A 54723-nucleotide genomic window follows, 5' to 3' on the forward strand; every position below is an offset into this window, starting at 1 on the left:
CTGGGACCGGTGAACCCGCTGTTCACCTCCAAGCCGGAGCCCCCGAGCAAGGAGGTCGCCAAGTCCCTCAAGCCCTGGGAGACCAGGAAGGTCATGCTGCCGCTGGTCACCACCGACGAGGTGGTACGGCTGGCGGCGCGCGCCCCGCTGACCTGGTACCCGCCGGTGCTCAACTGGCTCGGCGGCTCGCTCGTCCTGCCCGAGCCGTTCGGTCTGCGGCACGCCTGGGCCGACCAGCCCTGGCGGCACCGCTTCATGGCCGACGACGCGCTGCGCGCGGCCACGCCGGTGCTGCGGGTGGTGCACTCGGCGGCGATGAGGGTGCTGGAGGAGAACGGCGTGGACACGGAGAAGTTCGGCACGCGGTCGGCGTTCCTCAGCACACAGGTGCAGGATCCGCTGCCGAAGAAGGCCGACCTCTACGACGCGTGAGCGGTGCCCTCGGCAGAGGGCACCAGCGGACTACGCCGGCCAGGCCTCCGCGAGCATCTTCCTGGTGTCGGCCAGCAGCTGCGGCAGCACCTTCGTGTGGCCGACCACCGGCATGAAGTTCGTGTCGCCGCCCCAGCGCGGGACGATGTGCTGGTGCAGATGGGCGGCGATGCCCGCGCCCGCGACCGTGCCCTGGTTCATGCCGATGTTGAAGCCGTGCGCGCCGGACGCGGTGCGCAGGGCGGTCATCGCCTGCTTGGTCAGCTCGGCGAGCTCCGCGGTCTCCGGACCGGTCAGGTCCGTGTAGTCGGCGACATGACGGTAGGGGACCGTCATCAGATGGCCGCCGTTGTACGGGTAGAGGTTGAGGACGGCGTACACGTGCTCACCGCGCCGGACGATCAGTCCGTCCTCGTCGGACTTGGCCGGGAGCGTGCAGAAGGGGCAGCCGTCGTCGGCCCCCGGACCGGTCGGCTTGTTCTCGCCCTGGATGTAGGCCATCCGGTGGGGCGTCCACAGGCGCTGGAACGCGTCCTGCGTCCCCACTCCGATCTGCTGCTCCGGCTCACTCGTCATGCTAGGCAGCATATTGCTTCGCCCGTTCGCGGCGTGTCGCCGGGGCGGCGGGAAGAAGGGCACCGGCCAAGCTTGGCCGGTGGACGAAAGCCGTTCGGTGCGCTGGGCGCAGCGCACCGAGATCCCCCTCTTCGTGGCGTCGCTGGTCTTCCTGGCCGCCTATGCCACGCATGTGCTGGCCACGGGTATGTCCGCCTTCTGGCATGTCGTGTGCTTGTCCGTGGTCCTCGGCCTATGGCTGGTGTTCGCCGCGGACTACGCGGTGCGCTGGCGGCTCAGCGGACAGGGCCTGCGGTTCGTCCCGACGCACTTGCTGCACACCGTGGTGGTCATCCTGCCGCTGCTGCGCCCGCTGCGGATCGTTCCCCTGTACGACGCCGTCCAGCGGAAGGCCGGACAACCCCGGCTCTCGCTGCACGCACGCGTGATCTCCTACGCCGGCCTGTCCACCCTGCTGCTCGGCTTCTCCGGTGCCCTCGCGGTCTTCCAGGCGGAACGCGGGGCACCCCGCGCCACCATGCGTACGTTCGGGGACGCCGTGTGGTGGGCCGCGTCCACCCTCACCACGGTCGGCTACGGCGACATCACCCCGGTCACCCCGATGGGCCGGACGATCGCCACCGGGATGATGATCGGCGGTCTCGCCCTGCTCGGCGCGGTGACCGGTTCGTTCTCGTCCTGGCTGATGCAGACCTTCACCCGCGAGGGAGACGAAAGGCCCCCGGGGCGCTGAACCTCCCCGAGGGCCTTCGTACCGAGCGGGCGCCGGATCAGACCTGGGCCCGCTCCTGGACGACCTGCGCGATCTTCGCGATGGCCGCGTCGAACGGGATGCCGTTCTCCTGCGAGCCGTCGCGGTAGCGGAACGACACCGAGCCGTTCGACATGTCCTCGTCGCCCGCGATGACCATGAAGGGCACCTTCTGCTTCTGGGCGTTGCGGATCTTCTTCTGCATGCGGTCCGAGGAGGAGTCCACCTCGACGCGCAGGCCCTGCTTGCGGGCCGCGGCGGCGAACTTCTCCAGGTACTCCACGTGCGCGTCGCCGATCGGGATGCCGAGCGCCTGGACCGGGGCGAGCCAGGCCGGGAAGGCGCCTGCGTAGTGCTCCAGGAGGACGGCGAAGAACCGTTCGATGGAGCCGAACAGCGCGCGGTGGATCATGACCGGGCGCTGCTTGGAGCCGTCGGGGCCGGTGTACTCCAGGTTGAAGCGCTCGGGCAGGTTGAAGTCGAGCTGGATGGTCGACATCTGCCAGGTCCGGCCGATCGCGTCCTTGGCCTGGACGGAGATCTTCGGGCCGTAGAAGGCGGCGCCGCCCGGGTCCGGGACGAGGGGCAGGCCCTGCTTCTCGGCGACCTGGCGCAGCGTCTCGGTCGCCTCCTCCCAGACCTCGTCGGAGCCGACGAACTTCTCCGGGTCCTTGGTGGACAGCTCCAGGTAGAAGTCGGTCAGGCCGTAGTCGCGCAGCAGGCCGAGGACGAAGGTGAGCGTCTTGTCCAGCTCCTCGGACATCTGCTCACGGGTGCAGTAGATGTGCGCGTCGTCCTGGGTGAAGCCGCGGGCACGGGTCAGGCCGTGCACGACGCCCGACTTCTCGTACCGGTACACGGTCCCGAACTCGAAGAGGCGCAGCGGCAGTTCGCGGTAGGAGCGGCCGCGCGCGTCGAAGATCAGGTTGTGCATCGGGCAGTTCATGGGCTTGAGGTAGTAGTCCACGCCCTCGTCGAGCTGCATGGGCGGGTACATGCCCTCGGCGTACCAGTCCAGGTGCCCGGACGTCTCGAAGAGCTTCCCCTTCGTCGCGTGCGGGGTGTAGACGAACTCGTAGCCCTCCTCCTCGTGGCGGCGCCGCGAGTAGTCCTCCATGACCCGGCGGATGATGCCGCCCTTGGGGTGGAAGACGGCGAGGCCGGAGCCGATCTGCTCCGGGATGGAGAAGAGGTCCAGCTCGGTGCCGAGCTTGCGGTGGTCGCGCTTCTCGGCCTCGGCGAGGAAGTCCAGGTGCGCCTTCAGCTCGTCCTTGGACGGCCAGGCGGTGCCGTAGATGCGCTGAAGCATCGGGTTCTTCTCGCTGCCGCGCCAGTAGGCGGCCGCGTTGCGCATCAGCTTGAACGCCGGGATGAGCCGGGTCGAGGGCAGGTGCGGACCGCGGCAGAGGTCCTTCCAGCACAGCTCGCCGGTCTTGGCGTCCAGGTTGTCGTAGATCGTCAGCTCGCCGGCGCCGACCTCGACGTCCGCGCCGTCGTCGGAGGAGGCCGAGCCCTTGAGGCCGATCAGCTCCAGCTTGTACGGCTCGGCGGCCAGCTCCTCGCGGGCGGCCTCGTCGGTGACGACACGGCGGGCGAAGCGCTGCCCGCGCTTCTGGATCTCCTGCATCTTCTTCTCGATGGCCTTGAGATCCTCGGGCGTGAACGGCTTCTCGACGTCGAAGTCGTAGTAGAAGCCGTCCTTGACGGGCGGGCCGATGCCCAGCTTGGCCTCGGGGAACAGCTCCTGCACGGCCTGCGCCATGACGTGCGCGGTGGAGTGGCGCAGGATGTTCAGGCCGTCCTCGGACGAGATCTCGACGCCCTCGACGGTCTCACCATCCTTGACCTCGTAGGCGAGGTCCTTCAGCTCGCCCCCGACACGCGCGGCGATGATCGAGCGCTCGCCCGCGAAGAGGTCGGCGGCCGTAGTGCCCGTCGTCACCACGCGTTCTTCCCGCTCGGAATCGCGTTGGATGATCACACGGACGTCTGACACCGGTCTCTCCTGACTGAAGGTGGGGTGCGGCGCCATACCAGGAGCGCGCGCACAGGCGATCGTACCGACCTCACGGCGCCGACCGCGAAACGGTCACCCACAGTCCCCTGTCCGATACTCCTCAGTCCTCGTCCCCGTACGCCTCGCCGCAGGCCTCCTCGAAGAAGTCGAGGTTCTCCTGCAGGGACTTCATCAGCCGGTCCCGCTCGCCCTCGTCCACCTGCACGGGTACGACCCCGGAGGCGCCGGTGAGCCGGCGGAAGCCGCCCCGGCGCTCCAGCCGGCCGTGCACCCGCACCGGTAGTCCGACGAGGTGGGCGTGGCCGGCGATGCGGTAGTCCTCCTCGTCCAGGGTGACGCGGACGTGCGGGACGTCGGCTCCGTCGAGGACGCGCAGCCGTACGGTACCCTCGCCGCCGGGTCCGGAGCGGCGCATGCGGACGACGGCGCCGGTGATCCGGACCGGTACCGAGGGTTCCTCGCGCACATAGCGGGCGGCGGCCTCGCGCAGCACGGGCAGGTCGCCGGGTGAGAACTCGACGGGTTCGGCGGAGGGGGCGCAGCCCTCGGGGACCCCGGCGCCCGGTGCCCAGGCGACGGCGATCCGGGCGCCCTCGGTGCCCCGCACGAGCGCGGCCAGCGCCTCGGTGAGTTCGCGGCTGACGCCCGCCTCGACCGCGCCGTCGAAGGCGTCCATGCCGCCGGTGGCCCGCTGGTAGTCGACGGCCTCGCGGGCGGCGTACAGGGCCTGGTGCAGGCGGACGGCGAGCGAGCGGCCGGTGGGCACGGGCACGAAGGCGGTGAGGTGCCGGCCCTCGGCGGCGGGGCCGACGAGGACGTCCTGCAGCAGTGCGGCAGCGGCGCGGCGGTGGCGGGCGCCGTAGTACCCGGCACGCGCGCGTGTGGCGAGTGCGGCGGCGAGCAGCATCTGCCGGGCGGCGCCGCGCAGTTGCTCGTCGGCCGACCAGGGCGCGGCGCCGACGGGTCCGCTCGGGGTGTCCCGCCACCAGCGGATCTCGTCGCTGGGCACGGCGAGGGAGATCAGCACCTCGCGCGCGGCGGGGGTGTGGCTGCGGGCGAGGGCGTCGAGGGCCTCGCCGAGCAGGTCGTCACTGTCGGGGAAGGCGCGGCTCTCGGGCACCAGCAGGCTGGTCCCTCCCGCTCCCGGCCCCGGCGGGGTCCAGCGGCCGTAGCGCCCGGGGGCTCCGCCGCGCCGCTGCCAGCCGTGCCGGTGCAGCAGGGCACCGAGCACGGCGGGGTCGACCTCGGCGGGCTCCGGGGGCCGGTTCCAGGCGAGGTCGTCGGGATGCGGCCGGACCTGGCGCGGCAGCTCCTCGTACGGACGGCTCCTCATGGCCTGCCTCCCGTCCCGACCCGCGTCATGATCTCGCAGAGCGCCCGGTCGTCGAAGATGCGTGTGGTCGGTATCCGCACGGTGGTCCGGTGCCGGCCCGTGATGGGGTGGCCGGCGAGGTTGACCCAGTAGCAGCAGTGCCTGAGGTCGAGCCGGTCGTGGCTGGCGCGCAGCCAGTCGTCCTGCGAGCGCGGGACGAGCATGACGACCAGGATCTTGTGCACCGAGACGGGTGTGCGGGCGAGCTTGCGCAGATGGTCGTTGTCGAGGGTGAAGGAGAAGGTGCGCCCCGGAGGGTTCGGCGCGACCTGGTACGTGGCCTTGAGCTGCACCTTGATGGTGACCTCGTCGTCGACGGTGTGTCCGGGCGCGCTGTGGCTGACGTGCCAGTCGATGCCGTTGTCCGGGAAGGGCTGGGACAGCGAGCAGCCGGCCGCGGCGGCGACCGCGTGCAGATAGCCGACCTGCAGTGTCTCCATGCAGGCGGTGGTGGCGAGCGTGCCGCGAAGGGGGCCCGTGCGATCGGGCAGCAGCCCGCCCCGCTCGGGCTGCGCTATGGCCATGACCAACAGCCTTCCAAGCCAAGAGTTTCCCCGCTGTGGGCCGCTGAACAGCAAAGACCCGTACTCCTGTTGTCTCCTCCCGGCGTACGGCGCAAACGGCCCGGGTATCACCAAACGGGCAGAAGACGGAACGTCACCTGCCCTGGGTGAACGAGGAGTTGGGTTGGGATGACGTACTGGTACGAGGGGCCGCTGGCCGGCTTCGACACGGAGACGACGGGCGTGGACGTCGAGACCGACCGGATCGTGTCGGCCGCCGTCGTCGTCCAGGACGCGCCGGGGACCCGGCCCCGGGTCACCCGCTGGCTGGTGAACCCGGGGGTGCCGGTGCCCGAGGAGGCCACGGCGGTGCACGGTCTGACGGAGGAGCACCTGCACCTCAACGGCCGCTGGCCGGCGCCGGTGATGTACGAGATAGCCGAGCAGCTGGCGGAGCACGCGGCGATGGGCCGCCCGCTGGTGGTGATGAACGCGCCCTTCGATCTGACGCTGCTGGACCGGGAGTTGCGCCGGCACCGGGCGTCGTCCCTGGACCGCTGGTTCGAGTCGACGCCGCTGAGGGTGCTGGACCCGAGGGTGCTGGACAAGCATCTGGACCGCTACCGCAAGGGCCGCCGCACGCTGACCGACCTGTGCGCCCACTACGGCGTGACGCTGCAGGGCGCGCACGACGCGGCGGCGGACGCACTGGCCGCGCTGGACGTCGTACGGGCCCTGGGCCGGCGTTTCGCGACCCGGCTGGAGCGTCTGACCCCCGACGAGCTGCACACGCTCCAGGCCAACTGGCACGCGGCACAGGCCCGCGGGCTGCAGGCGTGGTTCGCGCGCAGCGGCTCGGAGGAGATCGTCAGCACGGACTGGCCGCTCAGGCCGGAGCTGCCGGCCGCGGCGTAGGCGCAGCGGGTACCGCCCCCGGTACGGCGGTCACCAGGAGCCGCCTCCGCCGCCGCCCGCTCCACCGCCGACGCCTGCCGAGGAGCCTGATCCGCCGGATCCGCCACCGGAGCCGCCGCCGCTGGAGGACGGCGTCCGGGAGGAGCGCGCGGCGTTGACGACGAGTCCCAGGGCCAGCGCCGGCCCCAGCCGCACGGCGGGCGAGGAGGGCTGCCGGGTGGGCACGGCGGACGTCTCGACGGCGTGCCGCCAGGTGTCGCCCAGGCCGAGGGCGACCGCCCAGGCCGTGTACCGCCGGACCTGTTCGTCGTCGAGGGGCTGCTCGGCGGGAGTCGCCGACGGGTCGGCGAGGTAGCGCCGGAACGCCTCCACCCGCAGCCACTGGGCGCTGCCCTCGGGGGTGCGGCGGTGCAGCTCCCAGGGGCGCCGCGCCAGCGCGAGGCCGGCGCCGAAGACGACCGCGCCCGCGATGAGCACCGGTCCTCCCGCCGCGAGGCGGCTGCCGCCGAGGGCCGCGCCCACCGCTGCCATGACGAAGCCGAGCACGGCGGCGGCCCTGCCTGCGTACCGTCCGGTGCGGGCCCGGCGCACGGACGCCGTGTCCCACAGACCGGAGTCGGTCTGCCATTGCCGCAGGTGGCGGGCGAGCGCATGCCAGCCCGTCTGGAAGGACGAGTCGTACACGCCCAGGGTGATCCGGTCGCGCCCGGCGAAGATGTACCGCAGGACCTCCCTGGCGACCGGATCGTCGGACCCCGCGCCCCTGCTGCTGCGGCGCAGGGTCGGAGCGTGCCCCTCGCCGCCGAGGACGAGGTGGCCGTCGGCGACGGCGCCGAGCAGCCAGGCGGTCTGGTGCCGGGGCTCCACCCGCTTGTCGGCCAGGATGCCGCCCTGGGCGGGACTCAGGCCCTGCGGGGGTGTGGTGCTCGGCGTTCCCGGGTTCGCGTCGGCGCCCTGCGGTGCGGGCCGGTCGCGGCCGAGGAGGCGCATCAGCCCGATCGTGGCCAGGGCGGCGGCGAGGGCGAGGCCGACGGCGAGCAGGGCGTTCAGCAGCGGATGGGTCACGGTGGTGCCGACGGCCTGCCCGCCGGGCGGCGCCGGCAGTGCCGCCGCTCCGCCGGGGACGGCCTGGCCCCGGGCGGCGTAGAGGGTGAGCCCCTCCTTGCCCTTGAGCCGGTCGAGGCGCACGGTGAGCCGGCCGGGCCCGCTCTGCTCGGCGGCACAGCGCTTCCCGGATCCGTCCGTGCCCTGGACGCAGCGCACCCCGGTCAGGCCGTACGGCGCCACGGCGTGGATCTCGACGCGGGACCGGTCGACCTGCCAGCCGGTGCCGACCGCGTCCCAGGCCAGCCTGCCCTTCTTCACGACGTCCCGCAGGGTGTACTGGACGCGGTAGCGGTGCACGCCGGTGACGGCCTTGCCAGGGTCGCCGATCTTGATGCGGGTGGCGATCTCGCGGTGGCCGTTCGGCTCGGTGTAGTAGTCGCCCACCGTGAGTTCCCAGGGGACGCGATGGCCGTCCATGCTGACGGCGATGTGGGCCTCGTCCTCGTCGAAGGGCAGGTCCGGCAGGTCGCGGTAGATGCCGTGCCGTTCCATGTGCGGGTAGCCGAAGTCGTAGTCGACGACCTCGGTGATCCGGGCGCTGCCGTCGGCGGCGATCCGGGCGCCGACCCACATCGTGGTGACCCGTTCGGTGTTGAAGGTGATCCTGGCGAGCGCCACGACGCCGCCCAGCACCAGTGCGAGCAGGAGGATCCTGATCAGACTGCGGACCCGGAGCCGGCGCACCCGCGCGCCAAGTCTCGGTCCTTCCCCGCCCCGTTCCTTGCCCATGACGCCCCCCATGGCATCAAAAGAGCCGGTCCGCTGGGCGGACCGGCTCTTTCCCGGTGGGCGATACTGGGTTCGAACCAGTGACCTCTTCGGTGTGAACGAAGCGCTCTCCCACTGAGCTAATCGCCCGGGAACGCACTGAACAATACAGGCCCCGGCGCCGATCCTTCAAACCGCTTGCAGGTGACGCAGCAGTCCGCGCCGTCCGGACCGCATCATCAGGCGGTGGTTGGCGCGGAAGACCGGGCGGCCGGGTACGGCGAGCCGGCGCAGCAGCGGTTTGTGCACGTCCACTTCCTGGTCGTAGCGGGCCAGGGTTCCGCGGCCTTCGGCGGTGACCGTCCAGCGCGCCCAGCCCTCGATGTCACCGGACAGGGTGACCTCCAGCACACCGGCGTCGGGATCGCGGCGGATCCGCCGTGCGGTGAAGGTCATGTCGTACGGCAGGACGGACCGGATGGTGATCACCCCCGTGTCTGTGTCCAGCCTCGTCACCGAGCGGACCTGCGGCCACCAGCTCGGATAGTCCTCGGGCCGCTCCAGCAGCGCGTACACGACGGCGGGCGGGGCGGGCAGGGACCACAGACTGCGAAAGCGGTAGTGGTTCCAGGCCATGGGGTCCATGGGTGGAGTCTGCCCGTGCGGGACAGCCGATCTGAGTACGCGTACTCATGCGCCGCGCCGTGCGCCGGGCCAGACTCGGTGGGCGAGCGCCGCCGCCCGTGCGACGGCGCTCCCCCTACGCCCGCCAGGGCATCCTGTCGCCGAGCAACGCCAGGTTCTCGATGGCCGCGAGGCCGTAGAGCGCGGTGTCGTTGCTGGACACCCAGCTCGCCTCGCCGCCCTCGACCAGGGCGACGGGGCCGGTCAGCCTCTCGGTCTTCCACGGCGAGGACTCGGTGTAGCCGTCCGAGGCATAGAACTTGGTCCAGGCGCGCTTGGCGAGGGTGGCGTCACCGGTCTGTACGGCGGCGTAGGCGTCGAGGCGCGAGTGGCCCTGGAAGAGCAGCAGGCTGCCGAAGTCGGAGCCGTAACGGGCCTTCTGCTCGGCCTTGGTGGCGTTGAAGTAGCGGCAGTAGTCCAGGTAGGCCTCCTTGAACTTGGGCATGTCGACGAGGTGGATCAGCTCGGCGCACAGCTCGTTGAGTCCGAAGACGGCCGAGAGGTGGGACACGGAGACGACCGGCTGGTCGGCGACGGCGAACTCGCCGGTGTCGAGGTCGTACAGCCCGCTGCCCTGGACGAAGCCGTTGGGCTGGGCGGCGATGCCCTCCATCGTGGACAGCACGCGCGCCTTGGCCTTCTCCCACTTGGGGCCCTTGCGCTCCCACTCCGTGAGCCAGGCCGAGACCAGGCCGCTCCAGTCCGTGCCGAAGCCGATCGACAGGGCGTGCCGGTCGGGGGTGTAGGGGTCGGTGCGGACCTTGCGCTGGGGGTCGAGGACGAGGAAGGTCTCGTCGGAGTCGACGTTGGCGTGCATGAGGTCGCCCACGCGTTCGTCGGCGGTGAGGAAGTAGTAGAAGCGCCGGTAGGTGGTGTTGGCGATGCGCTGCTGTTTGGCGCTGTCGCCGAAGTGCTGGACGCCGTGCCGGGTGCCGAGGCCGGCCCACTTGCCGAGGTGGTAGACGTCGACCTCGCCGGTGTGCCGGGTGAGTGCCTCGGCGAAGCGGAAGAGGTCGCTGCGGCCGCTTCTCAGGTACGCGTACCAGAGCCAGAGGTCCGGTGAGAGCTCGGAGTTGTCCCAGGCGTAGCCGCCGACGTCGTACCGCCACTGGTGGCGCACGGTGTCGTAGGTGTGCATGAAGTCGCCGTAGTCCCAGAGGCCGTACCAACGGCGTTGCTCGGCCTGAAGGCCGGGGCATCCTCGGAGGAACCCGGTGAACTCCGAGGCGCCGTGACCTGCGGAGAGGGAGGGCTTGGGCATGTCCTGCTGGACGACCTTCGGGTCGGTGACGATGCCCGCCTTGACGCGGTTGTAGCCATCGGTCCACCACTCCGTCAGATCGGCCTTGTCGAAGCCGAGTCCGTCCTCGGTGAAGAACGCCTTGCCGTTCTGGCGGAGGTAGAGGTCGTACAGGTACATGATGGTGAAGTAGCCGGCGTCCCCGGGGACCTTCGTCTTGTCGTGGATGGTCTTCAGGGCCTTGAAGTAGTCGTACCAGGTCCACCCCGGGTGCGGCTCGACGCCGGCCTTCTGGAACACCTTCTTGTCGACGACGAGCGCCATGGTGTTGGAGCCGACGGGAATTCCGAGCTGCTTTCCGTCGACCTCGCCGACCTTCGTCACGCCTTCCCTGAAGTGATTCAGGGTCAGATTACCTGCCTGGACCTGTGACTTGAGATCGAGGAGAATTCCTCGCTTGTCGTATTTCCGGAGAAAGGTGACGGCATTTTGGAAAACGTCCGGGGGATTTCCGCCGGCGGCCTGGGTCTGGAACTTCTCCTAGAAGGACGCGTACGTCTGGAAGTCGGTCTTGACCTTGATCTTCGGGTATTTCTTCTCGAAGAGCGCGATGGTCTGATTGATCTTCTTGGCCCGCTCCTCGGCACCCCACCAGGAGTAACGGATCGTCACCGTCCCGTCCCCGGAACCGCTTCCGCCTCCGCACCCGGTCGTCGCGGCGAGCCCGAGCGTGGCCGCCGAGGCCCCGGCCGCCTTCAGGATCGTACGCCTCTCAAGATTCCTGCTGGTTCCCATGGTGGGGCCCTCCCCGCAGCGTCGTCTCCGCCGTCATGAGCGCGATCATGGAGCGGTCATGAATCGTTTCAAGTAAGCGCTTGCTGGCACAAGTTACGGAGGGGTCCGGGGTGCGTCAATGAGTCGGACAGGATTTTCTTGCCGGCGGCGCGGGTCCGGAGCCGGTCTGCCGGCCGTTTTCGCAGGTGAGCGGCGTACGACCGGCAGACCGGACGGAGGGGCCGGGCGGGTGGGCTCAGCTGGGCAGGGCGGCCAGCCAGTCGGTCAGGATCCGGTTCGTCTCCTCCGGACGCTCCTGCTGGACGAAGTGGCCGCAGCCGTCGAGGACGTGCGAGCCGAGCAGGCCGGGCAGGGTCTTCGGGTGCGCCTCGACCGCGTCGGCCAGCCAGGCGAGCGAGGCGTCCAGGGCGCCGCCGACGAACAGCGAGGGCTGCGTGATCGGGGCGCCCGCGTGACCGGCCAGGTCCGCCCAGTCCCGGTCCATGTTCCGGTAACGGTTCAACGCCCCGGTCATCCCGGTCCGCTCGAACTCCTCGGCCAGGAAGTCGAGGTCGTCCGCGCTCAGCCAGGCGGGCAGCGGGCCGGCGGGGAAGCGTTCGCGCAGGGTGCCGCCGCGGCCGACGAAGTGCGGGTCGGGGGCGCCCGGCGGGGGCATGGTGCCGACGGACAGGGCGGCGTAGAAGCCCGCGAGCCAGCCGCGCACGTCCGGCTCGATCTCCGCCTCGGCCCGGCCCGGTTGCTGGAAGTACGAGACGTAGAACTCCTCGTCCCCGCCCATCCGCGCGAAGACATCGCTGGGCCGCGGGCCGCCGGGCGGGATGTACGGCACGCCGAGCAGAGCCACGGCCCGGAAGACATCGGGCCTGGTCAGAGCGGAGGTGGCGGCGATCGTGGCACCCCAGTCGTGCCCGACGACGACCGCGGACTCCTCCCCCAGGGCCTCCACCACGGCGACGTTGTCCGCGACCAGTTCGAGCATGCGGTACGCGTCCACGGCCCCCGGCTTGGACGAACGGCCGTACCCCCGCACGTCGACGGCCACGGCGCGGTAGCCGGCGGCGGCCAGGACCGGCAACTGGTGCCGCCAGGAGTACCAGGACTCGGGGAAGCCGTGCACCAGCAGCACGAGGGGGCCGTGACCCTGCGCTACGAGATGCAGGCGTCCGGCTGGGGAGGGGACGAGGTGGTGGGTGGGGGTGGGGGCATGGGCGGGGAGCTTGGGCATCGGGGCTCGCGGGGAGGTGGGCTCGGGCCGCATGGGGGCTCCTTGGCGCTGGGGGCGTGGGCTCTTTGGGCGCGGGGGTGCGAGGGTGCGGGGCCACTTGGGGTTGCTGGTGCCTGGGTGCCGGGCACGGGTGCGCGAGTCGGCGGACTGTCGGCTTGGGGGCGCAGGTCGGCGGGCTGTGGAGGTTTCGGTTTGTCGGCTTGGGGCGTGTGGGCAGCCGGCTGTCGATTTGTCGGTCTGTCGAGCCGTTGGTCTGATGGGCTGTTTCGGCTTTCCGCAGGTCAGGCCGTTGTGGATGCGGTACGACGACGATCGGGACGGCCCGGACCGGTGCGGTTGGGCCGGTGTCGACGATGGTGCGGTGAACGGACCGCTGGGCACGAGGGATGTTGCCGGTTCGGCAAAAAGGCGGGCTGCTCGCGCGCCCTCGGCGCACGGAACCTTGAGTGGCGACTCGGGCACCGGCCGCCATGAGCCTGGCCGTTCGCCGACCTCGACGGAGGCTGAGAAGCGCTGCTCACCGCCCGAGCCGGAGCGGGGGCGGGAGGTGGTGCTCACACCTGGTAGTCGGCACACAAGGCGCCAACGCCGCCGCTCGCCACCGAAGCCCGTACAGAAGACCCGGAACCGCAGCCCGCACCCGAAGTCACCGCACAAGGCCGAACACCGCTGCTGGACGCCGCCGAACCCCGCGCACGCGACCAGGAACCGAAGCGCGCACCCTGAAGTCGGCGCACGAGGCGGCCGACGCCGCCACTCGCCACCGAAGCCCGCGCACGAGGCCCGGATCCGGGCCCCGCCCTGGGTCGGCCCGGGCGGGTCCCCAGGGCCGTTCGGACGCGTGTACGCCGACGGCCCACCTGCTGTTTCGCAGGTGGGCCGTCGGTCCGGGTGGGCGATACTGGGTTCGAACCAGTGACCTCTTCGGTGTGAACGAAGCGCTCTCCCACTGAGCTAATCGCCCGGGCGCAGGAAGAACATTACCCCATGTCAGGGGGTGCTTCCGACCACCGGGCAGGGCGGCGGACGCCCGGGCCGCGGAGCCGGGTCACTGGTTCTTGATCTTCCACGGCATGACGAGGCCGAACTTCCACACGTAGATCCCGACCAGCACGGCCACGATCGCCAGCCCGATCACCGTAAGCGTGATGTTGCGGCGCCGCACCTTGGGGTCCAGGGCCCGCTGGGCGGCCTCGGTGAGCTTGCGCTTGGTCCAGCGCAGCACGAGCTGGGCCCAGACGAACTCGGTCGCCCAGATCGCCATGCCGCCGAAGATCACCACCCAGCCGGGTCCCGGCAGCGGCAGCATGACGATGCCGGCGCCGACGACCGCGAGGCCGACCACGAAGACGCCGACCTGCCAGCTCAGGTGCAGCAGCCGGCGAGCCTTGATGAATTCCGGCGCCCGGGAGCCGAGCCCGCCACCCGCCTCGCGCCCGGTCTGCCCGGATTCCTGCCGCTCCGCCCTCGCCTTGTCCGCCGCCACGATGACCTCGCCCGGCTGGTCACTCCCCGTATTCATACAGACAAACCCTACCGGAGTGAATCCGGTCACCGGAATGGTCGTAGATCCCGTACGAGTTCTCGGCCGGAAGAGTTACGTAAACACACGCAAAACCCTCAGAGGGGTTTACAACGGCATCGTAGGTGGCATGTCGATTTCGCCGACGTGCGAATCCCCGAGCGCACACTGAGCGAAAGGCCCTGGCGCTTATGAACACCACGGTCAGCTGCGAGCTGCACCTGCGCCTCGTTGTGTCGAGCGAGTCCTCCCTGCCTGTCCCCGCAGGCCTGCGGTACGACACGGCCGACCCCTACGCCGTGCACGCCACCTTCCACACCGGAGCCGAAGAGACCGTCGAGTGGGTGTTCGCCCGCGACCTCCTCGCCGAGGGGCTTCACCGGCCCACCGGAACCGGCGACGTCCGTGTCTGGCCGTCGCGCAGCCATGGTCAGGGGGTCGTGTGCATCGCCCTGAGCTCCCCGGAGGGGGAAGCTCTGCTCGAGGCCCCGGCGCGGGCCCTGGAGTCCTTCCTGAAGCGAACCGACGCCGCCGTGCCGCCCGGCACGGAGCATCGGCACTTCGATCTGGATCAGGAGCTCTCGCACATCCTGGCGGAGAGCTAGGTCGCGGCCTACGAAAAGCAGCCCGGCGCCGTCCACTCGGGGAGACGGCTCGGGCCAAGACAACCGCATACGGCACAGCCCGGCGCCGTCACCGTGACTGATGTACGCGGGACGGCGCCGGTCTGTACGCCGGATTCCGCCGCGGGCGTCGGGTGTGCACGGTGCCACGGGCGGGAACCAGCTCGGGCGCGGAGGCGTTCCACCGGCAATCGAGGTCGGGCGGGGACCGGTGCGGCGGGCGGCGTTGTCGCTACCATCGGCCAGCATCGGCGGGCGTCCGCCCGACCCTCAGGCCAGGGAGCGAAACGTGCTGATCACCCACGACACCCGGTGCGCCCTCGACACCGTGGTGGATCTGGTGAACACCGCGCCGGAGGACGACGCGGCGGCCGACGGACTGCCCGATGTCCCGGCTCTCGCGGATTTCGTACGAAACCACGAGATCAGCGATGTCGGCGTGCTGTCGGAGTTCGATCTCTCGGCGGTGCGCAGGGTCCGGGGGCGCTTCGCGGCGATCTTCGCCGCGCCCGACGCCCGCTCCGCCGCCGGGCTGATCAACGAACTGGTCGCCGCGGCGGGCACCACCCCGCGGCTGACGGACCACGACGGCTACGACTGGCATGTGCACTACTTCGCACCCGGCGCCTCCGTGGCCGACCATCTCGCCGCCGACTGCGGCATGGCGCTCGCCTTCTTCGTGGTGGCCGGGGAGCGGGAGCGACTGCGGCGCTGCGAGGCACCGGACTGCCGGCGCGCCTTCGTCGACCTCTCCCGCAACCGCTCGCGCCGCTACTGCGACAGCCGCACCTGCGGCAACCGGCTGCACGTGGCCGCGTACCGGGCCCGCCGCAAGGAGGCGACGGGCTGACCTCGCCGCGGACCGGCCGACGGCACACCGGTCACCGGGCGGACCGGCCGGCACCGAGCCGATTTCGGCTCCGTCCGTGGGGCCGGGGCGACGTCGGTCCCGGCGGGTGGCGCCGGGACGGACGTGTACGGCTCACAGCAACAGCAGGTCGTGCAGCGCAGCCATGAGGAGCAGACACCCGATCACCGCAAGGAAGATCATCAGCGGTGGTTGGGATAGGGCGAAGAGGCACCCGCGCGGCTCGTCCTTCGGCGGCGCGGCCTGGCTCTGTCTCGTGTCCAGCATCTCGCCGCAGATCATGGCGCAGGAGGGACCCCGAACGCGATCTACGTACACGCGGATGCGGGAGTTGCCGGATATCGCGCCGTTCCGTCCGGCTTGCTTCCGGTTGTGACCGGTTCCGGACGCCGCGCGACCCTCTGTGTCGTTTCAGCCCCGGGGCGTCAGCCTGAGACCGACGACGGGTTCGTGACGCCGCGCCTCGGCGTGCCGCCGGTCATATGCCGTGCTTCTTGAGGATGGCCTCGATGTCGCTGAAGTCGTCGCCGGCGCCCGAGGCGCGCGGGGCGGAACCGGTCGCGGGCCGGGTGGCCGGGCCGAGGGACGGCGCGGAGGCCCCGGCGGCCATGGCCCCGGAGCGGTCGCCGCGGGCCGCCTTGCGTTCGGCGCGGGTGCCGCCGCGCCGGCGCTCGACCGCCCGGGTGCCCGCGAACAGGAGCCAGGCCGCGCCCAGCACGCCGAAACCGGCCCATGCGGTGGGGCTGAAGGCGGTGTCCGCGAGCCAGCCGACGACCCCGGTCATCACCAGGCCGACCGGCACCAGCGCATAGGCCGCGATGCGGGTCGCCGCGAGGAAACGCTTGCGGTAGGCCGTGACCACCGCGATGCCCAGGCCCGCCGCGGACACGGCGGAGCAGACGGTCTCGGCAATCATCCGGTCCTCCTGGCGGGCTCGGTCGGGTGGGCGAGGCTCGGCGGACGTGGGACAACGGGACGGCGCCCCGCCTCCGTCCCCTCCATCCTGCACCTCACGGTCCTCGCGATGCCATGCCCCCGGCGGACATCAGGGACATCTCCGGGTCGTCTCCTACTGGAGTGCCGGTGCGGTGCCGTACGGCCGTACCGTCCCGATTGGGTCACCCGCGCCCGGCCTGGAAGACTGGTCGGCATGAGCGACTCCTCCCCCGCACACACCGATGCCCTGGTCCTCGACGTCTGGTGCGAACTGCAGTGCCCCGACTGCCGCACCGCCCTGGACGACGTCCGCGCCCTGCGCGCCCGCTACGGCGACCGGCTGGACCTGCGGCTGCGGCACTTCCCGCTGGAGAAGCACAAGCACTCCTTCGCCGCCGCCCAGGCCGCCGAGGAGGCGCTGGCGCAGGGCCAGGGCTGGGCGTACGTGGAGGCCGTGCTGGGGCGGGTCGAGGAGCTGGACCGCAAGGGCGAGCCCTTCCTGGTCGAGGTGGCCCGTGAACTCGGCCTGGACGCCGAGGAGTTCGACACCGCGCTGATCGACGGCCGGCACATCCTGATCGTGGACGCCGACCAGGCCGAGGGCAAGGCCATCGGCGTGACCGGCACCCCGACGTACGTCATCGGCGGCGAACGCCTCGACGGCGGCAAGAGCCAGGAGGGGCTGCGCACGCGCATCGAGGAGATCGCGGACCGGCTGCTCGGCGGCCAGGAGGCCTGAGCCGCACCGCAGGATCCCGGCGGCACCTACACCAGGGGCTTGGAGAGGGAGCGGGACGTCGTCTCGTAGCCGAGTGACTCGTACAGCCGCTCGGCCGGGGTGTTGCCCGCGAACACGTTGAGGCCGAGGACCGGCCGGCCGGCCTCGATCGCCTGGCGCTCGGCCAGCAGCATGAGCGTACGGCCGTGTCCGCGGCCGCGGTGGGCCGGGTCGGCCTCGACGTCGAACACGAAAGCCTTGGTTTCCTGCAGGGCCAGCCACAGCGTGCCCACCCGGGCCCCTTCGTGCTCCAGGACGCTGAAGATCATGCCGTCGGTGGCCAGACCCCGTGGCAACAGCCTCTCGTGGTCACCGCGGGCCTTGGCGCGGGCCGTGGCCTCGGGGAGACCGCGCTCGATCCACATGCGCGCGTAGCGCTCGCTCTCGTAGGCCTGCCACGCGGCGAAATCGGCCTCGGTCATGGGCCGCGCCCGGCTGCCCGGCGGCAGTTCGGGCGGGGTGGTGCCGAGGCGCTTCTCCATGCCGTGGTTGCGCAGCGTGTAGCCGAGGGCGCCGAACAGCCGCAGGGCGATGCCGGCCGAAGCGGGGACCAGGGTCTCGATCTGCGTGCAGCCCCAGTCCCGCGCCACCTCCTCCGCGGCGAGCGCGGCCACCGTGCCCCGGCCGCGCCGCCGGTCGGGCTCGGCGATCCGCAGGTCGATGACGCGGGCCACCGAGTCCCCGAGGGACGGCGAGGTGCCGAGGTGGATCTCGCCGACCGGGCGGCTGTTCACACACACCTGGTAGCGGCGGGACCGGGTGCCGTCGGCGTTGCGCTGGAGCGGCTCGGTCGGCCGCAGGGTCGTGGTCATCACCGGTGTTCTACCCGCGGCCGACCGGCAAGTCAGCCCGTTTTCCGGTGCCGGCTGCCGCGGGCCCGGCCTGCCGGGCTCAGGGGTCGAGGTCCTGCCCGGACCGCTCGTCGAAGAGCCGCATGGCCTTGGCGGTCACCGGACCGGGGGCGCCGGGCAGCTCGCGGTCGTCGACCCGGTGGACGGCCTGGATGTCGCGCAGGGTCGAGGTGAGGAAGACCTCGTCGGCGCGGAGCAGGACGTCCAGCGGCAGGTCGGTCTCCCTGGCGCCGGTCCACTCGACGGCCAGCGCGCGGGTGATGCCGGCGAGGCAGCCGGAGGCGACCGGCGGGGTGTGGATCTCGCCGTCCAGGACGACGAAGACGTTCGACCCGGTGCCCTCGCAGAGCTGTCCGACCGTGTTGCCGAACAGCGCCTCCGAGGCGCCGTGTTCATGGGCGCGGGCGAGGGCCACGACGTTCTCGGCGTACGAGGTGGTCTTCAGGCCGGTGAGGGCACCACGCTCGTTACGGGTCCACGGGACGGTGATCACGGCGGTGGTGTCGGGACGGCGGGTGGTCTCGCCGAGGGCGACCACGAGGGTCGGGCCGTGCTCGCCGCGGTCGGAGCCCAGCGGGCCGTGGCCGCCGGTGTAGGTGATCCGCAGCCGGCCGAGCGGCATCGGGTTGGCCTCGAGAACGGCCGCGCAGGCCTCGCGGACCTCGTCCTGGTCGGGGTCGGGCAGGCCCAGGCCCCGGGCCGAGCGGGTCAGCCGGTCCAGGTGCCGGGTGAGGGCGAAGGGCCTGCCGTGGACCGCCTTCACCGTCTCGAAGATGCCGTCGCCGACGGTCAGCCCGTGGTCGAAGACGGAGACATGGGCGGATTCCAGGTCCCGCAGCCCGCCGTCCAGCCAGATCCTCATGACAACACCCCTCCACTTGCCTCGTACGCCCCCGACGCTACCGCGAGCAGCCGGGACGCCTTCAGCTCGGTCTCCCGCCACTCCCCCGCGGGGTCCGAGCCCCAGGTGATGCCGGCGCCGGTGCCGAAGCGCAGGACGGCCTCGGCGCGGTCGATCCAGAAGGTGCGGATGCCCACGGCCAGCTCGCCGGTGCCCCGGTCGGCGTCGACCCAGCCGATGCCGCCGCAGTACGGTCCGCGCGGGGCGGTCTCCAGGGCCTCGATGATCGTGAGGGCGCTCGACTTGGGCGCACCGGTCACCGAGCCGGGCGGGAAGGCGGCGGCCAGCAGCTCCGGCCAGCCCGCCCCGTCCCGCAGCTCGCCGCGGACCGTGGAGACCAGGTGGACCAGGCCCGGGTGCTTCTCCACGGCGCACAGATCGGGGACGGTCACGCTGCCGGTGGCACAGACACGCCCGATGTCGTTGCGGACCAGGTCCACGATCATCACGTTCTCGGCGTAGTCCTTCTCCAGGAGGTCCGCCTCGGTGCGTCCGGTGCCCTTGATCGGCCCGGACTCCACGACACGCCCGTGGCGGCGCAGGAAGAGCTCGGGCGAGGCGGTCGCGATCTCCACGCCGTGCTCCGGGAGCCGGATGGTCCCGGCGTACGGCGCCGGGTTGCCGCGGGCCAGCAGGGCGGTCAGGGCGTCCACGTCGGCGTCCGGGGCGACCGGCGCGCTGAGCACCCGGCAGAGGTTGGCCTGGTAGACCTCGCCGGCCGCGATGTGCTCGCGTATCCGGCGGACGGCGGCCGTGTACGCGGCCCGGTCCAGGGAGGAGGTCCAGTCCCCCACCGCCGGGCCCCGCCAGCCGCCCGGCACCGGGGCGGGCACCGGCTCCTCGCGTACGTCCGCGAAGCGGGCGCAGGTCAGACGGCCCTCGAAGTCCGCGCAGACGGCCCAGAAACCCGCCGAGTCCAGGGCGGCTGGATCGCTGGTCACGTCGAGGAGGCCGGTGGCGAGGCGGTCGCCGAAGCGGGCCAGGGGAGGGAGGCCGGAAGGGTGGTGAAGCACGTGGTCGAGTCTAGGTCGGGTGTCCGACGGGTGGCCCCGGGATGTCCCGGAGGCGGCTGTGACCACGAGGTCCGCCGGGGGCAGCGCAGCACGCTGCGCAAACGCGTTTTTGTACTGGCCCGGGAATCCGCTAGAGTTCAACACGTCGCCGGGACGCGCAAGCCGACCGAAACGACAGGCGGACGTAGCTCAGTTGGTAGAGCGCAACCTTGCCAAGGTTGAGGTCGCGAGTTCGAGCCTCGTCGTCCGCTCGAAGGAAGAAGGGGTCATCCCGATCCCCTACACTCCTGGTGGAGTGGCCGAGAGGCGAGGCAACGGCCTGCAAAGCCGTCTACACGGGTTCAAATCCCGTCTCCACCTCCAAGGACGATTAGCTCAGCGGGAGAGCGCTTCCCTGACACGGAAGAGGTCACTGGTTCAATCCCAGTATCGTCCACTGGATCTTCTCGCAGGATCCATGGATCTTCTCGAAGATCCGCACCCGCGCGATTAGCTCAGCGGGAGAGCGCTTCCCTGACACGGAAGAGGTCACTGGTTCAATCCCAGTATCGCGCACTGTCCGTGACCCTCGGGTCACCGGCTGCGGACGATTAGCTCAGCGGGAGAGCGCTTCCCTGACACGGAAGAGGTCACTGGTTCAATCCCAGTATCGTCCACACACCAGGAAGCCCCCGGTCCAGCGACCGGGGGCTTCTTCGTGCGCTCAGCTGGAGAAGAGCATGTGCGCCCAGCTCTTGTGGTGACCGTGATGGCCACCGTGGTGACCGCCGTGGTGACCGCCGTGCGGGGCACCCCAGGCGGGCGCGGGCGCCGCCGGGTACGCCTGCGGGGCGGGCGGGACGGGCTTGGACCACTGGGCCTCCAGCTGGGTCAGCGCCTCCAGCTCGCCGTAGTCGAGGAAGATGCCGCGGCAGCCGCTGCACTGCTCGATCTGGACGCCGTTGCGGTTGTAGGTGTGCATCGGCGCGTGACACTTCGGACAATGCATGCTCGGCTCAACTCCTCGCCGGTCGGTCCTGCTTCGTGCTTCCCCAGGACAGACTCCGTCCAGTCCTGGTCGGTTGCAGCCTAGTCCGTGGTTTCCGGCGCCAACTGGTGCGGAATCGGGACCATTCGGGCACATGCCTCGACGACCGCCTGTTCCACCTCGTCCAGCGGACGGCCGGCCGCGAGCGCCTTGGTGACGGCGAGGGCGGCCGTCTGCACGGTCAGCGCGCGGGCCGGGACGTCCAGGGCGGGCCAGGGATCGCCGGCCGCGGGTACGGCCGGGCCGCCGGCCCGCTGGTAGGTGCCGAGGAAACGGGTCCATTCGTCCGGCGGGAGAAGCCCGCAGGCGTACCAGGCGGCCGGGCGGGCCAGATCCCAGGCCGGCACGCCGGTTCCCAGGTCGTCGACGTCGATCAGGCGCCAGGTGCCGTCGGGTGCCGGGTGGCGGACGAGCTGGCCGAGATGCAGGTCGCCGTGGCAGAGGGCGGCCGGACCGGACATCGGCGCCTCGGCCCGGGCCCAGGCGGGAAGGCCGGCCCAGGCGGCGAGGACGGGGCCGGCCGCCGCATGGGGCTCGGCGCGCAGGGCCGAGCGCAGCCGGGCGACGGCGCGGGCGGCCTTGACGGGGCCGCGCATCGGGGGCAGGCCGGCGGGCGGGGGCGTGCGGTGCAGACGGGCGAGGAGGGCGGCGCTGGCCTCCCAGGGCGCCGCGTCCGGGTCGTCCGGGTCCACGGGGGCGCCGTACGGCCAGAAGGTCACCAGGCGGTCCCGCACGGGGCTGGGGGCCGGGGTCAGCGGCGCCAGGAGGACGCCCGGGAGGCGGGCGGCCACGGAGAGGCGCCGGGTCAGCTCCGCGCGGTCCGTACCAGGGGCGTGGGCCTTCGCGACGATGTCCGCGTGCCGTACGACGGTGGCGTCGGGGCGGTCGGCGAGAAGGGCCGGGCCGGCCCCGCAGGCGCAGGGGGCTCCGCCGTCGTCCGGGTGCGCGGCGGCTCTGGCCTGTGCGGTGAGCGCGGGTATGAGGGCGGGGCTGTCTGCGATCAACGGTGCCTCGGGAAGGTGGGCTGCGGACCTGAGCGTACTGCCGCCGGCGGCGCGCCCCACGGCGTGACCGCGCCGCCGCACCCCGAAAACGGCGCATGCCGGCGCAGCTCCCCAGCTGCGCCGGCATTTGTGCCGTCCGCCGCACCCCCGTCCCCACGGGGTTTCCTGGATGGATGTCCCCGCCCGGACCGCTCTTCCGGGCCTGGGGTCGCCGCTCAGCGCCCCAGCATCGCACCCACGGACGACGCCTGTGTGGCCACCGTCTCCCAGCCGTCGAAGACGAGCAGGAGCAGGGCCGCCAGGGGAAGGGCCATGAGCGTCGCCACCAGGGGGTGGCGGCGGCCCGTGCGGCGCGGTGCGAACGCCGGGCGTCGCGGTGCCGTGTGGGCCATGGGTCCCTCTCCTGACCGTGTCGGTTGTCGTCGGCAGCGGCGGGTGTCTGACCTCGGGGGACGAGTGCTGCACCCGCCGCTTGACCTCAAATCTAGGCACGGGGCCGCCGACGGGCGTCATGCCCTCGTATCGATTGCCGGGCCTCCCCGAGGATGAGCCACAACTCGGGACGTACTCCCCTGGGTGGAGACGCGGGTCGGGGTCTCGGGGTCATCCCGGAAGGGGCCGCCCGCTGTGTCCGTCCATTTCCGAAGGGTCCGACGTCCACAAGGAGTGACTTCGATCACTCCGGACGGTTGTGGGACCTGCGCCGCGTCCGGTGCCCGGCCCGTCCCGCACCCGGGTCCGCGGGCGGTCCGCGGTGCGTGCCGGACGGCCGCCCGAACGGGCGCCACCTGCCGTCTCGTGACCTCAACACCCGGATCTCCAGGACCGGTTGAAAGTGCCGTCGGCTCAAGAACCCCGTGCGGGCTTGCTTCCTGACCGCGTTTCAAGTCGTACCGGCGGCCCGCGCAATCCGTCCGGCCCGGAGGGCGCGGCCTCTGCGCGCAGGCGGCCGTGGAAACGTAAGCTGTGCCACGTCACAGGGACCGGGCAGCGGGGATGAACATGGCGATGATGCGCCTGAGGCGCGAGGACCCGCGCGTCGTCGGCTCGTTCAGGCTTCACCGACGGCTCGGCGCGGGCGGGATGGGCGTGGTCTACCTCGGCTCCGACAAGAAGGGGCAGCGGGTCGCCCTGAAGGTCATCCGGCCCGATCTGGCGGAGGACCAGGAGTTCCGGTCGCGGTTCGCCCGTGAGGTCTCGGCGGCCCGGCGGATCAGGGGCGGCTGCACGGCCCGGCTGGTCGCCGCGGACCTGGAGGCCGAGCGGCCCTGGTTCGCCACGCAGTACGTCCCCGGGCCCTCCCTGCACGACAAGGTCGCCGACGAGGGTCCGCTCAGCGCGGCCGACACCGCGGCGGTCGGCGCGGCACTCTCCGAGGGCCTGGTCGCGGTGCACGAGGCCGGTGTCGTCCACCGGGACCTCAAGCCGTCCAACATCCTGCTGTCCCCGAAGGGGCCGCGGATCATCGACTTCGGCATCGCCTGGGCCACCGGCGCCTCCACGCTCACCCACGTCGGTACGGCGGTCGGCTCGCCCGGTTTCCTCGCGCCGGAGCAGGTGCGCGGCGCGGCCGTCACCCCGGCGACGGACGTCTTCTCCCTGGGCGCGACCCTCGCCTACGCCTCCACCGGCGACTCGCCCTTCGGGCACGGCAGTTCCGAGGTGATGCTGTACCGGGTGGTGCACGAGGAGCCGCAGCTGCACGGCGTGCCCGACGCGCTCGCCCCGCTGGTGCGGGCCTGCCTGGCGAAGGACCCCGAGGACCGGCCCAGCACGCTGCAGCTGTCGCTGCGGCTGAAGGAGATCGCCGCCCGCGAGGCGCAGGGCCTGACCGACGTACGGCCGCCCGCGCCGCGGGCCGCGGAGGCGGACCGGCCCACCGGGCGGCTCGTCGACACCTACCCCGAGCAGCAGCGCACCCAGCGGCGCACCGCCCCCGGCACCCCGGTGCCGCGCGCCGGCTCCCCCGCCCGGGGCGGTGCGCCCTCGCGCGGCGGAGCCCCTTCGCGGACCGGCAGCGGCCCACGAGGCAACGGTACGGGTACCCCCGCACGGCCGGGCTCGGCGCGCCCGACCCCGACGCCGCGCGGCGGCACACCCCGCTCCGGCAGCGGGAGCCGTCCCGCAGTCCGGGGCGCTTCCGGGCGGCCGGCGCAGCGTACGACAGGCACCGGACTGCGGCCGGCCAATCCCCGGCTGCTGCGCCAGCGGCTGTTCGTGTTCGTCGTGGTGACACTGCTGGTGGCGCTCGGCATCGCGGTGGCGCAGGGCTGCCAGGGTCCGGCGCGCGGCCTCGGCGACGACGGCGGCCGGCGCCGGCAGCACGCGCAGCCGAGCCGTCCCCCGGCGGTCGCCGGCGGTCCGACGTCCGACCGGTACGGGGCGACGCCCGGCCAGGACTTCGCGAGACAACCGGCGGTCCGGACGCCGGCCGGGGTAGGTCAGGCCTCCGGGCGGCCGGTGGTCACCGCGTAGAAGGCGACCGCCGCGGCGGCGCCCACGTTGAGCGAGTCCACGCCGTGGGACATCGGGATGCGGACCCATTCGTCGGCGGCGACCAGGGCCTGGGTGGACAGCCCGTCCCCCTCGGCGCCGAGCATCAGGGCCACCCGCTCCATCCGGTGCGGGGCGGCCTCGTCCAGGGCGCGGGCCTTGTCGTCCGGGGTGAGCGCGAGCAGGGTGAAGCCGGCCTCGCGGACCGACTCCAGGCCCTTCGGCCAGGTCTCCAGACGGGCGTACGGCACCGAGAACACCGCGCCCATGGAGACCTTGACGCTGCGGCGGTACAGCGGGTCGGCGCAGTCGGGCGACAGCAGGACCGCGTCCATGCCGAGGGCGGCGGCCGAGCGGAAGATCGCGCCGATGTTGGTGTGGTCGTTGACCGACTCCATCACCACGACCCGGCGTGCGGAGCGCAGCAGTTCGCCGGCCGTGGGCAGCGGCTTGCGCTGCATGGAGGCGAGCGCGCCGCGGTGCACGTGGTAGCCGGTGACCTGCTCGGCGAGCTCGGGGCTGACGGCGTAGACCGGGGCGGGAAGTTCGTCGATGACGTCGCGCATGACGTCGATCCACTTGGCCGAGAGCAGCATGGAGCGCATCTCGTAGCCGGCTTCCTTGGCCCTGCGGATGACCTTCTCGCCCTCGGCGATGAACAGGCCCTCGGCGGGCTCGCGCTTGCGGCGCAGCTCGACGTCGGTCAGGCCTGTGTAGTCGCGCAGGCGCGGGTCGTCGGGATCCTCGACGGTGATGAGATCGGCCACAGGGTGATACTGCCTTGTCCTGGGTGTGCTGCCAACGGCTGGGAAGGGGTGGGTTACCCCGGGTTACGCGTGATCAAGCCATGGGTCGGGCGGCAGGCCGCGGGCCGACCTGCACGACCTCGCCGATGACGATGACCGCCGGGGGCTTCACTTCCTCGGTCCGTACCGTCTCCGCGACCGTGGCGAGGGTGGCGTCGACGCGGCGCTGCGCGGCCGTCGTGCCCTCCTGCACCAGCGCGACGGGGGTCTGCGGGGACTTGCCGTGCGCGACGAGCGTCTCGGCGATCTTCCCGATCTTGTCCACGCCCATCAGGATCACGAGCGTGCCGGTGAGCCTGGCCAGCGACGGCCAGTCGACCAGCGAGCGCTCGTCGTCCGGGGCGACATGGCCGCTGACGACCGTGAACTCGTGCGCCACGCCCCGGTGCGTGACCGGGATGCCGGCCGCGCCCGGCACGGAGATCGAGCTGGAGATGCCGGGGACCACGGTGCAGGGGATGCCGGCCTCGGCGAGCGCCTGGACCTCCTCCATGCCCCGGCCGAACACGAACGGGTCGCCGCCCTTGAGCCGTACCACCGACTTGCCCTGCTTGGCGTGCTCGATGAGCGCGTTGTTGATGGCCTCCTGGGCCATGAAACGGCCGTACGGGATCTTCGCCGCGTCGATCACCTCGACGTGCGGCGGGAGTTCGTCGAGCAGGTCGCGCGGGCCGAGCCGGTCGGCGATGACGACGTCCGCCTCGGCGAGCAGCCGGCGGCCGCGGACCGTGATCAGGTCGGGGTCGCCGGGGCCGCCGCCGACCAGGGCGACGCCGGGGGTGCGGGTGCGGTGGTGGGGCGCCACCAGGGTGCCGTCGCGCAGGCCCTCCACCACCGCGTCCCGGATGGCGGCGGTGTGGCGGGGGTCCCGGCCGCGCGCGTCCGTGGTCAGCACGGCGACGGTGACGCCCTCGCTGTGACCGGTGGCCGGGGTCCAGGCGGTCGCCTGGTCGGCGTCGTCGGAACGCACGCACCAGACGCGGTGGCGCTCCGCTTCGGCGGAGGCGGCGGTGTTGGTCTCGGGGTCGCTGGTGGCGATGAGGGCGTACCAGGCCTCGGCGAGATCGCCGTCCTGGTACGGGCGCCGGATCCAGGTGATCTCGCCCGCGTCCGCCATGGCCTCGACGGAGGGGGTCGCCTCGGGGGACACGACGACGATGTCCGCGCCGGCCGCGATGAGCGCCGGGAGGCGGCGCTGGACCACCGTGCCGGCGCCGAGCACGACCACGCGGCGGCCGGAGAGGCGGAGGCCTACGGGGTAGGCGGGGTGTTCGGCCATGAGGGACGGCTCCTCGTGCAGGGCGGTGCGGTGGGCCCGCTGCGGCGTCGGAGCGGCCCTGACGTGCGGATTTTAGCTGTGGACAGGGGTGAGGGCACGGTGCGGTCCGGCTGCTGGAACGCCGGACCACACCTCCTGTGACCCCGGTGACCTCTACTTCTCGGTGACCCCGGCCGAGTCGAACGTGGCCACCTCGTGCATCGCCCGCGCCGTGCTCTGGACCAGCGGAAGGGCCAGCAGGGCGCCCGTGCCCTCGCCCAGGCGCAGGTCCAGGTCGACCAGCGGGCGCAGGCCCAGCTTGTTGAGGGCGGCCACGTGGCCTGGCTCGGCGCTGCGGTGACCGGCGATGCAGGCCGCGAGGACCTCGGGGGCGATGGCGCGGGCCACCAGGGCCGCGGCGCCGGCGCTGACGCCGTCCAGGATCACCGGCGTACGCAGCGAGGCGCCGCCGAGGAGCAGGCCGACCATCGCGGCGTGCTCGAAGCCGCCGATGGCCGCGAGGACGCCGATGGGGTCGGCCGGATCCGGCTGGTGGACGTCCAGGGCGCGGCGGACCACCTCGGTCTTGCGGGCGAGGGTCTCGTCGTTGATGCCGGTGCCGCGGCCGGTGACCTCGGCCGGGTCGGCGCCGGTGAAGACGGAGATCAGCGCGGCGGACGCGGTGGTGTTGGCGATGCCCATCTCTCCGGTGAGCAGCGCCTTGTTGCCAGCCGCCACCAGGTCGCGGGCGGTCTCGATGCCGACCTCGATGGCCGCCTTGGCCTCCTCGCGGGTCATCGCGGGGCCGGTGGTCATGTCGGACGTACCGCCGCGGATCTTGCGGGGCAGCAGGCCGGGGGTGGCGGGCAGGTCGGCGGCCACGCCCACGTCCACGACGCACACCTCGGCGCCGACCTGGTTGGCGAAGGCGTTGCACACCGCTCCCCCGCCCAGGAAGTTGGCCACCATCTGGGCGGTGACCTCCTGCGGCCAGGGGGTGACGCCCTGGGCGTGCACGCCGTGGTCGCCGGCGAAGATCGCGACGGCGGCGGGCTCCGGGATCGGCGGCGGGCACTGCCGGGACAGGCCGGACAGCTGTGCGGAGATGATCTCCAGCATGCCGAGCGCGCCGGCCGGCTTGGTCATGCGCTTCTGGCGCTCCCAGGCCTCGCCGAGGGCCTTGGCGTCGAGCGGGCGGATCTGTGCGACGGTCTCGGCAAGCAGGTCGTGGGGTTCCTCTCCGGGCAGGGCGCGGCGGCCGTACGTCTCCTCGTGCACCACCCAGGACAGGGGGCGTCGCTTGGACCAGCCGGCCTGCATCAGCTCGGGCTCGTCCGGGAACTCGTCGACGTACCCGACACACAGGTAGGCGACGACCTCCAGGTGCTCGGGCAGACCGAGCGCGCGGACCATCTCCCGCTCGTCGAAGAAGCTGACCCAGCCGACGCCGAGGCCTTCGGCGCGGGCTGCGAGCCAGAGGTTCTCCACCGCGAGCGCCGAGGAGTAGGGCGCCATCTGCGGCTGGGTGTGCCGGCCGAGGGTGTGCCGGCCGCCGCGGGTGGGGTCGGCGGTGACGACGATGTTGACCGGGGTGTCGAGGATGGCCTCGATCTTCAGTTCCTTGAACTGCTTGGCCCGGCCCTTCGGCAGCGACTTGGCGTACGCCTCGCGCTGACGCATCGCCAGTTCGTGCATCGCCCGCCGGGTCTCGGCGGAGCGGATGACCACGAAGTCCCAAGGCTGCGAGTGACCCACGGAAGGCGCCGTGTGGGCGGCCTCCAGGACGCGCAGCAGCACCTCGTGCGGGATGGGGTCGCTGCGGAAGCCGTTGCGGATGTCCCGGCGCTCGCGCATGACCTTCAGGACGGCCTCGCGCTCGGCGTCGGCGTAGCCGGGCGCGGCGGGGCCGCTGGGCTGTCGTGCCTCCGCCACCGCGAGCGTGCCCCCTTCCTCCTGGTCGGCGGCCCTGGTCTGCAGGTCCTCCGCGTGCTGTACGACATCCGGGACGGCAGCGGGTACGAGCTCGGCCTCGCGCGGTGCCGGCACCGCGGCCGCCGGCTCCTGCGCGTCCTCCGCGGGAAGGACCAGGGGCTGCGGCGGGGTCGGCGCCAGGTGCGGGGTCGTGGGCACCTGGCCCTCGACCGGCACGAACTGCCCGAGCGGCTGCTCCGGGTGCGCCTGGAGCGGAACGTTGGACGGCAGCGGCTCGGTCTGCTCGGCGGTCTCCGGGTGCGCGGGGTAACCGTCGGCGGGGTCGCCCGGCGTGGCCTCGACGGCGGCCGGAACCGGGGCGCCGTGGTCGGCGACCGGCAGGGCGAGGGCCTCGGCGGGCTGCGTCTGCGGGCCGGCGGGCAGGTCCAGGCCGTGCGCGGGGGTCGTCTCGGCGGCGGCAGCGGCCTGAACGACCTGGTGGACCGCGTCCTCGGCGGCCGGCTCGGCCTGAGCCGGCGGCTGTGGCACGACGGGGGGCTGCGCAGTGTCGGGCACGGTCTCGGCGGCGGCTGCGACCGGTTCGGCCGACTGGGGACCCTGCGCCGGATAGGGCTGCGGAGTGGTGCTGGCGTCCGCGTCGGCCGCTGCCGGCTCCGGGGCGTCGGCCACGGTGCCGGGCTCCGGCACGGCCGACGGCTCGGGCGCCGGTACGGCTTCGGCGGCGGGCGCCTCCTGGGGGGCGCCGGGCGCATCCTGGGCAGTGGCGGGCTGCGGCTCTGCGGCAACGGGGCTGTCCGGGTCCGGCTGTGCCGGGGCGGCGGCCTCGCCCGGGGCGGGGGCGGCCTCCTCGGCGAACTGGGCCGTGCCCGGCACCTGTTGTGCGGGATCGGCGTCCACGGTCTCGGCGGCGCCCTGCGCGGCTGCCGTCACCGCGTCAGCCGCTGCGGCCTGCCCGGCGTCGGGGACCTGCGTGTCCTCGCCCTGCTCCGAGGCCTCGCCGGGATGAACGGGGGCCGAGGACTGAGCCGGCGCGGACGCTTCGGCGCCGGTGGCCGCACCAGCGTCCTCCGAGACCTGACCGGGCTCGGACTCGACCGGCACCGCCTCGGCCTCGGCCGCGTGAGCGGCAACCGGATCGGCGGGGTTCACCGGCTCAGGGGCGGCGTCGGCCACCGGGGCAGCCGCAGCCGGATCGGCTGCCGAGTCGGGCTCCACGGCGGCGGCCTGCTCGGCCTCGGGCGCAACCACGGCACCCTCGGCCAGGGGCGCACCGGCACCGCCGGTGCCGTCCTCGGCGCCGAAGTCACCGTCCACGGCGGCCGTGACGTCCACCGGCTGCGCACCGGTCGCGCCCTGCACACCCTCCGGGCCCACGGCCGCGACCGGGTCGAAAGCGCCCTCGGGCCCGTGACCCGCGACGAGCGGCTGGACGCCTTCGGGCACCGCGCCCGCAGGAGCGGCAGACACACCGTCGTGGCCATGCACCGGCTGCATGCCGTCATGGCCGTGGACCACCCGCGCGGGGCCCGGTCCCTGTGCGGCGGCCTGGTTCGCGAGGCGGGCGACGGCGGCCTGGGCGGCGCCGGACGGGTCGGCCTGGGTGGCGGCATCCATGGAGGTGGCGGCCGGGTCAACCGTTTCGGCAGCCGGCGTTCGCAGGCCGACCTGGGCCACCGCGGCCGGTGCCGGTACGGCGGCCTCGGCCACCGCGGCGGCGGGCGCGGCACCCCAGGGGGCCGCGCTCTGCGGCGCCATGTCGCGCAGCGGCTGGGCGTCACGCAGCGGCTGGGCGTCGAGGTACTCGGCACCGGCCGGTTGGGGCCCGGGCTGCCGTACCGGCGCTCCGGCCGGGCCGCGGTCGGCGAGGGAGCGGACCGGGCTGGCGGAGGTGTCGGGGATCGGCGGGCCGAGGTGCAGCGGACGGCGCGGCGGCTGCGAGGCGGCCGGCTTCTCCTGCGGGGCCGAGAGGATGGGTGACGGCGGCACGGACGCCGGGGCCGGGTTCGGCAGGCGGACGCCGCTGAGGTCGACGGAGCCGCTGTCGCGGCCGGCCGTCTCGTGCGGGCCCGGCTCGTGGACGGCCTCGACGACCGGTTCCGGAGCGGGTGGCGGCACTTCGTTGCCCCACGCGCCCTGGGCACCCGGCAGCAGCAGGTCTTCGTCCTCGGCGGGTGCCTCGGAGAGGTAGGTGTACGCACCGTGCGCGGCGACGCCCGGCTGCTCCACCATGCCTGCGCTCTCCGGCTGCCCCTCGGCCGGGACCTGGCCGGTGTCGGTCATGCGTACCCCTCGCCCATCGGTTTAGTGCTCCTACGACCAGCTCACCCGGAACGGCGCACCGACCGCCCGTAGTGAAGAACGAGCGTCCGTGCCCAGCGGCACGAACGACCCTCCGGAAAAGGCGACAAAGCCATTCAGTGGCATTGTCCCGGCCGTGCCGCCGTCGCGACAGCATGATCCGCGACAGCGCGCTGTGGACTGCGCCACGTTGCGCGTCCTCCGGTTCCGCAGTACCACACCCACCCCAAAACGGGCGCGCTTTCCGGACATTGACGAACGAAGTTCCGGGCCGCCCGGTGTGGCACAACGATCGGCCAGCCTACCGCGCGCGGTACGACAACAGGATCACGGGGCGCGATCCGGAAGAATCCCGGTAAGCAGGAATGCGACGCTCCGCTCCGTCTCGGTCCAGGCGCGGGTGTCGAGTTCGACGGACTGCAGCAGGGCGCACTCGACGCGGTATCCGTGCTCGGTCAGGTCCCGGCCGACGAGTTCGGCCGCGTCGCGGGTCGCCGCGTGCGTGACGATGCGCTGCGGGCGCCGGTCGGCGACCGCGGAGACCACGGCCGCTCCCCCGCCGCCGACCCGGACGACGTCCGGTTCGGGCATGTTCTCCAGGACGTGCGGAGCGGTGCCCTGGACCACTTGGAGCTGGACGCCGTACCGGCGCGCGGCCGCGTCGGTGCGGGCGCAGGCGCCCGGGTCCCGGTCGACGGCGATGACGGCCGCTCCGGCGCGTGCCGCCTCGGTGGCGAACGCGCCGGAACCGCAGCCGATGTCCCAGACCAGGTCGCCGACCCGCGGCCCGAGGCGGGCCAGTTGGGCGGCGCGCAGCAGCTCCGTCTCGCCCTCGCCGAGACGGCGACCGGGTCCGTCGCCGTACGACGCGTCGGGCTGCACCCAGCCGCGCGGGCCGGCGCCCGGGTCGCGCCCGGCGACCCAGCCGCCGCTGCCACCGGCCGCCACGGGTCCGCCGATGACGATGACGACGTTGGGGTCGCGCCAGGTGTGGTCGGCGGCCTTGTCGGAGGTGACGACGGTGACCTGCTCGCGTTCGGTGCCCAGTTCCTCGCAGATGACGAACGTCCGGTGGACGCCCTCCAGGAGGAGTCCGAGTTCGGCGGGTCCGGCGCCGGGTGCGGTGAGGACGGCGACCTTGGTGTGGGCGCGGCAGACGTTCACGGCCCGGCGCAGGGTGCGCGGGTGGGCGACGACCACCTGGGCGTCGTCCCAGGGCATGCCGGCCCGGGCGAAGGCGGCAGCCACGGCGGAGACGGCGGGGACGACCTCGACCTCCAGGCCGAACTCCGGAGCGCGCAGGGTGCGTACGACGCCGAAGAAGCCGGGGTCGCCGTCGGCGAACACGACGGCGCTGCCGCGGTGGGCGGCGATCCGGCGGGCGGCGAGCGCGACGCTGCCCAGGCGGACGCGTTCGGCGCTGAGCGGGACCTCGGGCAGTGCCAGGTGGTGGGCCGCGCCCGCCACGAGCGTGGCGGCGCCGAGGGCGGCGCGTGCCGCGTCGGTCAGCGGCGAGCCGTCCCAGCCGATCACCGTGACCCGGTCGGCCATCGTCGTTTCTCTCCAGGTCTTCGCAGGTCGTCAGGGGTGCGGGCCCCTAGCGGGCCCCCTGAGCGTACCTGGTCAGGCTGAGGGGCTCAGTTCCAGTCGGAGTAGGACGTGAAACCGCCCGTGTCGGCCAGCTGCTCGCCGGCCCCGGCCAGGTCTTCCGGCAGCAGGCTCCAGACGATGACGTCGGTGCGGACATCCGTCCATGTGCCGTCCGCTGTTCTGCTGCGCGCTATCCAGGCGCCGCGCAGGACGCCCTCGCTGATGCAGCCGATCTTCTGGGCGACCTGCTGGGAGGCGGTGTTGTCGGCCGCGGTGCGCAGCTCCAGGCGTTCGAACCCCTGGTCGTGGAACAGCCACTGCGCGGTGGCCAGGGCGGCCTCGGAGGCGTAGCCCTCGCCGCGGGCCCAGGGCGCGACGACGTAGGCGATCTCCGCGGAGCGCACCCGCCAGTCGGTGTTGGTCAGGTGGACGGTGCCGACCAGGCGCTGGGTGAGGAACTCGTCGACGGCGAACACGATGCCGCGGCCGTCGGCGCGCTCGGCGGGCGCTCGCGCGGTGATCCAGTCCCGGGCGTCGGCCTCGGTGTAGGGCTGGGGGACCGAGGTCCAGGTGGTGACCAGCTCGTCGTTCATCATCTCGGCGAAGGCCTCGACGTCCGACTCCTCGAAGGGGCGCAGGACCAACCGCTCCGTGCTGATGGAGATGTTGGGAAAGGTGCCAGTCATGCGCCGCTCCGTAACTTCTGAAAAACCTTCAGGGCCTGCTGAACTGCCCAGCATGCAGCATGGAACCACCGAACTGCACGACGGGGTCCACCCCGGGTGAGGGAGTGGACCCCGTAGCCGTGCGAGGCGGATCAGAAGGACGGGATGACCGAGCCCTGGTACTTGTCCTCGATGAACTTCTTGACCTCGGGCGAGACGAGGAGCTTGGCGAGCTTCTTGACCCGCGGGTCCTTCTCGTTGCCCTTCTTCACGGCGAGGAAGTTGCCGTAGGGGTTGTTCTTCGCGGACTCCAGGACGATGGCGTCCTTGGCGGGCTTCAGACCCGCGGAGATGGCGTAGTTGCCGTTCACCACGGCCGCGTCCACGTCGTCCAGGGAGCGCGGGGTCTGGGCCGCCTCGACCTCCTTGAACTTGAGGTTCTTGGGGTTCTTGGTGATGTCCTGCGGGGTCGCCTCGTTGCCGACGCCGGACTTGAGGGCGATGAGCCCGTTGTCGGCGAGCAGCTTCAGGGCGCGGGCCTCGTTGACGGCGTCGTTCGGGACGGCGATGGTCGCACCGCTCTTCAGCGCGTCGGCCTTCTTGACCTTGTGGGAGTACAGGCCGAGCGGCTCCAGGTGCACCGTGACGACGGGCACGATGTGGGTGCCGCGCTTGGTGTTGAAGTCGTCCAGGTACGGCTGGTTCTGGAAGTAGTTGGCGTCCACCGAGCCGTCCTCGGTCGCCGTGTTCGGCGTGATGTAGTCCGTGAACTCCTTGACCTCCAGGTCGAGGCCCGCCTTCTTCGCCAGCTTGTCCTTGACGAAGTTCAGGATCTCGGCGTGCGGGGTCGGGCTCGCGGCGACGACCAGCGGGCCGCTGTAGTCGGAGGAGGCGGAGTCCTTGCCGGAGCCGCAGGCGGTCAGCCCGAAGGTGAGGGCTCCGGCGGCGAGGACGGCGGTGGTGAGCTTGGCGGTGTTACGCACGAAAAGTGCCTTTCCTTAACGGTGGTGCGACCCGTCGTGGGTGGGACGGGGGACTGTGGGGCCGCTTATGCGACCTTGCCGACGTCGGCCGCGGCGGGCTCCGTCGCCTTCAGCAGGCGGAGCTTGGGTGCCGGGCCGGAGCGGCCGCCGCGGCTGTGCAGGGAGCGGGCCGCGAGGTCGCCGGCGAACTGGATCAGGGAGATCACGACGGCGAGGATCGCGACGGTGATCCACATCAGCTCGGTCTCGAAGCGCTGGTAGCCGTAGCGGACGGCGAGGTCGCCGAGGCCGCCGCCGCCGACCGTGCCGGCCATGGCGGAGTAGCCGATGAGGGCGATGACCGTGGTGGTGGTGCTGGCGATCAGCGAGGGCAGGGCCTCGGGGACGAGGACCTTGCGGACGATCGTCCAGGTGTTGCCGCCCATGGACTGCACGGCCTCGACGAGACCGTTGTCCACTTCGCGGACAGCCGTCTCGACCAGCCGGGCGAAGAACGGGATGCCGCCGATGGCGAGCGGCACGATCGCGGCGGTGGTGCCGATGGTCGTCCCGGTGACCCAGCGCGTGAAGCTCATCAGGGCGACCATGAGGATGATGAACGGCATGGACCGGCCGATGTTCACCATCTGGCCGATCACCTTGTTGGCGACGACGTTCTGCAGCAGTCCGCCCCGGTCCGTGAGGACCAGGAGGATGCCGAGCGGCAGGCCGGCGGCGACGGCGATCAGGGTGGACCACAGCACCATCTGGAACGTCTCGGTACACGCCTGGGACAGCAGCGGCTGCATCTCGGACCAGGTCACTTGGCACCTTCCTTCACCAGCAGGGCCTCCTGGCCCACCACGTCGATCTGCAGGCCCTGTTCGCGCAGGAACCCGATCGGCACCACGTTGTCCTCGTAGCGGCCGGGCAGTTCGATGCGCATCCGGCCGATCTGCAGGCCGCCGACGGTGTCGATGGCGGCGCCGAGGATCGAGATGTCGATGTTGTAGGTGCGGGAGAGCTGGGAGATGACCGGCTGGGTCGCGGCCTCGCCGTGGAAGGTGACGTCGACGACGGTCCGGTCGGCGCCCGTGCGCTCGCCGCTCACCGGGAACAGCGCGGCGGCCAGCTCGGAGCCGGGGGTGGCCAGCAGCTCGCTGACCGTGCCGGACTCGACGATCCGGCCCTTCTCCATGAGGGCGGCGGAGTCGCAGACCGCCTTCACGACGTCCATCTCGTGGGTGATGAGCAGGACGGTCAGGCCCAGCTGCCGGTTCAGGTCGCGCAGCAGCTGGAGGATGGATCGGGTGGTCTCGGGGTCGAGGGCGCTGGTGGCCTCGTCGGAGAGCAGCACCTTCGGGTCGCCGGCGAGGGCGCGGGCGATGCCGACGCGCTGCTTCTGGCCGCCGGAGAGCTGGGCCGGGTAGGCCCTCGCCTTGTCGGCGAGGCCGACCAGGTCGAGCAGCTCCAGTGCCTTGCGGGACCGTTCCTTGCCGGACTTGCCGAGGATCTCCAGCGGCAGCTCGACGTTGTCCTGGACGGTCCGCGAGGAGAGCAGGTTGAAGTGCTGGAAGACCATGCCGATGCGGCTGCGCGCCCGGCGCAGCTCCTTGCCGGCGCGCGGGCCGCGGCCGGCGAGGGCGGTGAGGTCGTCCCCGGCGACGGTCACGGTGCCGGAGGTGGGGCGTTCCAGCAGGTTGACGCAGCGGATGAGGGAGGACTTGCCGGCGCCGGACTGGCCGATGACGCCGTAGACCTCGCCTTCGCGGACGTGGAGATCGACGCCGTCGAGGGCGGTGACCTCACGGCCGCGGGAGCGGTAGACCTTGGTCAGGCCCGAGGTGGTGATCACAGGATTTCCGTCACTGTCGAGTGCGCGGGCGTGGGTGTGCCCGGGCACGGGTGCATGCGGTTCAGGCATGGGAAGTGGATGTGCGTCTCGTACGGCTGCGCGCACGGACATGCCACGGCTCTCGCTTCGGGGCGCGAGGCTCAGCTGATGCGGGGGCCCTCTAGAAGGCGCACATTCGACACATCAGGCGACACATACAACGAGCACCGGGCGTCATGGTCGCCTCGGTCGCAAGGGTGCGGCAGCTCGTCGTGGTCATGCGATCAGTAAAGCAGACGTATGGTCCTGACCGGTCGCCGCTGTCCGGATAGTGGACAGCGGCGGACAGCCCATGACGGGCGCTCAGCGGCGGACGGAGATCTCCACACCCCCGTCGGTGACCAGTGCCGACAAGGCTGACAGGTCCTTCACCACGAGGTCGGCGTCGAGTTCCTCCGCCTGGTGGGTTGTGGCCAACGCCACGGTGGTCATTCCGGCGGCGCGGCCCGCCTGGAGTCCGGCCGGGGCGTCCTCGAAGACGACGCAGCGGGCCGGGTCGACGCCGAGCCGCCGGGCGGCGAGCAGGTAGGGCTCGGGGTCGGGCTTGCCGCGGGTGATGTCGTCGGCGGCGATCAGCGTCTTGGGCAGGATGCCGACGGCGTCCAGCCGGGCCTCGGCGAGCCGCCGGGTGGCGGAGGTGACGACGGCCCAGCTTTCGGCGGGCAGGCAGTCCAGGAACTCCCGCGTGCCGGGCAGCAGCCGTACGCCTCCGTCGGGTACGTCGTCCACCTCCAGTTGCTCGACCCGGGCGACCGCCTCGGCGACCAGGTGGGCGGGCAGCAGGTCGGCGACTATCTCGGCGGCGGGCCGCCCGTGCAGGGCCACGCGCCCGAACTGCTCGGCGGTGATCCCGTACTCCCGGGCCCAGCGCGTCCAGCAGCGCTCGACGGATTCCAGGGAGGAGACGAGGGTGCCGTCGTTGTCGAACAGGAGGGCGTGCGCGTGGATCGTCATGCCTAGACCCTACGATGTGGTCTAGACCCCATGGCCTACGGGCGGGGTCGGCGGCCGGCGCCCGTTTCGGCCGTAATAAGGTCACCGCATGCTCAATGCTCTGACGCTGGTGACCGGGGTCGCCGCGCTGCTGCTCGCCGCCTGGTGCGGCTGGGCCGCCTACCGGGACCAGCCGACCAAGGACTGGCACTTCATCGGCATGGCCGTGGTGTCGCTGCTGGCCGTGGTCCAGCTGGTGGTCGGGATCGTGCAGCTGGCGCGGGGCGAGAAGCCGGAACAGGGCACGACGATCTTCGTGGCGTATCTGCTGGGCGCGTTCGCGTGTGTTCCGGCGGCGGGCTTCATGTCACTGGCCGAGCGGACCCGCTGGGGCTCGGTGACGGTCGCCGCCGGCGGTGTGGTGCTGGCCGTGCTGGAGGTGCGGCTCTATGACATCTGGGGAGGCTGAGGCCGAGATGACGGCGCTGGAGGAGAAGCCGGCCCGGTTGATCAGCGGGCCGGGCATGCTGCTCGTCTGGTTCTACGGCGTGATGGTGGTCGGGGCGGTGTCGCGTTCCGCGTACCAGATCTCCACGGAGTTCGGCAGGGCGCCACTGGCCTACTCGCTGTCGGCGGTGGCGGGCGTGGTGTACGGGTTCATCACGTACACGCTGATCCGGGGCGGGGAGACCGCCCGGCGGGCGGCGTTGGTGTGCTGCGCCGCCGAGCTCGCGGGGGTGCTGATCGTCGGCACGTGGACGCTGGCCGACCGCTCGGCGTTCCCGGACGCCACCGTGTGGTCGTACTACGGGGCGGGATACATCTTCATTCCGGTGCTGTTGCCTGTTTCCGCGATGTACTGGTTGCGCAAGGCGCGCAAGGACAGGGGCGCCTGAGGGTGCGTCGGCGGCCGCGGGTGCTCCGCGGCTCGTCGCGACCACGCGGCGCGGCCGCACACTGACACGGCCTCGCGCCCCTTTCGGGGCGCTTCGGCTCACGCCGTCTGGACGAACGCCCCCGCCGGCTTCTCCAGGACGATCATCTCCACGCCGTCCGCGCCCTTGGACCTGCCCACCGTCTCGTAGCCGGAGCGGCGGTACAGGCGGAGGTTGCCCTCGCTGCGGTGGCCGGTGAAGAGGCGGAAGCGGGTGGCGCCGCGCTCCTCCACCAGCGCCGCCTCGGCCGCGCGCAGCAGCCGCGCGCCGATGCCGTGGCCCTGCAGGCGGGGGTGGACGCAGAGTTTGCCGATGGCCGCCGCGCCGTCCTCGGCGAGCTTGCCGCGCACCGAGCCGACGACCTCCTCGCCGAGCCGGGCGACGAACACGCAGTCGGAGACGACCTCCTGGCGGACGGAGTCCAGGGTTTGGACGAGCGGGTCGATGCGGTAGTTGCCGTACAGCGCCGCCTCGCTCTGGAAGCACAGGTACTGGAGCCTGAAGATCTGCTCCGCGTCCTGTTCGGTCGCCACCGAGATGGTCACGCTCATGCCCATGTGCGCACGCCTCCCGCTCACCTGATCACCTGTCGTCCCTCACTCCTATCCCCGCACTTCGCGGGCCGCAACCTCCGGCGTGAGCAATCGGCGCAGACATCCCAGACATCTGGAGCGTTCCGGGCCAAGACTGCCCTGTGAGATACCCAACTCCCCCGCGATCTCCCGGTATGTCAGGTCCTTCGGGGACAACAGGGCCTCGATGAGCCGGGGGCAGCGGCCGGGCAGCCGGCGCACCGCCTCGCGCAGCGCGCGGTACCGGGCCGCCGTGAGGACGTACTGCTCGGGGTCGGCGCGGGTGTCGTCGGGCGGCTCGGCGCCGTACGGGCGTTCCCGGCGGGTGGTACGGCGGCTGCGGCGGGCCTCGGCACGGACGGCCCTGCGCAGCCAGCCCTGCGGGTCCGGCGGCGGCCCCTCGGTCTGCAGCCGCTCCAGCAGACGGAGCCAGACGGCCTGCTCCAGGTCGCCCGGCTCGCTCCCGGCGGCATATGCCTCGGCCGAGGCCTCGGCGGTGAGCAGCGGGCCCAGGGCGGCTACCAGGTCGTGCGTCATATGCGGAACGACGCGCCGCCCCGGGAGCAGGTTTCCGGGGCGGCGCACAGTCACCCCGAACGGGGTGGCGACAGGGCTGCGGGTTGACGGCGTCAGCCGGCCAGGAAGTCGGCGCGGGCGAGCAGGCCGGTGTCGGCGTTGTCCGTGAAGACGCCGTCGATGCCGGTCGCGAAGTACGTCTTGAAGGCGCCGAAGGAGTCGCCGTAGCCGTCGGCCGCGCCGCCCTTGCGGTACTCGGCCGGGAGGAAGGGGTTCTCGTTGCGCATGGTGTACGGGTGCAGGACCAGGCCCACCTTGTGCGCGTCCGGCACCAGGGTCGTGGGCTTGCCGAGGGTGCCGTCCGCGTTCCTGGGGATGATCAGGTCCAGGGTCGGGCCGATGCCCTGGGCGTAGCCGGCGATCTCCCTGAGGCCCTTGGGCGTGATCAGGTCGGCGACGGTACGCGGGTCGCCCGCCTCGACGAAGTCGTAGGGGCGGCTGTTGGCCGAGGAGAGCAGCACGACGAGCGGGTTGTCGACCAGCTGGTTCAGCTTCTGGATGCTGCTGGGCTCGAAGGACTGCAGGATGACGGGCGAGTTCCGGCCGTCCTTGCCGTACTTGTGCAGCAGCTTCGCCACCCGCTCCTCCAGGCCGAGGCCCAGCTTGCGGAAGTAGGTGGGGTGCTTGGTCTCGGGGTAGATCCAGACCTGCCTGCCGCGCTTGCGGGTCTGCTCGTCCTGCCACTTCAGGACCTCTTCGAACGTGGGTATCTCCCAGCGCCCGTCGTAGAGGGTGTTGTGCGGCCGGATGGCCGGGATGCGCTCGACCGCGCGCAGGGTCTTCAGCTCGGCGAGCGTGAAGTCCTCGGTGAACCAGCCGGTCGTCGCGACGCCGTCCAGCATCTTGGTGGTCTTGCGGTCGGCGAACTCCGGGTGCGAGGCGACGTCCGTGGTGCCGCCGATCTCCGGCTCGTGCCGGCAGACCAGATGGCCGTCCTTGGTGGGGACCAGGTCGCCGGCCTCGACGACGTCGGCGCCCAGGTCCAGGGCCAGGTCGTAGGAGCCGAAGGTGTGCTCGGGACGGTAGCCGCTGGCACCGCGGTGGCCGATGATCGTCGGCACCGGCAGGCTCCTCAGGCCCCGGCCGCCCTGCCCGGCCGGCCGGGTCTCGGCGGCCTCGGCCGCGCCCGGCAGCCCGAGGGCCGCCCCGCTCACGCCGAACACCGCCGCGCCGAGGATCGCCCGCCGCCCGGTGCCCTGAGTCTTCTGGTTCGCCTGGTCGCTGCCCATCAGCGCCCTCCTGCCGTCCGCTCTTGGGTCCGGGCCGATCGTAGGGGCGTGCACATGACCGCAGGGAGGCACTCGACGGAACGCGCGGGTGACGCCGTATGTCCTGTGGGGGGCGGGTGGTGACGGGCCGTCGCATCGGCGGCCGGGGCCGTGCGGCCGACCGGGTGAGAGCTTCGCGCGATCTCTGTCACACCGTCGCAGTCGTGTTACGGCGCGCCCCCAGGACGTCACCGCAGGTAAACCCGCGTCAACACTTCGTAAGACCTGGGTGAACCGCCCGTACCCGATGTGCGCCGGGCCCGGGGCCGCGAGTAATGTCCTCACCTGCACAGACTCATATCGACCCCTCGACATCGGAGGCCCCGTTGTCCCGCTTCGCGCTCATCAAGGCAGTGCTCGGACCGATCATGCGCCTGATGTTCCGCCCACAGGTGGAGGGCGTGGAGCACATCCCCGGCGACGGCCCGGTCATTCTGGCCGGTAATCACCTCACCTTCATCGACTCGATCGTGCTGCCGCTCGTCACCAAGCGGCAGGTGTTCTTCATCGGCAAGGACGAGTACGTCACGGGCAAGGGCGTCAAGGGCCGGCTGATGGCGTGGTTCTTCACCGGCGTCGGCATGATCCCGGTGGACCGGGACGGCGCGAGCGGCGGCGTGGCCGCGCTGATGACCGGACGGCGGATCCTGGAGGAGGGCAAGATCTTCGGGATCTACCCCGAGGGCACGCGGTCGCCCGACGGCCGGCTGTACCGGGGGCGCACCGGTATCGCGCGACTGACGCTGATGACCGGTGCGCCGGTGGTTCCGTTCGCCATGATCGGCACGGACAAGTTGCAGCCGGGCGGTCGTGGGATCCCGCGGCCTGGGAAAGTCACCGTCCGTTTCGGCGAGGCCATGGAGTTCTCGCGGTACGACGGGATGGACCGGGACCGGTATGTGCTGCGGGCGGTGACCGATTCCGTGATGGCTGAGGTCATGCGGCTGTCGGGGCAGGAGTACGTGGACATGTACGCGACCAAGGCCAAGGCGGCCTAGCGCCGCTGGCAGTTCGGCCGGTTGTTCGGGTGCGGGTGCGTTGTGGTTTCTCGCGCAGTTCCCCGCGCCCCTGACTTGGTCAGCTCATCCGGCACTTTCCAGTTTCTGTCCCTTCAGCAAGAACCAAGCCACCAGCGCCGTTCCCAGCAGGACCGCCGCTCCCGCCCCCGACGCCAGGTGCAGGCCGTGGACGAAGGAGTCCCGGGACGCGTTCAGGAGTGCCTCCGCCGCGTGCGGGGACATTTTCGCTGCCGCCTCCACTGCCGCGCCCAGTGATTCGTGTGCCTGGGCAGGGGTGCCGGCCGGGCCGGTGAAGCCGCGGTAGGCGCCCGTGACGATGGAGCCGAGCAGGGCGATGCCGAGGGCCGCGCCCAGTTCGTACGCCGTCTCGGAGACCGCCGAGGCGGCGCCCGCCTGGTCCTTGGGCACGCTGGAGAGGATCACGTCGGCGGTGACGGTGAAGGAGAAGCCCGCGCCGATGCCCACGACCAGGAGCGCGGCGCCGAGCAGGGGGTAGCCGGTGGACCGGTCGAGTGCCGTGAGCGCGGCCAGGGCCAGGCCGACCGCCGCGAGACCGCCCGAGACCACGGCTCGGAGCGAGAACCGGCGGGCCGCGCGGGCCGCGATCAGTCCCGCCGCCACCGCGCCGACCGCGGCGGGCAGTTCGGCCAGGCCCGCCTCGAACGGGCGCCTGCCCTGGACGAGTTGCAGGTACTGGGAGAGGAAGAACACCAGCCCGGACATGCCGAGCACGGTCAGCAGGTCGGCGAGGACCGCCCCGCTGAAGCCGCGGCGCCTGAACAGCCGCATGTCCAGCAGCGGGGCCGGCATGGTGAGCTGGCGGTGGACGAAGCCGTAGAGGGCCGTCGCGCCGAGCAGTGCCGTGCCGGGCACCGGCCAGGTGAACCCGTGTGTGGCGGCCTCCTTGACCGCGTACACGACGGCGATCATGCCGACCAGCGACAGGACGACGCTGATCAGGTCCCAGGGGCCCGGGTTCGGGTTGCGGGACTCGGGCAGCGTGCGGATGCCGACCAGGACCAGGACCGCCATCACCGGCAGGTTGATCAGGAAGACCGAGCCCCACCAGAAGTGCTCCAGGAGGAAACCGCCGGCGATCGGGCCGACGGCCGTGCCGGCGGAGGCGGTCGCGCCCCAGATGCCCACGGCGAGGCTGCGCTCGCGCGGGTCGTGGAAGAGGTTGCGGATCAGGGCGAGGGTGGCGGGCATCAGGGTCGCGCCCGCGACACCGAGCAGCGCCCGCGCCAGGATCATCAACTCCGGTGTGCCGGCATAGGCGTTGAGGACCGAGATCGCGCCGAACGCCGTGGCACCGCCGAGCAGGATCCGCTTGCGGCCGATGCGGTCGCCGAGGCTGCCCATGGAGACCAGCAGACCGGCGATGACGAAGGAGTAGACGTCGCCGATCCACAGGAGCTGGGTGCCGGAGGGGCCCAGGTCTTCGCTGATGTAGGGGGTCGCCAGGCCGAGGACGGTGGCGTCGACGGCCACCAGCAGCACGGCCAGGACGAGGACGGAGAGCGCGAGCCAGCGGCCCGGGCGCGTCACCGCCTCCGTCGTCGCGGCCGGCTGCAGGGTGCTGGTCATGATTCCTCTCTTCGTAGAGCGCCGCCGAGCAGCAGCTCGGCGACCATCGTCGGGAAGTCCCTGCCGGCCACACGGCCGTCCAGGGTGGCCCAGGCGCAGGAGGCGATCAGGCCGTACAGCGCCTCGGTGAGCCAGACCGGGGTGAGGTCGATACGGAACTCGCCCGCCTGCTGGCCGCGCTGGAACACCGCGCCGATGCGGGTGTCCAGGCGCAGCCATCCGCCGTTCTGCCGCTCGCCCTCCCACAGCTGGCTCTCGCCGTACAGGAAGGCGAGCAGTCCGGCTGCGGGCTGGATCTCGCGCACCAGCCTGCGTACGGCCTCGCTCGCGGGCCCCTCGTCCAGCCGGGCCCGGTCCACGGCCGCCTCGCACTCCTCGATGCCGAGCGCCTCCAGCGCCCGTACGAGGGCATCGCGGCCGGCGAAGTGACGGTGCAGCGTGGCCCGGCTGATCCCGGCGGCCCTGGCGACCTCGTCCATGGTCGCGGTGGATTTACGGGTCAGCAGGGCGGCCGCGCTGCGCAGCACCTGGTCACGGTCGAGAGCCATGAGACAAGGATAGCCCAGATGAGACAATCTTGTCTCACGCTGGGCGTGCGTGACTCATAGCCACTGATCGGGACCGGTGACGGTCAGTGCCAGGGCAGCTGTCCGCGCCGCTCCCAGTAGGCGCGCGGGTCCTCGGCGAGCGTGGCGAGGCGGGTCAGCTGATCCGCGTCGAGGTCGACGGCGGGAGCGTGCAGGTTGGAGACGAGCTGGGTGACCGTCGCGGCGCCGGAGAGCACGACACCGGCCCACGGCCGGCACAGGATCCAGGCCAGGGCCACCGCGTCGCAGCCGAGGCCGGTCTCCTCGGCGACGGCCCGGAGCGTCTCCGGGGCGTGCGGCGCGGCCAGCCGGCCGTTGGCCATGCCCTCCTTGACGATCACGGTGAGCCCGGCGTCGTGCGCCTCGGCGAGCGCGGGGGCCGCCGAGGTCTCGAGCACGTTGTACGTCGACTGGACGGTACGGAAGAGGGGCTCGCCGTCGGCGGTCAGCTGGAGGGCGGCGCGGATCGTGTCCGCCTGGGCGGGGCCGCTGGTGGAGAACCCGATGGTCAGGCCCTGGGCGGCGGCCTCGGCGAGCCGGGCGTGGAGGTCCTTGTCGGTGAGGGCCGGGCTGTCCGGGGTCACCGAGTGGATCTGGTACAGGTCGAGCCGGTCGCCGAGCACGGCGTCGGTCTCGGCGCGCTGGCGCTCGTACGCGGCGAGGCTGTGGTCCTTGACCTCGTGCCGTTCGGCGTCGGTGGACCAGCCGGCGGTGTAGGTGTAGCCCCACTTGCTGCCGACGACCACGTCGTCGATGTCGGGGCGGGCGTTCAGCCAGTCGGCGAGGAACTCCTCGGAACGGCCGTAGGAGCGGGCCACGTCGAAGTAGCGCACGCCCTGGGCGTAGGCGGCGTCGAGGAGTTCGTGGGTGCGGGTGCGCAGCGAATCCGCGCTGCGGTTCTCTCCGAGGTCTTCTTCGCGGCCGAGGTTGATGTAACCGGGGCGACCTACTGCGGCCAGGCCGAGGCCGATGTGGCAGGTGGGGGTGGTGGCGGTGGCGAGGCGGGAGAAGGGCATCGCGGGTTCCGTTCGGTCGGCTCCGGTACGGCTTCCGACCAACGTAACCTGCGATGCCCTTCGGGTCCGCCTGAGAACGCGGTCCGTTCGGTGCTTCGGCGAGTGCGGGTGCGATGTGGTTGCTCGCGCGGTTCCCCGCGCCCCTTTCAGGGGCGCTGCGGCTCAGCTCTTCTTCTTGGCTTCCGCCCACGCGTGCTGGGCCGCCACGTCCGCCTTGACCTCCGCCAGCTGTACGGCGACCGCGCTCGGGGCCGTGCCGCCCCTGCCGTTGCGGGAGGCCAGGGCGCCCGGGACGTTGAGGACGGACCGGACCTCGGGGGTGAGGTGGGCGGAGATCTTCGCGAACTGTTCGTCCGTCAGGTCGTCCAGTTCCTTGCCCTCGGCCTCGGCTGCCTTGACGCACTCCCCGGCGACCTCATGGGCCACGCGGAACGGCACGCCCTGCTTGACCAGCCACTCGGCGATGTCGGTGGCGAGCGAGAAGCCGGCCGGGGCCAGTTCCTCCATGCGCTCGCGGTTGACCGTGAGGGTGGCGATCATGCCGGTGAAGGCGGGAAGCAGGACCTCCAGCTGGTCGCAGGAGTCGAAGACCGGCTCCTTGTCCTCCTGGAGGTCGCGGTTGTAGGCGAGGGGCAGGGCCTTGAGCGTCGCCATCAGACCCGTCAGGTTGCCGATCAGCCGGCCGCTCTTGCCGCGCGCCAGCTCCGCGATGTCCGGGTTCTTCTTCTGCGGCATGATCGACGAGCCCGTGGAGAACGCGTCGTGCAGGGTCACGAAGGAGAACTCCTTCGTGTTCCAGATGATGATCTCCTCCGCGATCCGGGACAGGTTCACGCCGATCATCGCGGTGATGAAGGCGAACTCCGCCACGAAGTCACGCGAGGCCGTGCCGTCGATGGAGTTGCCGACGCTGCCGTGCTCGAATCCGAGGTCCTGGGCGACCGCCTCCGGGTCCAGGCCGAGGCTGCTGCCCGCGAGGGCGCCCGAGCCGTACGGCGACACCGCCGTGCGCTCGTCCCACTGGCGCAGCCGCTCGGCGTCCCGGGACAGGGACTGCACGTGGGCGAGGACGTGGTGGGCGAAGAGCACCGGCTGGGCGTGCTGGAGGTGGGTGCGGCCGGGCATCGCGACGTCCGGGTGGGCCTCGGCGAGGCCGACCAGGGCGTCCTGGAGGTCGGCGATCAGGCCGCCGATGGTCCGTGCGTGGTCCCTCAGGTACATCCGGAAGAGGGTCGCCACCTGGTCGTTCCTCGACCGGCCGGCGCGCAGTTTGCCGCCGAGGTCGGGGCCGAGGCGCTCCAGCAGGCCGCGCTCCAGGGCGGTGTGGACGTCCTCGTCGGCGATCGTGCCCACGAAGGAGCCGTCGGCGACATCGGCCTCCAGCTGGTCGAGGCCGGCGATCATGCGCTGGAGCTCGTCCTCGGTGAGCAGGCCGGCCTTGTGCAGCACGCGCGCGTGGGCACGCGAACCGGCGATGTCGTAGGGCGCGAGCCGCCAGTCGAAGTGGACGGACGCGGACAGCTTCGCCAGGGCCTCGGCGGGGCCGTCGGCGAAACGGCCGCCCCAGAGCCGTACGTCACCGCTGTTGCTGCTCACTTGCGCTGCTCCTAGTGAAGTGGGTCGGTTACGCGAGGTGTACGTCAGGCTATGCCTGCAGATCGCGCCGGGCGGCGATCTTCGAGGACAGGCTGTAGATGTCGATGAAGCCCTTGGCCGCGGACTGGTCGAACGTGTCGCCCGTGTCGTACGTCGCCAGGTTGAAGTCGTACAGGGACTCGGCCGAGCGGCGGCCGGTGACGACCGCGCGGCCGCCGTGCAGGGTCATCCGGATGTCGCCGGTCACGTGCCGGCCGGCCTCGTCGACGAAGCCGTCCAGGGCGCGCTTGAGCGGGGAGAACCACTGGCCGTCGTAGACCAGTTCGCCCCAGCGCTGCTCGACCTGCCGCTTGTAGCGGGCGAGTTCGCGCTCGACGGTGACGTTCTCCAGCTCCTGGTGGGCGGTGATCAGGGCGATCGCGCCCGGAGCCTCGTACACCTCGCGGGACTTGATGCCGACGAGGCGGTCCTCGACCATGTCGATCCGGCCGACGCCCTGGGCGCCGGCGCGCTCGTTGAGCTGCTGGATCGCCTGCAGGACGGTGACGGGCTTGCCGTCGACGGCGACCGGGACGCCCGCTTCGAAGGTGATGATCACCTCGTCGGCCTCGCGGGGCTGTGCCGGGTCGGCGGTGTACTCGTAGATGTCCTCGATCGGGGCGTTCCAGATGTCCTCCAGGAAGCCCGTCTCGACGGCGCGCCCGAAGACGTTCTGGTCGATGGAGTACGGGGACTTCTTGGAGGTGGCGATCGGGAGCCGCTTGGCCTCGCAGAAGGCGATGGCCTTGTCCCGGGTCATGGCGTAGTCGCGGACCGGGGCGATGCACTTCAGGTCCGGGGCGAGGGCGACGATGCCGGCCTCGAAGCGGACCTGGTCGTTGCCCTTGCCGGTGCAGCCGTGGGCGACGGTCGTGGCGCCGTGCTTCCTGGCGGCGGCGACCAGGTGCTTGACGATCGCCGGCCGGGAGAGGGCCGAGACCAGCGGGTAACGGTCCATGTAGAGGGCGTTGGCCTTGATCGCCGGGAGGCAGTACTCCTCGGCGAACTCGTCCTTGGCGTCGGCCACTTCGGCCTCCACGGCACCGCAGGCGAGGGCGCGCTTGCGGATGACGTCCAGGTCCTCGCCGCCCTGGCCGACGTCCACCGCGACGGCGATGACCTCGGCGCCCGTCTCCTCGGCGATCCAGCCGATGGCGACGGAGGTGTCCAGACCGCCCGAATAGGCGAGTACGACGCGCTCGGTCACGGGTTTCTCCTCACACTGCACGTGCTGTCATGCATGAGTATGCAGAGCTCTGCATGATTCGTCAATGTGTGGGGTGCTTGAACATGTGGAATCGCTTTCTCGTACTTCCCGCCGAGCGCAGGCGCCGCGTTCGTCCGACGACGACACTCCTGACCCAAGTGAGGCATCCGCGTGTCCAGGGCTCTTCCGAAGTACGACAAGCGTCGCGTGGCGGTCATCGGGGGCGCCGCCGCCGTGGCGCTGTCCGGCGCGGTGATCGCCGGCTCGGCCCTCGCGGGCACCCCCGCCAAGAGCGGCGGGGCGGCGCAGGCCCGAACCCTCGCGAGCCCCGGCACCATCTCCTGCCCGGACGTCGCCGCCAGGCTCCCGGCCGTCCCCGCCTCCGCCCAGGCCGAGGTCGACCGCGACCTCGCCCTCCTCAAGACCCAGATCCAGGAAGCCGACAAGCGTTTGCACACCACCGCGGGCCAAGGCGGACCCGACTTCGTGGACAACGCCATCCTCGGACCCCTCAGGGACAAGCGGGCCTCCACCATCGACCGCATCGCCATCGCCATCGGCCGCACCACCACCAAGCCCACCGGGCTGGACTCCCTGGCCGCCTGCACGCTCACGAAGTGAGGTAGCGGGCAGCGTGGCCGCCCCGACTAGCGCCGGCCGGGGCGGCCACGACGGGTCCGGGCGCGTGCGTCCGCAAGCGGGGGTGCGGACGGGGCTTCGGTGAAATCCTTAGACAGGCGAAGGAACTGCGCCGATAATCCTTAGATATGGGAAAGACCTATGAGCGCATCGACGGCAGGCTCCGGACGTTCATCGAGGAGCAACCCCTCTTCTTCACCGCCACCGCCCCGCTGTCCGGCGACGGCACGGTCAACCTCTCCCCCAAGGGCCTCAAGGGCTCCTTCGCCGTGCTCGACGAACTGACCGTGGCCTACCTGGACTTCGCCGGGTCCAACGCCGAGACCATCGCGCACCTCAGGGAGAACGGCCGGATCACCCTGATGTGGTGCGCCTTCCAGGGCCCGCCGAACATCGTGCGCGTGCACGGCCGTGGCGAGCCGGTCTTCCGGGACGACCCGCGCTTCAAGGAGCTCCTGGGCCATTTCCCGGACATCGACCCGAGCGCGCACGGGCTGCGCGCGGTCATCGTCGTGCACGCCGAACTGGTCCGCGACACCTGCGGGTACGCCGTCCCCTACATGGCCTACGAGAGCGACCGCGACCTGCACGGGAGGCGTTTCGCGCGGGAGGACGACGTCTCGCTGAACGCGTACTTCGAGAAGAAGGAGCACGTCGCGACGAGCCTGGACGGACTCCCCGGGCTGCCGTTGCCGCTTCCGCCGTCTAGCGTCTGAGCCATGCGTCCCGGTGTCGTGCTCGCCCTGGTGTCGGCCTCCTCGCTCACCATGCTCGGTTTCACGCCGGGTCCCGAGTCCGGCCCGCTGCCCGCACGCATGGCGGACACCGGTGGAGGAAGCCAGCTGCTCATCGCCCAGGCACCGGACGCCGGCTCGACATCGGGGACGGTCACCTGGTGGGACCTGCGGGGCGGGCGGTGGGTGCAGGCCGGTTCGGCACCGGCGCGCTTCGGGGCGAACGGGCTGGCGGAGGGCACCTCGCGGAAGCAGGGGACGAACACGACACCGACCGGCTTGTACGACCTTCCCTTCGGCTTCGGGATCGAGGCCGCGCCGGGCGGGACGAGCGTGGAGTACCGGGCGGTGAAGGAGAGTTCCTGGTGGTGCCAGGACAACGACTCGGCGGCGTACAACCGTTGGGTGGATCCGCTGCCCGCCGACTGCCGCGCGTCCGAGTCCGAGCACTTGATCACCTACAGCACCCAGTACGCGTACGGGCTCGTCATCGGCTTCAACTACGACCGGCCGGTGCGGGGACGCGGAGCCGGGATCTTCCTCCATGTGAAGGGGCAGGCGGCGACGGCTGGATGCGTGTCGGTGCCTCAGGACGCGATGCGGCGGATCCTCCGGTGGGCGAAGCCGGACCAGAAGCCGCACATGGCCATCGGGACGGCGGACGGCGCCACGGCCGTCACCCGGTACTGAAGGGCTCAGCTCGCCGGCAGCCGCACCGTGAACGTCGTGGAGCCCGGGGTGCTCTCCAGCCCCACGCTCCCCCCATGCGCCTCCACCACCGCCGCCACGATCGACAGGCCGAGGCCCGCGCCGGAGCCGGAGGTGCCGGTGGGGCGGCGGTGTTCGGCTCGGGTGAAGCGTTCGAAGACGCCGGGCTGGACCTCCTCGGGCACGCCGGGGCCGTCGTCGTGGACGGAGAGGAGGGCCGCGTCGGTGCCGGCCTCCAGGGTGACCGTCACCTTGGTGTCAACGGGTGTGTGCAAACGCGCGTTGGCCAACAGGTTGGCCAACACCTGTTGCAGGCGGTGGGCGTCGCCCGGGACCGTCACCGGGTCCTCGGGCAGGTCCATGCTCCAGCGGTGGTCGGGACCGGTGGCGCGGGCGTCGGTGACCGCGTCCAGGACCAGGTGGGTGAGGTCCACCGGCACGCGCTCCAGCGGGCGGCCCGCGTCCAGCCGGGCCAGCAGCAGCAGGTCGTCCACCATCTCGCCCATGCGGGCGGACTCGGCCGTGATGCGCTGCAGGGCGCGGGTGACCTCCGGCGGTACCGGGCCGGGGTGCAGCAGGGCCAGCTCGGCGTGGCCGCGGACCGAGGCGACCGGGGTGCGCAGCTCGTGGCTGGCGTCGGCGGCGAAGCGGCGCAGCCGCTCCTCGCTCGCGTGCCGTTTGGTCAGCGCGTCCTCGACATGGCCGAGCATGCGGTTGAAGGCCGCGGCGACCCGGCCGACCTCGGTGCCCGGGTCGGCGTCCGGGGCGCGCGGCGGCAGCGCGACCTCACCGCTGGCCAGCGGCAGTTCGCTGACCCGGGTGGCGGTGGCGGCGACCCGGCTGAGGGGGCGCAGCGACCAGCGGACCCAGAGGGCGCCGGCCACGCCGGTCACCACCAGGGCCAGCCCGAAGACGATCGCTGCGACCGCCTCCAGCCGGCGGACGGTGGCCTCGACCGGTTCCAGCGGCAGGCCGACGATCAGCACGTCCCCGTCCCGGCCGGCGGTGGCGACGACCCGGTAGTCGTGCAGGGCCGACAGCTCGACGGTGTGGGGCCTGCCGTCGGCCGGTGTCCGGGCCAGCCGGGCGGCGTCCTGCGCGGTCAGGCCGACGGTCAGGTCGGCCGCCGGGTCGCCGGAGCGGATGAGGCCCTTGTTGGTGACCGTGCCGTTCAGCAGACGGGCGCCGAAGGTGCCGGTGGCCATCCGGCGGGTGTCGCCGTGCTCGTCCCCATCGTGGTCGTCGGACAGCTTGCCGTTGTGTTCGAGGCTCTCCGGGAACCGGGTGCCGACCTGGGCGAGCTGCTCGTCCAGGCGCTGGGTGAGGAAGCCGTTCAGCTCGACGACCGCGGCCAGGCCCACGGCCGCGCAGCTCACCGCCAGCAGCACCACCAGACCGAAGGTGAGCCGGGCGCGCAGGGTGCGGGGCCGGGGCAGCCGGGCCAGGGCACCGCGCAGACCGAGGCGGCTCACTTGGTCACCGGTTTCAGGACGTAGCCCGCCCCGCGCACCGTGTGGATCATGGGCTCGCGGCCCGCGTCGACCTTCTTGCGCAGGTAGGAGATGTACAGCTCGACCACATGGGCCCGGCCGCCGAAGTCGTAGGACCAGACGCGGTCGAGGATCTGCGCCTTGCTGAGCACGCGGCGCGGGTTGCGCATGAGGAAGCGCAGGAGCTCGAACTCGGTGGGTGAGAGCTCGACCAGTTCGCCGGCCCGGGTGACCTCGCGGGCCTCCTCGTCCATCACCAGATCGCCCACGACCAGCCGGGGCCCCTCCTCCTGCTGCCGGGCCATGCCCGCCCGGCGCAGCAGGCCGCGCAGCCGGGCCACGACCTCCTCCAGGCTGAAGGGCTTGGTGACATAGTCGTCGCCGCCGGCCGTGATGCCCGCGATCCGGTCCTCGACCGCGTCCCGTGCCGTGAGGAAGAGCACACAGACGTCCGGCTTCACCTCGTGCAGCCGGCGCAGCACGGCGAAGCCGTCGGTGTCCGGGAGCATCACGTCCAGGACGACGGCGTCGGGCAGCAGCTCGCGCGCGGTGCTGAGCGCCGAGGCGCCGTCCCCGGCGGCACGCACCTCCCAGCCCTCGTAGCGCAGGGCGCCGGTGAGCACCTCCGCGAGGTCGGGGTCGTCGTCGACGACGAGGACGCGCAGCGGGGCGCCGTCGGGTCGGGTGAGGGCCGGGCGGCCGGAACGGGTGGTGTTCATCGCGCCATCCAGCATCACCCATGCGGAGGAATGCGAGACACCTCCTCCGCTCTGAGTTTTCTCTGAGAGCCCTCAGGCCCCCTGAACGCAGTCTGAGAACAGCTTCTGAGTCTGCTCTCAAAGCGCCTGGTCACAGGGTTGCTCAGAGGTGTCTCAGAGCATTCCGCCGCACAGTGGCCCGTACGGCGGACGAAGGGACGGCGACTGATGACCACCGTGGATGTGCGGCGGGCGGCACCGCCCGTGACCGCACGACGCTCCCCCGCGGGGCCCGTGCTGGCCGCGCTGTGGGCCGGGGCGGCGGCCGTGGTCGCGCTCTGGTGGGCGGACACCGGGTCCGTGGTCGGTTCGGCCGGGTGGCTGACCGGCGCCGGGCGGATCGCCGGGCTGCTGTGCGGGTACGCCTGCGCGGTGCTGGTCGGTCTGATGGCGCGGGTGCCGCTGCTGGAGAGGCGGATCGGCTCGGACCGGGTGGCGCGCTGGCACGCGATGGCCGGCCGGTACACGGTCTGTCTGCTGGTCGCGCACATCGTGCTGATCCTCGCCGGGTACGCCGCCCAGGACCGGGCCTCGCTCTGGCACGAGGCGGTGACCGTCGTCCTGGACTATCCGGACATGCTCAAGGCCACCGCCGGCACGGTGATCCTCTTCGCGGTCGGCATCACCTCGGCCCGGGCCGTGCGCCGCCGCACCAGCCACGAGTTCTGGTACTACGTCCACCTGCTGACGTACGCGGCCGTGTTCCTGGCCTTCTTCCACCAGCTGACGCTGGGCAACGAGTTCAACGGCAAGCCGGTGGCGACCGCCGTCTGGTACGCGCTGTACCTGGGCGTGGCCGCCCTGGTGCTGTGGTTCCGGATCCTCGCCCCCGTCCGCCTCAACCGGCGCCACCAACTGCGTGTGGACTCGGTTCACCTGGAGGCACCGGGTGTGTACTCGGTCGTCGTGCGCGGGCGGCACCTGGACGAGCTGGGTGCGCGCCCGGGGCAGTTCTTCCGCTGGCGGTTCCTCGGCGAGGGCCTGCGCTGGACGTCGACGCCGTACTCCCTGTCGGCGCCGCCGCGCCCGGATCTGATGCGCATCACGGTCAAGGCGCTCGGCGACCACAGCGCGGCCGTCGCCCTGCTGCGGCCAGGCACCCGGGTGTGGGCGGAGGGCCCGTACGGCTCGCTGACCGCCGACCGGGCCACCAGCCACCGCTCCCTGCTGATCGCGGCCGGCGTCGGCGTCACCCCGCTGCGCGCCCTGTTCGAGACGCTGCCCGGCGAGGTCACCCTGCTGTACCGGGCGCGCCGCGCCGAGGACCTGGCGCTCGGCGCCGAGCTGGAGGCGATCGCCCGGTGGCGCGGCGCCCAGGTGCTGTACGCGCTGAACGGCCCCCGGGGCGAGCGCCCGGCCATCACGGCGCAGTCGCTGCGCGCGACCTTCCCCGGTCTCGCGGGCCACGACGTCTACATCTGCGGGCCGCACGGCTTCGCGCAGGACGTGTACGAGGCGCTGCGGGCGGCCGGGGTGCCGGACCGCCGTATCCACCACGAGTCGTTCGAACTGTGAGAGCTGTGAGAGCTGTGAGGCTGACCACGTGCATGCCCTGAAGAAGAACCGCCCGCTCCGCCGGATCGTGCTGGCCAGTGCCGCCACCGTCTCCGGGATGGTGCTGCTGCTGTCGCTCAAGCCGCACACGGGCCCCACGCTGGCCACGGCCGACACCAAGTCGCCGTCCGTCTCGAGCAGTTCGGCCCCGTCGAGCGGATCGAGCGGATCGTCGGACGGATCGAGCGGCTCCTCCGGCGGCTCCGCCTCGGGTTCGAAGGTCAGCAAGACCGTCACCGGAGACACCGTCCAGACCCGCTGGGGCCCGGTCCAGGTGCGGGTGACGATCAAGAGCGGCAAGCTCACCGAGGTGACGGCGGTGCAGTACCCGCAGGACAACCCGCGCGACCAGGAGATCAACAGCTACGCCCTGCCCCAGCTGCGGCGTGAGGCGCTGGCCGCGCAGAGCGCGGACATCGACATGGTGTCGGGCGCCACCTACACCAGCACCGGCTACAAGCAGTCCCTGCAGTCCGCGCTGGACTCGGCGGGACTGTGAGGCGGCGCCGCTGAACACTCGGCGCACCCGGCACGTATCTGTGGGCCAAGGGTCAAGTCCCCACGGAGGAACCGTGACCACCACGCTCGCAGGCGGACGTGCCGCCCGCCGACAGACGATGCGCCGCATCCGCCCGCGCCGCTCCCCGGCCGTACCGCTGCTGCTCGCCGTCTGGGCGGGCGCGGCGGCCGTGCTGTGGCTCTGGTGGCACAACACACCGTCCATCGCCGACGACACCGGCCGGATCCTCAACGCCGGCCGTATCACGGGCCTCTTGGCCGGCTATCTGATGGCGCTGGTCGTGCTACAGATGGCGCGCGTGCCGGCGCTGGAACGGCGGGTCGGCTCGGACCGGGTGGCCCGCTGGCACGCGATGAGCGGCCGCTACACGCTCTGCCTGATCGTGGCGCACGTCTTCCTCACCATGTGGGGGTACGCGCGCCAGGCGGGCAAGTCGCTCGGCGACATCGTCCAGCAGACCGTCGACTCCATCAACCAGCTTCCCGATGTGGGCAAGGCGGCCATCGGCACGGGCCTGTTCGTGCTGATCGGGCTGACGTCGATCGGCGGGATCCGCCGCCGGATGCCGTACGACACCTGGTACCACGTCCACCTGATGACGTACGCGGCGGTGTTCCTGACGTTCTGGCACCAGATCACCACCGGCAACGACTTCGCGGTCGAGCCCATGGCGAAGACCTTCTGGTACGTCCTGTACGGCGCGGTGACCGCGCTCGTGATCTGGTACCGGATCCTCACCCCGATCCGGCTGAACCTCAAGCACCGGATGCGCGTGGAGGCGGTCATCGAGGAGACGCCGGGCATCGTGTCGGTGCTCATCGGCGGGCGCAAGCTGCACCGGATGGGTGCGGAGGCGGGCCAGTTCTTCCGCTGGCGGTTCCTCGCGCCGGGGATGCGCTTCAGCTCGCATCCGTACTCCCTGTCGGCGGCGCCCCGCCCGGACATGCTGCGGATCACGGTGAAGGCGATCGGCGACCACAGCGCCCGGCTGCGCGAGCTGACGCCCGGCACCCGGGTGTGGGCGGAGGGCCCGTACGGCGCGATGACCGCGCAGCGCCGCAGCCGGGGCAAGGTGCTGCTGGTCGCGGGCGGCGTCGGCATCACCCCGATGCGGGCGCTGTTCGAGACGCTGCCGGGGGCGGCCGGTGACATCACCCTGCTCTACCGGGCCAACAGCACTCAGGACCTGGCGCTGTGGGACGAGCTGGCGAAGATCGCCGACGAGCGGGGCGCCCGGCT

General features: G+C 72.0%; 51 protein-coding genes, 7 tRNA genes and 2 pseudogenes (2 of these 60 cut by a window edge). 21 read left to right on the forward strand and 39 right to left on the reverse strand.

The window, feature by feature from the left end; genetic code table 11:
* Positions 1 to 432: the 3' end of a hypothetical protein gene (locus ACIBJF_RS00755; RefSeq protein WP_399171487.1), read on the forward strand. The gene continues 1215 nt to the left of window position 1, outside the view; only the last 432 of its 1647 coding nucleotides appear in the window; the start codon falls outside the window, past its left edge; its stop codon occupies positions 430 to 432.
* Between the two features lie 30 nt (positions 433 to 462).
* On the opposite strand, the gene ACIBJF_RS00760 is transcribed toward ACIBJF_RS00755, so the two are convergent.
* Entirely contained in the window at positions 463 to 1020 is a 558-nt protein-coding gene (locus tag ACIBJF_RS00760) for an HIT domain-containing protein (RefSeq protein ID WP_351804455.1), read from the reverse strand.
* Between the two features lie 67 nt (positions 1021 to 1087).
* On the opposite strand from ACIBJF_RS00760, the gene ACIBJF_RS00765 reads away from it, so the two are divergent.
* A complete protein-coding gene (locus tag ACIBJF_RS00765) occupies positions 1088 to 1741 on the forward strand; it encodes a potassium channel family protein (RefSeq protein ID WP_399171489.1) in 654 nt (217 codons plus the stop codon).
* Between the two features lie 37 nt (positions 1742 to 1778).
* Here ACIBJF_RS00765 and thrS read toward each other — a convergent pair whose 3' ends face one another.
* From thrS to ACIBJF_RS00780, 3 genes are all read right to left on the reverse strand, one after another.
* Positions 1779 to 3755: a threonine--tRNA ligase gene (thrS, locus tag ACIBJF_RS00770; RefSeq protein WP_399171490.1), complete on the reverse strand. Its 1977-nt coding sequence runs from the start codon at positions 3753 to 3755 to the stop codon at positions 1779 to 1781.
* Positions 3756 to 3876: 121 nt separating this feature from the next.
* Entirely contained in the window at positions 3877 to 5109 is a 1233-nt protein-coding gene (locus tag ACIBJF_RS00775) for a hypothetical protein (RefSeq protein WP_399171491.1), read from the reverse strand.
* Positions 5106 to 5672: a DUF4365 domain-containing protein gene (locus ACIBJF_RS00780; protein ID WP_055708375.1), complete on the reverse strand. Its 567-nt coding sequence runs from the start codon at positions 5670 to 5672 to the stop codon at positions 5106 to 5108. The genes ACIBJF_RS00775 and ACIBJF_RS00780 overlap by 4 nt, the downstream gene beginning before the upstream one ends.
* A gap of 168 nt (positions 5673 to 5840) precedes the next feature.
* Here ACIBJF_RS00780 and ACIBJF_RS00785 point away from each other — a divergent pair, with 168 nt between their 5' ends.
* The gene (locus ACIBJF_RS00785; RefSeq protein WP_356307361.1) at positions 5841 to 6566 is read left to right on the forward strand and encodes a 3'-5' exonuclease; all 726 of its coding nucleotides are present in this window, start codon (positions 5841 to 5843) and stop codon (positions 6564 to 6566) included.
* 30 nt (positions 6567 to 6596) lie between these two features.
* Here the strand turns inward: ACIBJF_RS00785 and ACIBJF_RS00790 are convergent, their stop codons facing one another.
* From ACIBJF_RS00790 to ACIBJF_RS00825, 8 genes and pseudogenes are all read right to left on the reverse strand, one after another.
* Positions 6597 to 8402, reverse strand: a complete 1806-nt coding sequence (locus tag ACIBJF_RS00790) for a DUF2207 domain-containing protein (RefSeq protein ID WP_399171492.1) — start codon at positions 8400 to 8402, stop codon at positions 6597 to 6599.
* Positions 8403 to 8459: 57 nt separating this feature from the next.
* Positions 8460 to 8531, reverse strand: a tRNA-Val gene (locus ACIBJF_RS00795).
* Positions 8532 to 8570: 39 nt separating this feature from the next.
* Positions 8571 to 9017, reverse strand: a complete 447-nt coding sequence (locus ACIBJF_RS00800; protein ID WP_399171780.1) for an SRPBCC family protein — start codon at positions 9015 to 9017, stop codon at positions 8571 to 8573.
* Between the two features lie 124 nt (positions 9018 to 9141).
* Positions 9142 to 10251, reverse strand: a pseudogene (locus ACIBJF_RS00805) (Tat pathway signal sequence domain protein); the annotation flags it as partial.
* Between the two features lie 27 nt (positions 10252 to 10278).
* Positions 10279 to 11100, reverse strand: a pseudogene (locus ACIBJF_RS00810) (ABC transporter substrate-binding protein); the annotation flags it as partial.
* Positions 11101 to 11335: 235 nt separating this feature from the next.
* Positions 11336 to 12325 carry an alpha/beta fold hydrolase gene (locus ACIBJF_RS00815; protein WP_399171781.1) on the reverse strand — a complete coding sequence of 330 codons (990 nt, stop codon included), beginning with the start codon at positions 12323 to 12325 and terminating at the stop codon, positions 11336 to 11338.
* Between the two features lie 892 nt (positions 12326 to 13217).
* Positions 13218 to 13289, reverse strand: a tRNA-Val gene (locus tag ACIBJF_RS00820).
* Positions 13290 to 13373: 84 nt separating this feature from the next.
* Entirely contained in the window at positions 13374 to 13847 is a 474-nt protein-coding gene (locus ACIBJF_RS00825) for a TIGR02611 family protein (RefSeq protein WP_399171493.1), read from the reverse strand.
* A 191-nt stretch (positions 13848 to 14038) separates the two neighbouring features.
* On the opposite strand from ACIBJF_RS00825, the gene ACIBJF_RS00830 reads away from it, so the two are divergent.
* Both ACIBJF_RS00830 and ACIBJF_RS00835 read left to right on the forward strand, forming a co-directional pair.
* Positions 14039 to 14452: an SsgA family sporulation/cell division regulator gene (locus ACIBJF_RS00830; RefSeq protein ID WP_004002642.1), complete on the forward strand. Its 414-nt coding sequence runs from the start codon at positions 14039 to 14041 to the stop codon at positions 14450 to 14452.
* A gap of 307 nt (positions 14453 to 14759) precedes the next feature.
* Complete coding sequence (locus ACIBJF_RS00835; RefSeq protein ID WP_351619923.1) at positions 14760 to 15320, forward strand: CGNR zinc finger domain-containing protein; 561 nt, start codon at positions 14760 to 14762, stop codon at positions 15318 to 15320.
* Between the two features lie 132 nt (positions 15321 to 15452).
* Here the strand turns inward: ACIBJF_RS00835 and ACIBJF_RS00840 are convergent, their stop codons facing one another.
* Entirely contained in the window at positions 15453 to 15605 is a 153-nt protein-coding gene (locus ACIBJF_RS00840; RefSeq protein ID WP_399171494.1) for a hypothetical protein, read from the reverse strand.
* A 211-nt stretch (positions 15606 to 15816) separates the two neighbouring features.
* The gene (locus ACIBJF_RS00845) at positions 15817 to 16254 is read right to left on the reverse strand and encodes a hypothetical protein (protein WP_399171495.1); all 438 of its coding nucleotides are present in this window, start codon (positions 16252 to 16254) and stop codon (positions 15817 to 15819) included.
* Positions 16255 to 16488: 234 nt separating this feature from the next.
* Between ACIBJF_RS00845 and ACIBJF_RS00850 the strand changes: the two genes are divergently transcribed.
* Positions 16489 to 17013, forward strand: coding sequence for a DsbA family protein (locus ACIBJF_RS00850; RefSeq protein ID WP_399171496.1), 525 nt, complete (start codon positions 16489 to 16491; stop codon positions 17011 to 17013).
* A gap of 26 nt (positions 17014 to 17039) precedes the next feature.
* Here the strand turns inward: ACIBJF_RS00850 and ACIBJF_RS00855 are convergent, their stop codons facing one another.
* From ACIBJF_RS00855 to ACIBJF_RS00865, 3 genes are all read right to left on the reverse strand, one after another.
* Entirely contained in the window at positions 17040 to 17864 is an 825-nt protein-coding gene (locus ACIBJF_RS00855; RefSeq protein WP_399171497.1) for a GNAT family N-acetyltransferase, read from the reverse strand.
* A gap of 79 nt (positions 17865 to 17943) precedes the next feature.
* On the reverse strand, positions 17944 to 18765 hold the full coding sequence (locus ACIBJF_RS00860) for an aminotransferase class IV (protein ID WP_399171498.1): 822 nt from the start codon (positions 18763 to 18765) through the stop codon (positions 17944 to 17946).
* Positions 18762 to 19817: a chorismate-binding protein gene (locus ACIBJF_RS00865; RefSeq protein WP_399171499.1), complete on the reverse strand. Its 1056-nt coding sequence runs from the start codon at positions 19815 to 19817 to the stop codon at positions 18762 to 18764. The genes ACIBJF_RS00860 and ACIBJF_RS00865 overlap by 4 nt, the downstream gene beginning before the upstream one ends.
* 178 nt (positions 19818 to 19995) lie before the next feature.
* Here ACIBJF_RS00865 and ACIBJF_RS00870 point away from each other — a divergent pair.
* The 5 genes from ACIBJF_RS00870 (at position 19996) to ACIBJF_RS00890 (ending at position 20473) form a co-directional block, all read left to right on the forward strand.
* Positions 19996 to 20068: transfer RNA gene (locus tag ACIBJF_RS00870), tRNA-Gly, on the forward strand.
* A 38-nt stretch (positions 20069 to 20106) separates the two neighbouring features.
* Positions 20107 to 20180, forward strand: a tRNA-Cys gene (locus ACIBJF_RS00875).
* 1 nt (position 20181) lies between these two features.
* Positions 20182 to 20253 (forward strand) — tRNA-Val (locus ACIBJF_RS00880).
* A gap of 47 nt (positions 20254 to 20300) precedes the next feature.
* Positions 20301 to 20372 (forward strand) — tRNA-Val (locus tag ACIBJF_RS00885).
* Positions 20373 to 20401: 29 nt separating this feature from the next.
* Positions 20402 to 20473, forward strand: a tRNA-Val gene (locus tag ACIBJF_RS00890).
* Positions 20474 to 20520: 47 nt separating this feature from the next.
* Here ACIBJF_RS00890 and ACIBJF_RS00895 read toward each other — a convergent pair.
* From ACIBJF_RS00895 to ACIBJF_RS00905, 3 genes are all read right to left on the reverse strand, one after another.
* Entirely contained in the window at positions 20521 to 20805 is a 285-nt protein-coding gene (locus tag ACIBJF_RS00895) for a zf-TFIIB domain-containing protein (protein WP_351804416.1), read from the reverse strand.
* 80 nt (positions 20806 to 20885) lie between these two features.
* Entirely contained in the window at positions 20886 to 21848 is a 963-nt protein-coding gene (locus ACIBJF_RS00900) for a phosphotransferase family protein (RefSeq protein ID WP_399171500.1), read from the reverse strand.
* 215 nt (positions 21849 to 22063) lie between these two features.
* Positions 22064 to 22240 carry a hypothetical protein gene (locus ACIBJF_RS00905; RefSeq protein ID WP_030343942.1) on the reverse strand — a complete coding sequence of 59 codons (177 nt, stop codon included), beginning with the start codon at positions 22238 to 22240 and terminating at the stop codon, positions 22064 to 22066.
* 604 nt (positions 22241 to 22844) lie between these two features.
* Between ACIBJF_RS00905 and ACIBJF_RS00910 the strand changes: the two genes are divergently transcribed.
* Entirely contained in the window at positions 22845 to 24323 is a 1479-nt protein-coding gene (locus ACIBJF_RS00910) for a protein kinase (RefSeq protein ID WP_399171501.1), read from the forward strand.
* Here ACIBJF_RS00910 and ACIBJF_RS00915 read toward each other — a convergent pair.
* The 9 genes from ACIBJF_RS00915 to ACIBJF_RS00955 form a co-directional block, all read right to left on the reverse strand.
* On the reverse strand, positions 24290 to 25108 hold the full coding sequence (locus ACIBJF_RS00915) for an RNA methyltransferase (protein WP_351804409.1): 819 nt from the start codon (positions 25106 to 25108) through the stop codon (positions 24290 to 24292). The two genes, ACIBJF_RS00910 and ACIBJF_RS00915, sit on opposite strands and share 34 nt — an antisense overlap.
* Before the next feature lie 73 nt (positions 25109 to 25181).
* Positions 25182 to 26426 (reverse strand): uroporphyrinogen-III C-methyltransferase, encoded by a 1245-nt coding sequence (gene cobA, locus ACIBJF_RS00920; RefSeq protein ID WP_399171502.1) that lies wholly within the window; start codon positions 26424 to 26426, stop codon positions 25182 to 25184.
* A 153-nt stretch (positions 26427 to 26579) separates the two neighbouring features.
* On the reverse strand, positions 26580 to 30617 hold the full coding sequence (cobT, locus tag ACIBJF_RS00925) for a nicotinate-nucleotide--dimethylbenzimidazole phosphoribosyltransferase (protein ID WP_399171503.1): 4038 nt from the start codon (positions 30615 to 30617) through the stop codon (positions 26580 to 26582).
* Between the two features lie 345 nt (positions 30618 to 30962).
* Positions 30963 to 32186: a precorrin-6y C5,15-methyltransferase (decarboxylating) subunit CbiE gene (gene cbiE, locus ACIBJF_RS00930; RefSeq protein ID WP_399171504.1), complete on the reverse strand. Its 1224-nt coding sequence runs from the start codon at positions 32184 to 32186 to the stop codon at positions 30963 to 30965.
* A gap of 86 nt (positions 32187 to 32272) precedes the next feature.
* Positions 32273 to 32911, reverse strand: a complete 639-nt coding sequence (locus ACIBJF_RS00935; RefSeq protein ID WP_399171506.1) for a GNAT family N-acetyltransferase — start codon at positions 32909 to 32911, stop codon at positions 32273 to 32275.
* 131 nt (positions 32912 to 33042) lie between these two features.
* Positions 33043 to 33873, reverse strand: a complete 831-nt coding sequence (locus tag ACIBJF_RS00940) for a MetQ/NlpA family ABC transporter substrate-binding protein (protein ID WP_356313283.1) — start codon at positions 33871 to 33873, stop codon at positions 33043 to 33045.
* 65 nt (positions 33874 to 33938) lie between these two features.
* Positions 33939 to 34676, reverse strand: coding sequence for a methionine ABC transporter permease (locus ACIBJF_RS00945; RefSeq protein ID WP_399171507.1), 738 nt, complete (start codon positions 34674 to 34676; stop codon positions 33939 to 33941).
* Complete coding sequence (locus ACIBJF_RS00950; protein ID WP_399171782.1) at positions 34673 to 35707, reverse strand: methionine ABC transporter ATP-binding protein; 1035 nt, start codon at positions 35705 to 35707, stop codon at positions 34673 to 34675. Before ACIBJF_RS00950 ends, ACIBJF_RS00945 begins: the two co-directional genes overlap by 4 nt.
* Before the next feature lie 342 nt (positions 35708 to 36049).
* Positions 36050 to 36700 carry an HAD family hydrolase gene (locus ACIBJF_RS00955; protein WP_399171508.1) on the reverse strand — a complete coding sequence of 217 codons (651 nt, stop codon included), beginning with the start codon at positions 36698 to 36700 and terminating at the stop codon, positions 36050 to 36052.
* An 88-nt stretch (positions 36701 to 36788) separates the two neighbouring features.
* On the opposite strand from ACIBJF_RS00955, the gene ACIBJF_RS00960 reads away from it, so the two are divergent.
* Positions 36789 to 37148 (forward strand): hypothetical protein, encoded by a 360-nt coding sequence (locus tag ACIBJF_RS00960; RefSeq protein ID WP_363215939.1) that lies wholly within the window; start codon positions 36789 to 36791, stop codon positions 37146 to 37148.
* Between the two features lie 7 nt (positions 37149 to 37155).
* Positions 37156 to 37575, forward strand: coding sequence for a hypothetical protein (locus ACIBJF_RS00965; protein WP_399171783.1), 420 nt, complete (start codon positions 37156 to 37158; stop codon positions 37573 to 37575).
* A gap of 98 nt (positions 37576 to 37673) precedes the next feature.
* Here the strand turns inward: ACIBJF_RS00965 and ACIBJF_RS00970 are convergent, their stop codons facing one another.
* From ACIBJF_RS00970 to ACIBJF_RS00980, 3 genes are all read right to left on the reverse strand, one after another.
* A complete protein-coding gene (locus tag ACIBJF_RS00970; RefSeq protein WP_399171784.1) occupies positions 37674 to 38171 on the reverse strand; it encodes a GNAT family N-acetyltransferase in 498 nt (165 codons plus the stop codon).
* A 45-nt stretch (positions 38172 to 38216) separates the two neighbouring features.
* Positions 38217 to 38723: an RNA polymerase sigma factor gene (locus tag ACIBJF_RS00975; RefSeq protein ID WP_399171509.1), complete on the reverse strand. Its 507-nt coding sequence runs from the start codon at positions 38721 to 38723 to the stop codon at positions 38217 to 38219.
* Positions 38724 to 38815: 92 nt separating this feature from the next.
* On the reverse strand, positions 38816 to 39991 hold the full coding sequence (locus ACIBJF_RS00980) for a glycerophosphodiester phosphodiesterase family protein (RefSeq protein ID WP_399171510.1): 1176 nt from the start codon (positions 39989 to 39991) through the stop codon (positions 38816 to 38818).
* A 365-nt stretch (positions 39992 to 40356) separates the two neighbouring features.
* Between ACIBJF_RS00980 and ACIBJF_RS00985 the strand changes: the two genes are divergently transcribed.
* Complete coding sequence (locus ACIBJF_RS00985; protein ID WP_351804387.1) at positions 40357 to 41028, forward strand: lysophospholipid acyltransferase family protein; 672 nt, start codon at positions 40357 to 40359, stop codon at positions 41026 to 41028.
* A gap of 84 nt (positions 41029 to 41112) precedes the next feature.
* On the opposite strand, the gene ACIBJF_RS00990 is transcribed toward ACIBJF_RS00985, so the two are convergent.
* The 5 genes from ACIBJF_RS00990 to ACIBJF_RS01010 form a co-directional block, all read right to left on the reverse strand.
* The gene (locus tag ACIBJF_RS00990) at positions 41113 to 42636 is read right to left on the reverse strand and encodes an MFS transporter (RefSeq protein ID WP_399171511.1); all 1524 of its coding nucleotides are present in this window, start codon (positions 42634 to 42636) and stop codon (positions 41113 to 41115) included.
* Positions 42633 to 43184, reverse strand: coding sequence for a TetR/AcrR family transcriptional regulator (locus ACIBJF_RS00995; RefSeq protein WP_399171512.1), 552 nt, complete (start codon positions 43182 to 43184; stop codon positions 42633 to 42635). Before ACIBJF_RS00995 ends, ACIBJF_RS00990 begins: the two co-directional genes overlap by 4 nt.
* 83 nt (positions 43185 to 43267) lie before the next feature.
* A complete protein-coding gene (locus ACIBJF_RS01000; protein ID WP_399171513.1) occupies positions 43268 to 44239 on the reverse strand; it encodes an aldo/keto reductase in 972 nt (323 codons plus the stop codon).
* 162 nt (positions 44240 to 44401) lie between these two features.
* Positions 44402 to 45835 carry an argininosuccinate lyase gene (argH, locus tag ACIBJF_RS01005; RefSeq protein WP_399171514.1) on the reverse strand — a complete coding sequence of 478 codons (1434 nt, stop codon included), beginning with the start codon at positions 45833 to 45835 and terminating at the stop codon, positions 44402 to 44404.
* 49 nt (positions 45836 to 45884) lie between these two features.
* Positions 45885 to 47081 carry an argininosuccinate synthase gene (locus ACIBJF_RS01010; protein ID WP_399171516.1) on the reverse strand — a complete coding sequence of 399 codons (1197 nt, stop codon included), beginning with the start codon at positions 47079 to 47081 and terminating at the stop codon, positions 45885 to 45887.
* 171 nt (positions 47082 to 47252) lie between these two features.
* On the opposite strand from ACIBJF_RS01010, the gene ACIBJF_RS01015 reads away from it, so the two are divergent.
* The 3 genes from ACIBJF_RS01015 to ACIBJF_RS01025 all read left to right on the forward strand — a co-directional run bounded on the left by ACIBJF_RS01015 (position 47253) and on the right by ACIBJF_RS01025 (position 49144).
* Entirely contained in the window at positions 47253 to 47702 is a 450-nt protein-coding gene (locus tag ACIBJF_RS01015; protein ID WP_399171517.1) for a hypothetical protein, read from the forward strand.
* 146 nt (positions 47703 to 47848) lie between these two features.
* Positions 47849 to 48436 carry a pyridoxamine 5'-phosphate oxidase family protein gene (locus ACIBJF_RS01020; RefSeq protein WP_399171518.1) on the forward strand — a complete coding sequence of 196 codons (588 nt, stop codon included), beginning with the start codon at positions 47849 to 47851 and terminating at the stop codon, positions 48434 to 48436.
* Positions 48437 to 48439: 3 nt separating this feature from the next.
* Complete coding sequence (locus tag ACIBJF_RS01025) at positions 48440 to 49144, forward strand: L,D-transpeptidase (protein ID WP_399171519.1); 705 nt, start codon at positions 48440 to 48442, stop codon at positions 49142 to 49144.
* A gap of 5 nt (positions 49145 to 49149) precedes the next feature.
* On the opposite strand, the gene ACIBJF_RS01030 is transcribed toward ACIBJF_RS01025, so the two are convergent.
* Together ACIBJF_RS01030 and ACIBJF_RS01035 are read right to left on the reverse strand one after the other, a co-directional pair.
* A complete protein-coding gene (locus tag ACIBJF_RS01030; protein ID WP_399171520.1) occupies positions 49150 to 50634 on the reverse strand; it encodes a sensor histidine kinase in 1485 nt (494 codons plus the stop codon).
* The gene (locus tag ACIBJF_RS01035) at positions 50631 to 51371 is read right to left on the reverse strand and encodes a response regulator transcription factor (protein WP_399171521.1); all 741 of its coding nucleotides are present in this window, start codon (positions 51369 to 51371) and stop codon (positions 50631 to 50633) included. The genes ACIBJF_RS01030 and ACIBJF_RS01035 overlap by 4 nt, the downstream gene beginning before the upstream one ends.
* Before the next feature lie 207 nt (positions 51372 to 51578).
* Between ACIBJF_RS01035 and ACIBJF_RS01040 the strand changes: the two genes are divergently transcribed.
* The 3 genes from ACIBJF_RS01040 to ACIBJF_RS01050 form a co-directional block, all read left to right on the forward strand.
* On the forward strand, positions 51579 to 52925 hold the full coding sequence (locus ACIBJF_RS01040; RefSeq protein ID WP_399171522.1) for a ferric reductase-like transmembrane domain-containing protein: 1347 nt from the start codon (positions 51579 to 51581) through the stop codon (positions 52923 to 52925).
* A 28-nt stretch (positions 52926 to 52953) separates the two neighbouring features.
* Positions 52954 to 53463 (forward strand): FMN-binding protein, encoded by a 510-nt coding sequence (locus tag ACIBJF_RS01045; protein WP_399171523.1) that lies wholly within the window; start codon positions 52954 to 52956, stop codon positions 53461 to 53463.
* Between the two features lie 73 nt (positions 53464 to 53536).
* Positions 53537 to 54723: the 5' portion of a ferric reductase-like transmembrane domain-containing protein gene (locus ACIBJF_RS01050; protein ID WP_399171524.1), read on the forward strand. It continues 196 nt past the right edge of the window; only the first 1187 of its 1383 coding nucleotides appear in the window; it begins with the start codon at positions 53537 to 53539; its stop codon lies beyond the right edge, outside the window.

Origin of the sequence: Streptomyces sp. NPDC050743 (genome assembly GCF_044456925.1) — a bacterium.
In the GTDB taxonomy this organism is placed as follows: Bacteria; Actinomycetota; Actinomycetes; order Streptomycetales; family Streptomycetaceae; genus Streptomyces.

Coding starts and splice junctions, on each gene's coding strand:
- ACIBJF_RS00775 (WP_399171491.1), bottom strand. CDS start 5,109: ATGAGGAGCCGTCCGTACGAGGAGCTGCCGCGCCAGGTCCGGCCGCAT.
- ACIBJF_RS00970 (WP_399171784.1), bottom strand. CDS start 38,171: ATGGGCATGAGCGTGACCATCTCGGTGGCGACCGAACAGGACGCGGAG.
- ACIBJF_RS01020 (WP_399171518.1), top strand. CDS start 47,849: ATGGGAAAGACCTATGAGCGCATCGACGGCAGGCTCCGGACGTTCATC.
- ACIBJF_RS00845 (WP_399171495.1), bottom strand. CDS start 16,254: ATGATTGCCGAGACCGTCTGCTCCGCCGTGTCCGCGGCGGGCCTGGGC.
- ACIBJF_RS00910 (WP_399171501.1), top strand. CDS start 22,845: ATGAACATGGCGATGATGCGCCTGAGGCGCGAGGACCCGCGCGTCGTC.
- ACIBJF_RS01040 (WP_399171522.1), top strand. CDS start 51,579: ATGACCACCGTGGATGTGCGGCGGGCGGCACCGCCCGTGACCGCACGA.
- ACIBJF_RS00760 (WP_351804455.1), bottom strand. CDS start 1,020: ATGCTGCCTAGCATGACGAGTGAGCCGGAGCAGCAGATCGGAGTGGGG.
- ACIBJF_RS00965 (WP_399171783.1), top strand. CDS start 37,156: ATGACGGCGCTGGAGGAGAAGCCGGCCCGGTTGATCAGCGGGCCGGGC.
- ACIBJF_RS00975 (WP_399171509.1), bottom strand. CDS start 38,723: ATGACGCACGACCTGGTAGCCGCCCTGGGCCCGCTGCTCACCGCCGAG.
- ACIBJF_RS00905 (WP_030343942.1), bottom strand. CDS start 22,240: ATGGCCCACACGGCACCGCGACGCCCGGCGTTCGCACCGCGCCGCACG.
- cobT (WP_399171503.1), bottom strand. CDS start 30,617: ATGACCGACACCGGCCAGGTCCCGGCCGAGGGGCAGCCGGAGAGCGCA.
- ACIBJF_RS00860 (WP_399171498.1), bottom strand. CDS start 18,765: ATGAGGATCTGGCTGGACGGCGGGCTGCGGGACCTGGAATCCGCCCAT.
- ACIBJF_RS00980 (WP_399171510.1), bottom strand. CDS start 39,991: ATGGGCAGCGACCAGGCGAACCAGAAGACTCAGGGCACCGGGCGGCGG.
- cobA (WP_399171502.1), bottom strand. CDS start 26,426: ATGGCCGAACACCCCGCCTACCCCGTAGGCCTCCGCCTCTCCGGCCGC.
- ACIBJF_RS01035 (WP_399171521.1), bottom strand. CDS start 51,371: ATGAACACCACCCGTTCCGGCCGCCCGGCCCTCACCCGACCCGACGGC.
- ACIBJF_RS01000 (WP_399171513.1), bottom strand. CDS start 44,239: ATGCCCTTCTCCCGCCTCGCCACCGCCACCACCCCCACCTGCCACATC.
- ACIBJF_RS00895 (WP_351804416.1), bottom strand. CDS start 20,805: ATGCATTGTCCGAAGTGTCACGCGCCGATGCACACCTACAACCGCAAC.
- ACIBJF_RS00790 (WP_399171492.1), bottom strand. CDS start 8,402: ATGGGCAAGGAACGGGGCGGGGAAGGACCGAGACTTGGCGCGCGGGTG.
- ACIBJF_RS00780 (WP_055708375.1), bottom strand. CDS start 5,672: ATGGCCATAGCGCAGCCCGAGCGGGGCGGGCTGCTGCCCGATCGCACG.
- cbiE (WP_399171504.1), bottom strand. CDS start 32,186: ATGGCCGACCGGGTCACGGTGATCGGCTGGGACGGCTCGCCGCTGACC.
- ACIBJF_RS00785 (WP_356307361.1), top strand. CDS start 5,841: ATGACGTACTGGTACGAGGGGCCGCTGGCCGGCTTCGACACGGAGACG.
- ACIBJF_RS00995 (WP_399171512.1), bottom strand. CDS start 43,184: ATGGCTCTCGACCGTGACCAGGTGCTGCGCAGCGCGGCCGCCCTGCTG.
- ACIBJF_RS00800 (WP_399171780.1), bottom strand. CDS start 9,017: ATGGCCTGGAACCACTACCGCTTTCGCAGTCTGTGGTCCCTGCCCGCC.
- ACIBJF_RS00850 (WP_399171496.1), top strand. CDS start 16,489: ATGAGCGACTCCTCCCCCGCACACACCGATGCCCTGGTCCTCGACGTC.
- ACIBJF_RS00840 (WP_399171494.1), bottom strand. CDS start 15,605: ATGCTGGACACGAGACAGAGCCAGGCCGCGCCGCCGAAGGACGAGCCG.
- ACIBJF_RS00990 (WP_399171511.1), bottom strand. CDS start 42,636: ATGACCAGCACCCTGCAGCCGGCCGCGACGACGGAGGCGGTGACGCGC.
- ACIBJF_RS00935 (WP_399171506.1), bottom strand. CDS start 32,911: ATGACTGGCACCTTTCCCAACATCTCCATCAGCACGGAGCGGTTGGTC.
- ACIBJF_RS00955 (WP_399171508.1), bottom strand. CDS start 36,700: ATGACGATCCACGCGCACGCCCTCCTGTTCGACAACGACGGCACCCTC.
- ACIBJF_RS00960 (WP_363215939.1), top strand. CDS start 36,789: ATGCTCAATGCTCTGACGCTGGTGACCGGGGTCGCCGCGCTGCTGCTC.
- ACIBJF_RS01025 (WP_399171519.1), top strand. CDS start 48,440: ATGCGTCCCGGTGTCGTGCTCGCCCTGGTGTCGGCCTCCTCGCTCACC.
- ACIBJF_RS00855 (WP_399171497.1), bottom strand. CDS start 17,864: ATGACCACGACCCTGCGGCCGACCGAGCCGCTCCAGCGCAACGCCGAC.
- ACIBJF_RS00830 (WP_004002642.1), top strand. CDS start 14,039: ATGAACACCACGGTCAGCTGCGAGCTGCACCTGCGCCTCGTTGTGTCG.
- ACIBJF_RS00815 (WP_399171781.1), bottom strand. CDS start 12,325: ATGCCCAAGCTCCCCGCCCATGCCCCCACCCCCACCCACCACCTCGTC.
- ACIBJF_RS00825 (WP_399171493.1), bottom strand. CDS start 13,847: ATGAATACGGGGAGTGACCAGCCGGGCGAGGTCATCGTGGCGGCGGAC.